This window comes from Paenibacillus sp. FSL R10-2782, from assembly GCF_038592985.1.
GTDB classification, from domain to species: domain Bacteria; phylum Bacillota; class Bacilli; order Paenibacillales; family Paenibacillaceae; genus Paenibacillus; species Paenibacillus terrae_C.
The window spans coordinates 1,383,771-1,441,441 of record NZ_CP151951.1; the positions used below are offsets into that span (position 1 = coordinate 1,383,771).

The 57,671-nt window shown below is 47.1% G+C and carries 54 protein-coding genes, 6 tRNA genes, 2 pseudogenes and 1 riboswitch (2 of these 63 cut by a window edge); of the genes and pseudogenes, 51 read left to right on the plus strand and 11 right to left on the minus strand.

Translation table 11 applies throughout. The annotated features are described in order from the left end of the window. The 6 genes from NST83_RS06345 to NST83_RS06370 all read left to right on the plus strand — a co-directional run. Positions 1-95 carry the end of an SLATT domain-containing protein gene (locus NST83_RS06345; RefSeq protein WP_342417005.1) on the plus strand. 523 nt of this gene lie to the left of the window's left edge, so only the last 95 of its 618 coding nucleotides appear in the window; the start codon falls outside the window, past its left edge; the stop codon is at positions 93-95. Positions 96-113: 18 nt separating this feature from the next. Next, entirely contained in the window at positions 114-725 is a 612-nt protein-coding gene (locus NST83_RS06350; RefSeq protein ID WP_342417006.1) for a 3'-5' exonuclease, read from the plus strand. A gap of 318 nt (positions 726-1,043) precedes the next feature. Beyond that, entirely contained in the window at positions 1,044-1,241 is a 198-nt protein-coding gene (locus NST83_RS06355) for a hypothetical protein (protein ID WP_342417007.1), read from the plus strand. Between the two features lie 225 nt (positions 1,242-1,466). Continuing rightward, positions 1,467-1,631 (plus strand): hypothetical protein, encoded by a 165-nt coding sequence (locus NST83_RS06360; protein ID WP_342417008.1) that lies wholly within the window; start codon positions 1,467-1,469, stop codon positions 1,629-1,631. Between the two features lie 54 nt (positions 1,632-1,685). Then, a complete protein-coding gene (locus NST83_RS06365; RefSeq protein WP_014280364.1) occupies positions 1,686-2,189 on the plus strand; it encodes a hypothetical protein in 504 nt (167 codons plus the stop codon). A gap of 417 nt (positions 2,190-2,606) precedes the next feature. After that, positions 2,607-4,238, plus strand: coding sequence for a formate--tetrahydrofolate ligase (locus NST83_RS06370; protein WP_342417009.1), 1,632 nt, complete (start codon positions 2,607-2,609; stop codon positions 4,236-4,238). 46 nt (positions 4,239-4,284) lie between these two features. Here the strand turns inward: NST83_RS06370 and NST83_RS06375 are convergent, their stop codons facing one another. Continuing rightward, complete coding sequence (locus NST83_RS06375) at positions 4,285-4,974, minus strand: Crp/Fnr family transcriptional regulator (RefSeq protein ID WP_342417010.1); 690 nt, start codon at positions 4,972-4,974, stop codon at positions 4,285-4,287. A gap of 81 nt (positions 4,975-5,055) precedes the next feature. Here NST83_RS06375 and NST83_RS06380 point away from each other — a divergent pair, with 81 nt between their 5' ends. The 6 genes from NST83_RS06380 to NST83_RS06405 all read left to right on the plus strand — a co-directional run bounded on the left by NST83_RS06380 (position 5,056) and on the right by NST83_RS06405 (position 12,023). Continuing rightward, complete coding sequence (locus tag NST83_RS06380) at positions 5,056-5,808, plus strand: HAD-IIB family hydrolase (RefSeq protein WP_342417011.1); 753 nt, start codon at positions 5,056-5,058, stop codon at positions 5,806-5,808. Positions 5,809-5,906: 98 nt separating this feature from the next. Then, positions 5,907-7,229: a DUF4367 domain-containing protein gene (locus tag NST83_RS06385; RefSeq protein ID WP_342417012.1), complete on the plus strand. Its 1,323-nt coding sequence runs from the start codon at positions 5,907-5,909 to the stop codon at positions 7,227-7,229. Positions 7,230-7,490: 261 nt separating this feature from the next. Then, positions 7,491-8,687 (plus strand): alanine racemase, encoded by a 1,197-nt coding sequence (alr, locus tag NST83_RS06390; RefSeq protein WP_137062265.1) that lies wholly within the window; start codon positions 7,491-7,493, stop codon positions 8,685-8,687. A 294-nt stretch (positions 8,688-8,981) separates the two neighbouring features. Further along, positions 8,982-9,263 carry a ribbon-helix-helix protein, CopG family gene (locus tag NST83_RS06395; RefSeq protein ID WP_007429334.1) on the plus strand — a complete coding sequence of 94 codons (282 nt, stop codon included), beginning with the start codon at positions 8,982-8,984 and terminating at the stop codon, positions 9,261-9,263. A 6-nt stretch (positions 9,264-9,269) separates the two neighbouring features. Beyond that, a complete protein-coding gene (locus tag NST83_RS06400; protein WP_007429335.1) occupies positions 9,270-9,620 on the plus strand; it encodes a type II toxin-antitoxin system PemK/MazF family toxin in 351 nt (116 codons plus the stop codon). Between the two features lie 180 nt (positions 9,621-9,800). Further along, positions 9,801-12,023, plus strand: coding sequence for a Tex family protein (locus tag NST83_RS06405; RefSeq protein WP_342417013.1), 2,223 nt, complete (start codon positions 9,801-9,803; stop codon positions 12,021-12,023). A gap of 103 nt (positions 12,024-12,126) precedes the next feature. Here NST83_RS06405 and cmpA read toward each other — a convergent pair whose 3' ends face one another. Beyond that, positions 12,127-12,261: a cortex morphogenetic protein CmpA gene (cmpA, locus tag NST83_RS06410; RefSeq protein WP_007429337.1), complete on the minus strand. Its 135-nt coding sequence runs from the start codon at positions 12,259-12,261 to the stop codon at positions 12,127-12,129. A 160-nt stretch (positions 12,262-12,421) separates the two neighbouring features. Here cmpA and NST83_RS06415 point away from each other — a divergent pair, with 160 nt between their 5' ends. The 3 genes from NST83_RS06415 (at position 12,422) to NST83_RS06425 (ending at position 13,144) form a co-directional block, all read left to right on the plus strand. After that, positions 12,422-12,934, plus strand: coding sequence for a SprT family protein (locus NST83_RS06415; RefSeq protein WP_342417014.1), 513 nt, complete (start codon positions 12,422-12,424; stop codon positions 12,932-12,934). A gap of 44 nt (positions 12,935-12,978) precedes the next feature. Continuing rightward, positions 12,979-13,054 (plus strand) — tRNA-Asn (locus tag NST83_RS06420). A 1-nt stretch (position 13,055) separates the two neighbouring features. After that, a tRNA-Ser gene (locus tag NST83_RS06425) sits at positions 13,056-13,144 on the plus strand. 129 nt (positions 13,145-13,273) lie between these two features. Here the strand turns inward: NST83_RS06425 and NST83_RS06430 are convergent. After that, complete coding sequence (locus NST83_RS06430) at positions 13,274-14,146, minus strand: Cof-type HAD-IIB family hydrolase (RefSeq protein WP_342417015.1); 873 nt, start codon at positions 14,144-14,146, stop codon at positions 13,274-13,276. A gap of 47 nt (positions 14,147-14,193) precedes the next feature. Continuing rightward, positions 14,194-14,952, minus strand: a complete 759-nt coding sequence (locus NST83_RS06435; protein WP_342417016.1) for a DeoR/GlpR family DNA-binding transcription regulator — start codon at positions 14,950-14,952, stop codon at positions 14,194-14,196. A gap of 244 nt (positions 14,953-15,196) precedes the next feature. On the opposite strand from NST83_RS06435, the gene NST83_RS06440 reads away from it, so the two are divergent. The 6 genes from NST83_RS06440 (at position 15,197) to NST83_RS06465 (ending at position 17,194) form a co-directional block, all read left to right on the plus strand. After that, positions 15,197-15,268 (plus strand) — tRNA-Glu (locus NST83_RS06440). An 81-nt stretch (positions 15,269-15,349) separates the two neighbouring features. After that, positions 15,350-15,425 (plus strand) — tRNA-Lys (locus tag NST83_RS06445). Positions 15,426-15,440: 15 nt separating this feature from the next. Beyond that, positions 15,441-15,523, plus strand: a tRNA-Leu gene (locus tag NST83_RS06450). Positions 15,524-15,686: 163 nt separating this feature from the next. Next, a complete protein-coding gene (locus NST83_RS06455) occupies positions 15,687-16,142 on the plus strand; it encodes a MarR family transcriptional regulator (RefSeq protein WP_342417017.1) in 456 nt (151 codons plus the stop codon). Positions 16,143-16,328: 186 nt separating this feature from the next. Then, positions 16,329-16,703, plus strand: a complete 375-nt coding sequence (locus NST83_RS06460; RefSeq protein ID WP_342417018.1) for a helix-turn-helix domain-containing protein — start codon at positions 16,329-16,331, stop codon at positions 16,701-16,703. A 107-nt stretch (positions 16,704-16,810) separates the two neighbouring features. After that, entirely contained in the window at positions 16,811-17,194 is a 384-nt protein-coding gene (locus NST83_RS06465) for a helix-turn-helix transcriptional regulator (RefSeq protein ID WP_137062009.1), read from the plus strand. A 127-nt stretch (positions 17,195-17,321) separates the two neighbouring features. On the opposite strand, the gene NST83_RS06470 is transcribed toward NST83_RS06465, so the two are convergent. Beyond that, positions 17,322-17,543 carry an XRE family transcriptional regulator gene (locus tag NST83_RS06470; protein WP_137062010.1) on the minus strand — a complete coding sequence of 74 codons (222 nt, stop codon included), beginning with the start codon at positions 17,541-17,543 and terminating at the stop codon, positions 17,322-17,324. Between the two features lie 350 nt (positions 17,544-17,893). Then, positions 17,894-18,583 carry an urease accessory UreF family protein gene (locus NST83_RS06475; RefSeq protein ID WP_342417890.1) on the minus strand — a complete coding sequence of 230 codons (690 nt, stop codon included), beginning with the start codon at positions 18,581-18,583 and terminating at the stop codon, positions 17,894-17,896. Between the two features lie 263 nt (positions 18,584-18,846). Here NST83_RS06475 and NST83_RS06480 point away from each other — a divergent pair. Next, a tRNA-Leu gene (locus NST83_RS06480) sits at positions 18,847-18,929 on the plus strand. Positions 18,930-19,084: 155 nt separating this feature from the next. Here NST83_RS06480 and NST83_RS06485 read toward each other — a convergent pair. Beyond that, positions 19,085-19,570 carry a glutathione peroxidase gene (locus NST83_RS06485; RefSeq protein ID WP_342417019.1) on the minus strand — a complete coding sequence of 162 codons (486 nt, stop codon included), beginning with the start codon at positions 19,568-19,570 and terminating at the stop codon, positions 19,085-19,087. A 456-nt stretch (positions 19,571-20,026) separates the two neighbouring features. Then, positions 20,027-20,202, plus strand: a riboswitch (cyclic di-AMP (ydaO/yuaA leader). Positions 20,203-20,317: 115 nt separating this feature from the next. Here NST83_RS06485 and NST83_RS06490 point away from each other — a divergent pair. The 4 genes from NST83_RS06490 to kdpC all read left to right on the plus strand — a co-directional run bounded on the left by NST83_RS06490 (position 20,318) and on the right by kdpC (position 25,699). Further along, positions 20,318-20,713, plus strand: a complete 396-nt coding sequence (locus NST83_RS06490; protein ID WP_342417020.1) for a hypothetical protein — start codon at positions 20,318-20,320, stop codon at positions 20,711-20,713. A gap of 439 nt (positions 20,714-21,152) precedes the next feature. Then, entirely contained in the window at positions 21,153-22,829 is a 1,677-nt protein-coding gene (kdpA, locus tag NST83_RS06495) for a potassium-transporting ATPase subunit KdpA (protein WP_342417891.1), read from the plus strand. A 52-nt stretch (positions 22,830-22,881) separates the two neighbouring features. Beyond that, positions 22,882-24,912 carry a potassium-transporting ATPase subunit KdpB gene (kdpB, locus tag NST83_RS06500; RefSeq protein WP_342417021.1) on the plus strand — a complete coding sequence of 677 codons (2,031 nt, stop codon included), beginning with the start codon at positions 22,882-22,884 and terminating at the stop codon, positions 24,910-24,912. Between the two features lie 58 nt (positions 24,913-24,970). Beyond that, on the plus strand, positions 24,971-25,699 hold the full coding sequence (kdpC, locus tag NST83_RS06505) for a potassium-transporting ATPase subunit KdpC (RefSeq protein ID WP_342417892.1): 729 nt from the start codon (positions 24,971-24,973) through the stop codon (positions 25,697-25,699). Positions 25,700-25,795: 96 nt separating this feature from the next. On the opposite strand, the gene NST83_RS06510 is transcribed toward kdpC, so the two are convergent. Next, positions 25,796-27,118: an Nramp family divalent metal transporter gene (locus tag NST83_RS06510; RefSeq protein ID WP_342417022.1), complete on the minus strand. Its 1,323-nt coding sequence runs from the start codon at positions 27,116-27,118 to the stop codon at positions 25,796-25,798. A 238-nt stretch (positions 27,119-27,356) separates the two neighbouring features. Between NST83_RS06510 and NST83_RS06515 the strand changes: the two genes are divergently transcribed. The 3 genes from NST83_RS06515 to NST83_RS06525 all read left to right on the plus strand — a co-directional run bounded on the left by NST83_RS06515 (position 27,357) and on the right by NST83_RS06525 (position 28,760). Then, positions 27,357-27,776 carry an organic hydroperoxide resistance protein gene (locus NST83_RS06515; protein ID WP_137062015.1) on the plus strand — a complete coding sequence of 140 codons (420 nt, stop codon included), beginning with the start codon at positions 27,357-27,359 and terminating at the stop codon, positions 27,774-27,776. A gap of 124 nt (positions 27,777-27,900) precedes the next feature. Continuing rightward, positions 27,901-28,227 carry a hypothetical protein gene (locus NST83_RS06520; protein WP_137062016.1) on the plus strand — a complete coding sequence of 109 codons (327 nt, stop codon included), beginning with the start codon at positions 27,901-27,903 and terminating at the stop codon, positions 28,225-28,227. 92 nt (positions 28,228-28,319) lie between these two features. Next, positions 28,320-28,760, plus strand: a complete 441-nt coding sequence (locus tag NST83_RS06525) for a thiol-disulfide oxidoreductase DCC family protein (protein ID WP_137062017.1) — start codon at positions 28,320-28,322, stop codon at positions 28,758-28,760. Between the two features lie 4 nt (positions 28,761-28,764). Here the strand turns inward: NST83_RS06525 and NST83_RS06530 are convergent, their stop codons facing one another. Next, the gene (locus NST83_RS06530; protein WP_342417893.1) at positions 28,765-29,574 is read right to left on the minus strand and encodes a DUF3153 domain-containing protein; all 810 of its coding nucleotides are present in this window, start codon (positions 29,572-29,574) and stop codon (positions 28,765-28,767) included. Positions 29,575-29,810: 236 nt separating this feature from the next. Between NST83_RS06530 and NST83_RS06535 the strand changes: the two genes are divergently transcribed. From NST83_RS06535 to NST83_RS06605, 15 genes are all read left to right on the plus strand, one after another. Beyond that, the gene (locus NST83_RS06535) at positions 29,811-30,782 is read left to right on the plus strand and encodes a zinc ABC transporter substrate-binding protein (RefSeq protein ID WP_342417023.1); all 972 of its coding nucleotides are present in this window, start codon (positions 29,811-29,813) and stop codon (positions 30,780-30,782) included. 15 nt (positions 30,783-30,797) lie between these two features. Beyond that, entirely contained in the window at positions 30,798-31,562 is a 765-nt protein-coding gene (locus tag NST83_RS06540) for a metal ABC transporter ATP-binding protein (protein ID WP_342417024.1), read from the plus strand. Positions 31,563-31,567: 5 nt separating this feature from the next. Next, complete coding sequence (locus tag NST83_RS06545; protein ID WP_342417025.1) at positions 31,568-32,497, plus strand: iron chelate uptake ABC transporter family permease subunit; 930 nt, start codon at positions 31,568-31,570, stop codon at positions 32,495-32,497. Next, entirely contained in the window at positions 32,494-33,381 is an 888-nt protein-coding gene (locus NST83_RS06550) for a metal ABC transporter permease (RefSeq protein ID WP_342417026.1), read from the plus strand. Before NST83_RS06545 ends, NST83_RS06550 begins: the two co-directional genes overlap by 4 nt. Positions 33,382-33,597: 216 nt before the next feature. Next, on the plus strand, positions 33,598-35,922 hold the full coding sequence (locus NST83_RS06555) for a histidine kinase (RefSeq protein ID WP_342417027.1): 2,325 nt from the start codon (positions 33,598-33,600) through the stop codon (positions 35,920-35,922). 557 nt (positions 35,923-36,479) lie between these two features. Continuing rightward, positions 36,480-37,637 (plus strand): ParA family protein, encoded by a 1,158-nt coding sequence (locus NST83_RS06560; protein ID WP_342417028.1) that lies wholly within the window; start codon positions 36,480-36,482, stop codon positions 37,635-37,637. Between the two features lie 15 nt (positions 37,638-37,652). Further along, complete coding sequence (locus tag NST83_RS06565) at positions 37,653-38,900, plus strand: CpaF family protein (RefSeq protein ID WP_342417029.1); 1,248 nt, start codon at positions 37,653-37,655, stop codon at positions 38,898-38,900. Continuing rightward, a complete protein-coding gene (locus NST83_RS06570) occupies positions 38,897-39,694 on the plus strand; it encodes a type II secretion system F family protein (protein ID WP_342417030.1) in 798 nt (265 codons plus the stop codon). Before NST83_RS06565 ends, NST83_RS06570 begins: the two co-directional genes overlap by 4 nt. An 18-nt stretch (positions 39,695-39,712) precedes the next feature. After that, on the plus strand, positions 39,713-40,585 hold the full coding sequence (locus tag NST83_RS06575; RefSeq protein WP_342417894.1) for a type II secretion system F family protein: 873 nt from the start codon (positions 39,713-39,715) through the stop codon (positions 40,583-40,585). Between the two features lie 13 nt (positions 40,586-40,598). Beyond that, positions 40,599-40,790, plus strand: a complete 192-nt coding sequence (locus tag NST83_RS06580) for a Flp1 family type IVb pilin (protein ID WP_013309278.1) — start codon at positions 40,599-40,601, stop codon at positions 40,788-40,790. Continuing rightward, a complete protein-coding gene (locus tag NST83_RS06585) occupies positions 40,790-41,455 on the plus strand; it encodes a TadE family protein (RefSeq protein WP_342417031.1) in 666 nt (221 codons plus the stop codon). Before NST83_RS06580 ends, NST83_RS06585 begins: the two co-directional genes overlap by 1 nt. A 39-nt stretch (positions 41,456-41,494) precedes the next feature. Next, on the plus strand, positions 41,495-43,711 hold the full coding sequence (locus tag NST83_RS06590; protein WP_342417032.1) for a hypothetical protein: 2,217 nt from the start codon (positions 41,495-41,497) through the stop codon (positions 43,709-43,711). After that, positions 43,680-44,699, plus strand: a complete 1,020-nt coding sequence (locus NST83_RS06595; RefSeq protein WP_342417033.1) for a pilus assembly protein — start codon at positions 43,680-43,682, stop codon at positions 44,697-44,699. Before NST83_RS06590 ends, NST83_RS06595 begins: the two co-directional genes overlap by 32 nt. Positions 44,700-44,790: 91 nt before the next feature. Next, positions 44,791-45,303, plus strand: a complete 513-nt coding sequence (locus NST83_RS06600; protein ID WP_342417034.1) for an A24 family peptidase — start codon at positions 44,791-44,793, stop codon at positions 45,301-45,303. 65 nt (positions 45,304-45,368) lie between these two features. Next, entirely contained in the window at positions 45,369-47,294 is a 1,926-nt protein-coding gene (locus NST83_RS06605) for a DUF6382 domain-containing protein (protein ID WP_342417035.1), read from the plus strand. 80 nt (positions 47,295-47,374) lie between these two features. On the opposite strand, the gene NST83_RS06610 is transcribed toward NST83_RS06605, so the two are convergent. Further along, on the minus strand, positions 47,375-47,614 hold the full coding sequence (locus tag NST83_RS06610) for a helix-turn-helix transcriptional regulator (RefSeq protein WP_342417036.1): 240 nt from the start codon (positions 47,612-47,614) through the stop codon (positions 47,375-47,377). 483 nt (positions 47,615-48,097) lie between these two features. Here NST83_RS06610 and NST83_RS06615 point away from each other — a divergent pair, with 483 nt between their 5' ends. Together NST83_RS06615 and NST83_RS06620 are read left to right on the plus strand one after the other, a co-directional pair. Further along, positions 48,098-48,685, plus strand: coding sequence for a hypothetical protein (locus NST83_RS06615; RefSeq protein ID WP_137062063.1), 588 nt, complete (start codon positions 48,098-48,100; stop codon positions 48,683-48,685). A gap of 898 nt (positions 48,686-49,583) precedes the next feature. Continuing rightward, positions 49,584-50,101, plus strand: a pseudogene (locus NST83_RS06620) (YdeI/OmpD-associated family protein). A gap of 225 nt (positions 50,102-50,326) precedes the next feature. Here NST83_RS06620 and NST83_RS06625 read toward each other — a convergent pair. Next, a complete protein-coding gene (locus NST83_RS06625; RefSeq protein ID WP_342417037.1) occupies positions 50,327-51,241 on the minus strand; it encodes a TIGR01777 family oxidoreductase in 915 nt (304 codons plus the stop codon). Between the two features lie 394 nt (positions 51,242-51,635). Between NST83_RS06625 and NST83_RS06630 the strand changes: the two genes are divergently transcribed. The 5 genes and pseudogenes from NST83_RS06630 to tkt all read left to right on the plus strand — a co-directional run. Beyond that, positions 51,636-52,763 (plus strand): deoxyribonuclease IV, encoded by a 1,128-nt coding sequence (locus NST83_RS06630; protein ID WP_342417038.1) that lies wholly within the window; start codon positions 51,636-51,638, stop codon positions 52,761-52,763. 22 nt (positions 52,764-52,785) lie between these two features. Further along, positions 52,786-53,685, plus strand: coding sequence for a formyltetrahydrofolate deformylase (gene purU / locus NST83_RS06635; RefSeq protein ID WP_342417039.1), 900 nt, complete (start codon positions 52,786-52,788; stop codon positions 53,683-53,685). 293 nt (positions 53,686-53,978) lie between these two features. Next, positions 53,979-54,377 carry an IS200/IS605 family transposase gene (gene tnpA / locus NST83_RS06640; protein ID WP_137062068.1) on the plus strand — a complete coding sequence of 133 codons (399 nt, stop codon included), beginning with the start codon at positions 53,979-53,981 and terminating at the stop codon, positions 54,375-54,377. A gap of 11 nt (positions 54,378-54,388) precedes the next feature. Further along, positions 54,389-55,503: pseudogene (locus NST83_RS06645) on the plus strand (RNA-guided endonuclease TnpB family protein). A gap of 359 nt (positions 55,504-55,862) precedes the next feature. Further along, positions 55,863-57,671, plus strand: partial view of a transketolase gene (tkt, locus tag NST83_RS06650; protein ID WP_342417040.1) — the 5' portion only. 237 nt of this gene lie beyond the right edge of the window; the window shows 1,809 of its 2,046 coding nt (coding positions 1-1,809); its start codon is at positions 55,863-55,865; its stop codon lies beyond the right edge, outside the window.

The window sequence follows — 57,671 nt, forward strand, 5'->3', positions numbered from 1 at the left end:
CATATCAAGTTCTTTTGTATTTGATGCCAATTATCCTGCCTATAATTATAAAGGGTTTAGTGATTACTATGAACTTCTTTTTTCCTTCTAATTAAAAATAAAGGAGTACTAAAATGCTAGTGAATAAATCCATTACAGTATTTGATTTTGAGACATCTGGCCTGAACCCTGAAAAAGATCAAGTTATTGAAATTGCTGCTATCCGTTGCATGGGTGATGAAGTAATATCTGAATTTTCAACATTAATAAAATTTGATGGGAATTTATCCCCAAAAGTAATTGAATTAACAGGAATCAAAGTGGAAAATTTGACACATGGTTTAACTGAGGATACGGCATTCAGGATCTTAAATCGAATCATAGGTGATAGTTTATTGGTTGCGCATAATGCTGCTTTCGATTTATCATTTTTACATCACACATTAATGAGATTAGCCAATAGAAGTATTCAGAATTCTTTTATTGATACACTTACTGTATGTAGAGATAAATTATATTATCCACATACGTTGAATGATGTCTGCGCTCATTACGCAGTAACATTGGATGGTGCACATAGAGCAATGAATGATGTTTACGCATGTTGGGAAGTGTTTAAACGTATAACTCAAGAAGTAAACATAGAGAGTTACATAAATAAATTAAGCTACTTAAAAAAATATGGCCCCCCTAAATGGGTACCTTCTTATGCGAAATTAGTAGCAACTGAGAATAAATATAAATAAGCATAAAGTTACCTTGAGAAATTTATAAATTAAAAGATAGGTTTATTCCTCGAGTATGTATTTAATTAAGTTTTATTACAATTATTGATTATCTACATATTGGTATTTCCCGAAAAAGACATGTTTTCTGGTGAATAATTACCAAATATGAAAGATTATACCAACCTCCAACCATAACATGAGATGTATTGAAATACAGGTTCGGAGTATCTGTTGTTATAAGCATACAATCTTCAATAAGAGATATCTTTCATGTATTTAAGGGCTGTTTTTTGTATGCTAAAGTAAGATTACCACTACTTATTAGGAGGGACAAATATGCACGCGAGTAGAAAAGAACTTCAACGTATACTAAAACAGGCGAATGAATTTGCCCGGAAGCAAGCAAAGGAAGCAGGAGCTTCGATTTACTATATAAAAGGTGGTAAGCGTGTACGTGAAGATGCAACTGGGCAAAAGTATGAAATCGTATATAATACTTCGGGCACTCGTCAGGAGTATGAATTCCACGAATAGTTCCTTTCCTACAATGATGATTTTTGAAATGTTCCTCAGTGTGATTAGCCAGCCGAGCATCATCCTTTAACCACAACCTAAGATGTAATCAAAAACTTTTGTTTCTGCCCTATAAAAAACCCACCATTAAAATCTAATCACAAAATTGACCATAATGAATACTGGAAATATACCGCCTTTGTAGATTATACTGAGAATGCTGGCTATAGGAGAGTTGAGTGTTAGATGATGAGGATTGAGAAGGAAGACTATGACCAGAATGCGGAGATTATTTTAGGGAAGCTCAAGGCATATAATGATCAGAACTTGCCTCATATTACGAATTACGAGAACAAGAAAGTCAATTATGCAGCCGAGGATGATCATGGTGAATTTTTGGGCGGATTGTAGGAATGATTTTCTGGAATGAGCTACGGCACAGGACCGTCATAAAGGAGAGCAACGATGTTTGTCATACGGGGAACACAAAAACTGCTGAAGGAATGGGATATTGAACCACTTCAAGTTGATATTTATCCGCCTTTGAATAGTTGGCATGCCAACTTGTTTTTGCTGAATCGGAGAAAAAATATTGTGTTTATGCATGATGCATCCCGCTTGAGCGTTACACTGTTCGGCATCAAAAAGGCGCAGTATAAAAACCTGCCAACTCTTTTTGTCCAAGCCTTGAAGGAGCTCATGATCAGTGAGGGTTTTGATGAGCAAATTGTAGAGGCGTACACACAGGAAGGCGAGCAGATGCTGGCTTCTACAACCAATAATCGCAGTGTAGTGGGGACGCTGAATGAGATTATTTTTGTCATGAAAGAACTGGATATGGAGCATGGAAGTGAGCTGGAAAAAAACCAGTGGAATAACCGGATTGTGTTCAAAACGATTCAATACCAGTATCCGGTTGATGCTTTTAAAGAAGTTTTAGAAAAGCATTATAAACAAGAAAGTGTGTAAGAGTCTCGAGTCGTTTTTTTCCCTGCGTTGTTTAGAGGGGATTGGAAGTGGGCTATCCAGCTTTGTATTTTGCTTCATTTATAATTGTTTACATATTAATGATCTGCTGTCCCAAGGCTATGGTCCTGCGACGAAGAAATCCCAGGCTGACTTGATTTCTACAGAATTTATTGCTGAAAATTATGCTGCCAACTTTGTCGGTTAGTTTCTGAACTGGTCGTTAAACAGGATGTGCCAAAAGGGTATCCACCAAAGTCCATATGGGCGGGGGATGCTCTTTTTTTTACAACTCACAGAACAGAAATGCTTGCGATGAAATGGATCACAGCGCAAAAAGCGCCACACTTTGGTAAAATAAAACGATACAGTGTTTGACACCATCGGTCAGACTTAAAAACAGGAGGTACATAACGAAGGATGAAGCGGATTATTGAAGTAGCCAAAGAAGCAGGAATCGAAGAAGAGCATCTGGAGACGTATGGAAAATTTAAAGCGAAGCTGAATCCGTCCCTATGGGAGCAGGTAAAGGACCGTCCGAACGGAAAGCTGGTGCTGGTCACAGCAATGAATCCGACTCCTGCGGGGGAAGGAAAAACGCTAACCACCATTGGACTGTCGCAGGCGCTGAATGCGTTGGGGCACAAGACCATAGCTGCGCTGCGTGAGCCGTCACTTGGCCCCTGCTTTGGCATGAAAGGGGGAGCAACCGGGGGAGGAAAAGCCCAGATTGTTCCGGCCGAGGATATTAACCTGCATTTTACGGGCGATATTCACGCGATTTCGGCTGCGCATAATTTGCTGGCAGCGATGATTGACAATCATTTGTTTCATGGCAATGCTTTGCGCTTGAAGCCGGAACGAATCATGTGGAAACGGGCTGTAGATATGAATGACCGGAGTTTGCGAAGTATAGTAACCGGATTGGGAACAGGTAATGGAGCAGTGAGAGAGAGCGGATTTCTGATTACCTCGGCCTCGGAAGTGATGGCGGTATTGTGCCTGAGCGAGAATATTGACGACCTTAAAGTACGATTGGGCCGGATGGTCATCGGATATAATGAAGCGGGCGAAACGGTAACGGCGGAGGATTTGCAAGCAGTGGAAGGTATGGCTGTGCTGCTTCGGGATGCGTTAAAGCCGAATCTGGTGCAAACGCTGGAGGGAACACCCGTCATTGTGCATGGTGGTCCTTTTGCTAATATTGCGCACGGATGCAGCAGTCTGATCGGTACGAAGCTGGCATTGAAGCTAGGGGAGGTTGTCGTGACGGAGGCCGGATTCGGGGCTGAGCTGGGGGCGGAAAAGTTTTTTGATATCAAATGCCGTCAGTCTGGTTTGGAGCCGGATGCGGCTGTGTTGGTTGTAACCGCCAAAGCGCTGAAATATAACGGTGGTGTAGCTAAAAATGAGCTGGACGCGGAAAATCTGGAGCAATTACAGCTTGGATTAGCCAATATGATTCGGCATGTACGGAATCTACAAAAATTTGGCGTGCCTGTATTGGTAGCGATCAACCATTTTGTAACAGACAGCGAAGCCGAATTGGAACTGATTTTTGCGGAGTGTGGCAAGCTGGGTGTACCCGCAGAGCTATCGCAGGTGTGGGCACAGGGAAGCCAAGGGGGAGCAAAGCTGGCCCAAAGTCTGCTACATCTGCTCCAAGAGGACAAAGCTCATTTTGCACCGTTGTATGATCATACGCTTGACTTGCAAGAGAAAATTAATGTCATTGCGAAGGAGCTTTATGGTGCGGCAGAGGTAGTATATACTCCTGCGGCTAAACGGGCCTTGTCCGGTATGGAGCAGCTTGGCTTCGGGCAACTGCCTGTATGCATGGCCAAAACGCCGTATTCTTTTTCAGATCAGCCGTCTCTGCTAGGTGCACCGGAGGGCTTCACGATCCACGTGTCCAGAGTGTCATTGTCCGCAGGAGCAGGCTTTGTGGTCGTGGAAACGGGCAATACAATGACCATGCCCGGTCTACCCAAATCTCCGGCAGCCGAGCATATGTCGTTGGAGCCGGATGGGAGCATTCAGGGCTTGATGTAGTATATAGCATCACAACATAAAGGACTGGCGGAAGACCGTCAGTCCTTTATTCATATCGCAGTCCATTTGACAGCTCGTCCAAACGCTCCCAATCCAAAACCGTGATTTTTTTCTGTTCTTTACGCAGGATGTTGTCGTCAGATAGCTTTTGAATGACACGGTTGACATGTCGGGCAGTTGTGCCGATCAGCGAAGCTATTTCAGGTATATGCGGTGTATGAATTTCTTTTCCAAACTCATTCTGAAGTTGTGTTGTTAATAGATAGCTGGCCAAACGCTCTTCTACAGAAGCTAATAGATTTATTCGTGAAGCGGTTGTACAGGTCAGGAGCTTATAAGAGAGATGCTTTAATAGCTCATTATTAAATCTGTGATTCTGCATTAGATTGGTTTCAATGAAACGTTTGTTGATAAACAGAAAAGAGGCTTGTTGAACAGCTTCTACCTGCGATTGTATGACAATGTTTTGAATAAGTTCAATATCTCCAAATACAGATAAAGGGTGGCAAAAGCGTAAAAGTAAGGACTTTCCTGTCCCCACACTGGAGGATACCTTTGTTCGACCCTCCACTTGAAAATAAATACCGTCCAGCTCATCCCCCTCCTTTAAAACAAACTCATTACGTTCATACACACGAAGCTGAATCGGAAGAGCTTCAGGGTCCGAAAATATTTGAGTGAGATTAAATTGTGAGATGTAATATTCGATGAGAGCTTGTTCTTGAGTGGATTTCATCGTCTTCTCCTTTTTGGACATCGGTCCTTTTCATTATACAGGGAACTGCTACGATAGGGAAAAAGGAGGAGGCTGATCACAGTGAAATTTGTTTTTGATTTAGATGGAACCATTTGTTTTCACGGCAAGCCTTTGAGTGAAGCGATAGTGCAGGCTCTGGACGCGCTTGTAAAAAAAGGCCATGAAATCATCTTTGCCTCCGCTAGACCGATCCGTGATTTGTTGCCTGTGTTGCCGCTTCATATGCAGTATTTTCCAATGGTTGGCGGGAATGGCGCGTTTGTTTCCAAGGATGGGAAAATCATTTCAGCCATTCATTTTGACCCACACACAGCTGACAATATCATAAAGTTAATCAGGGAATTCGAGGCAGATTACTTAATCGATGGCCGTTGGGACTATGCTTATTCAGGAGATAGCGAGCATCCTATTCGGCGAAATGTGGACCCTGAGCAGCGAGCCCAAAATATACATTTAGATGAGCTGAATGAGATTGTAAAAGTGGTCATATTGCGTAGCCTTCATACGCAGCAAATCTTAGAAGAGCTTCAGCAGCTACCCGTCATTACATATAGACATGGGCAAGAAGATATTATAGATATCAGTCCTAAAGGCGTGAATAAATGGACAGGCCTGCAAAAGTTAGGTATAGAACCGCAGCAATTTATTGCATTTGGCAATGATGCCAACGATGTGGAAATGTTCAAGCATGCCCGCCATTCCGTATGTGTGGGAGAGCATGCAGACCTTTCACAGTTGGCCACAGAAAAGGTTAGTCACGAAGAAGAGCTAATCATTACAAAAGTAATCGAGTTGATGGAGGAAATGCAATAGATACGTTTAAGCTTGTCATGCCAGTCTGCATAAATCGAACAAGTCCTTCATAGACATGTACTAATTCATTTAAAACATGTGCTGAAGGGGTTGATGATATGCGCCGGATTTCATGGATGCTTGCCATGGTCATGTGTGTAACGCTGCTGCTGGCCGGGTGCGGCAAGAAGAGCGCGGACGATGTGGTTAAAGATTTGAGTGACGTGGTGAGTGACCTGAACAGCTACCACGGTACAGCTTTGATGACGCTGCATACCGGCGACACGCCGCAGGAGTACAAGGTGGACATTTCCTACCGCAAGCCCTCCTATTACCGAATTGCCATGACGAACGAGAAAAAGGATGTTACTCAGATCGTGTTGCGAAATGATGAGGGTGTATTCGTATTGACGCCCAGTCTGAATAAGAGCTTCCGCTTTAAAAGCGATTGGCCGAACAACCAGGGCCAGGTATATTTGTATGAAACGCTGGTTCGCAGTATTATCGGGGATGCTTCACGTCAACTGGCTTCGGATGATAAATCTTATGTATTCGATGTAGCGGCAAACTACAACAGCCACGCGCTGGTAAGGCAAAAAATATGGCTGTCCAAAAATAACTATGCACCCACTCAGGTACAGGTATCTGATGCGAACGCCAAGGTAGTTGTGGATCTTAAATTCGATCAATTTGCGTTTGATACGAAGTTCGACAAGGACTCTTTTGATATGGAACGCAATATGGCTTCTGGAAAAACAGGCAAGGGAAATGAAGGAACGCCTTCAGCCGGAGCAGTGGATTCCAGCGGTCAGCTTGATCCTACAGGTACGATTGATGGCACGACTGGCGTAATCTCGGGCGAGCAAGGACAAGTGCAGGGAACAGCAGGAGAGAAGGCACAGCAGCCGTCAGGAGAAGCGTCGATGGATGGAGCTGCCGCAGGCGGTACGTCAAAACCGGATAGCGCGGACGCGACGGGCAGCACGGATACGGAGGCCAAGCCGGATACAGCGGGCAACACAGAGGCGCAACAGCAAACTCCGGGCGCATCTGATGCAGCAACAGGGACATCGGCAGGCACGGATGCTGCTGAAGCTGTGATGGGTGAGTTCGGCTTGATTGAACCGTCCTATACGCCGGCCGGGGTACAGATCAAAGATACGCCAGAGCTGGAGGACAATGGTACACATGCGGTGATGCTCCGGTATAGTGGAACGTATAACTATACGATTGTGGAGGCGCGTCCGAAAGATCGGGCGGTATCGCTGGCCGCGGGTGAACTGGTCGATATTGGAGGAAGCTTCGCCGTTCTGACAGGTAGCGAGCAGCAGACGATGACCTGGATGAATGACGGTATAGAGTTCCGAATTACCAGTGCTGACCTGCCTGTGAGCGAAATGATACAAATTGCCGCTTCTATACAGGATCAATCGGGTAAATAAAGCTTTATAGACGGATGCAGACGATTTAGAGTGTATTTTGCTCTGCTTCCGTCCGTATCCGTCTTTTATTCATTCGAGGTCTGGGGGGTGCACCTCTCGCTTGGGAGTCATATTCTTTGCGGAGGATGCTGGCAAACGCCATCTGCCATTGACAGCCACGTTTCAGAACATTACCATTAATCTTTGGAAGTAAGGACTTTGTCCATTCCGAATGGTAAAAGGTTATGTTACAGGCTAACAATTGAAGAAGGTGACTGGATTTTGCAAGCACAATACAGATCGACCCGGGCCGAAATCAACCTGGATCACCTTGGCGCCAACTATAAGGCTTTTCGTAAGGCACTACCAGTGGATAAGCTGCTGCTGGCTTGTGTCAAGGCTAATGCCTACGGACACGGTGCCGTGGAAATATCCAAGGAATTGGAATGCCTTGGTGCGGATTACTTGAGCGTCGCTTTTCTGGACGAGGCTCTGGAGCTTCGGCAGGCGGGGATCAGACTGCCTATCCTTGTACTCGGCTATACCCTGCCCGAAGCTGTGCAGACGGCTTGGGAGCATGATATTACACTGACCGTGTTCAGTGAAGAAGTGCTGGAGAGTATTCGCAGACTGGACCGTAAAGGAAGCGAACGCAAGCTGAAGGTGCACATCAAAATAGACAGCGGCATGGGAAGATTGGGCCTGCTGCCTGGAGAAGAGGCGGTTGCTTTTGTCCGGCAGACTCACCAGTTGGAGCAAGTGCTGTTGGAAGGCATGTACACCCATTTTGCCCGCGCGGATGAAGAAGACAAAAGCTATACACTGCAACAGTATAACCGGTTTCAGGGCGTGGCGGAGGCGCTAAGGGAACAAGGCATCACCATTCCCATTATACATACGGGCAACAGCGCGACCACCATTGATACCCCTGCGCTTTCTCCCAATATGGTGCGGATTGGCATCAGTATATACGGCCTGTATCCATCCGATGAGGTTAACCGCCAAGCCATTGAGCTACTGCCTGTATTGTCATTGAAGACGGCAGTGGTTTATACCAAGACGCTCCCTCCCGGCTGGGGGGTTAGCTATGGCACCCGTTACGTGACCTCCGACGAAGAGCGGATTGGCACACTGCCGATTGGCTACGCGGATGGATACTCCCGTATGCTGAGTGGGAACATCGAAGTGTTGATACGCGGCCGTCGCGTCCCGGTGCTCGGCACCATTTGCATGGACCAGTGTATGGTATCCTTACAATCTTTCGCAGAGGATGCGGAAGAAATTCAAATCGGCGAAGAGGTTGTTCTCATCGGCCAGCAGTCCGGCGAAACGATTGCGGCGGATGAGCTGGCATCCAAGCTGGGTACCATCCACTATGAGGTGATCTGCATGATCGCACACAGGGTGCCGCGTGTATATACACGGGGAGATATCCCTGTCGTTCGAGTGAATTCGCTTCTTCCAACCCGCTGGGATTAATTTCATGACGCAAATTACCGGATAAAAGCAGGAGTTTTCGCAGAACGTCCCGAAATATGTACAAAAGAAAGAAAAGAGTGCTGTAACTGTCAAAACGACGCATCAGGCTCCGCTGACACTTGTATTTCGGGGATCAAACGCCTGTACGAAAACGAACTGCGTAGTTTATAATGGAATACAGCATAGATGATATACGAATATCATATACATTCTCTTGTATTCCGTTTGAATAAATTACCGGGAATAACGTTATAATGGTACAATGGCGACAAGGTTTTGGGGGTGGAAGAGAAGTTGGCCAATTTGCAGAACACCAAAAGAATAATGATCAGTTTGCCGGATCATCTCTTGCAGGAAGTGGACGGGATCGTAGCTATGGAAAATTCCAACCGCAGTGAATTTATCAGGCAGGCCATGAAGCTGTATGTGGGCGAACGTAAGAAACGTTACATTCGTGAAGCCATGCAGCGTGGTTATATGGAGATGGCTAAAATTAACTTGACCATGGCCTCCGAAGCCTTTCATGCGGAGGAAGATGCAAACAGCACCTTGGGCCGTACAGTTAGCGGGGTGTAATCCATATTGATCGTAAAGCGCGGCGACGTTTTTTTTGCAGACCTTTCACCCGTAGTCGGTTCCGAGCAAGGTGGCGTCAGACCTGTGCTGATCATTCAAAATGATATCGGCAACCGGTTCAGTCCCACCGTGATCGTGGCAGCCATCACCGCCCAGATTCAAAAGGCGAAGCTGCCCACACACGTGGAAATCGACGCGGCAACGCATGGCTTTGATCGCGATTCTGTCGTTCTTCTGGAGCAAATTCGGACGATCGACAAGCAAAGGCTTACCGACAAAATCACCCATTTGGATGAAGAAACCATGCGCAAAGTGAGCGATTCGCTACAAATCAGTCTTGGCTTGATTGATTTTTAGCATTTTGGAACGACGAGTGAAACGGGAAAAGGGCAGCGCGTGGGCGCTGTCCTTTTGCGTGTCCGATGAAAAATGCAGGCTGGGCCTGGCTTCATCGTTACGTGCTGGCGCTTTGATTCTTTTTTTGTGATAATGAAAGACATGATGTAAGACAAGAGTTGCAAGGAAGAAGGGATAGCTTTGTCTAACGAGGAAACGAAGACGGAAATCCGGCAGGAGCCGAACGAAGCAGAACGCCAGGAGCGGATTGTCAAACAAGTGGCGAGAGAGCTGTCGCTGGCACTCAAGCAAATCCGTACGACGATCAGTTTGCTGGATGAAGGGAATACGATTCCTTTTATCGCACGATACCGTAAGGAAATGACTGGGGAACTGGATGAAAATCAGCTGCGTGAAATTGAAGATCGTGTGCTGTATTTACGTAATTTGGAGGACCGCAAGGTAGAGGTCATTCGCATTATTGATGAGCAGGGCAAGCTGACAGAAGACCTTCAAGCTGCCATCACTGCCGCGGTTAAGCTACAGGAAGTGGAGGACCTGTACCGTCCATATCGGCAAAAGCGCAAAACCCGCGCGAGTGTGGCGAAGGAACGGGGACTGGAGCCGCTGTCCATCTGGATCTGGAATCAGCCGAAGCAGGGCGATGCTCTGAAAGAAGCTGAGTCCTATGTGAATGCAGAACTGGGAGTGGACAGCGCTGAGGCGGCAATACAAGGAGCCTTGGACATTTTAGCGGAAAATATAGCCGACGACGCGGCTATTCGCCAATGGGTACGTCGATATACGCTAGACCATGGCATGTTGACCTCCGAAGCGAAGGATGCAGAGCAAGAGTCTGTCTACGAGAACTACTACAGCTATCGTGAGCTGGCTAAGAAAATGCCGCCTCATCGTATTTTGGCGATTAATCGCGGAGAGCGTGAAGGCATTCTCAAGGTCGGACTGGAGGTAGCGTCCGATCCGATTCACAATTACGTCGCAGGTCAAGTGATTAAAGGCTCATCCGCCGTGGAAGAGTTGCTGCGCAACGTCATTGAGGATGCATATAAAAGGCTCATCGCACCATCTATTGAGCGTGAGGTGCGCGCTGAAATGACAGAGAAGGGTGAGCAGCAGGCCATCTCTATCTTTGCTGGCAATTTGCGCAGCCTGCTGTTACAGGCTCCGATCAAGGGCCGCCGTGTACTCGGTGTCGATCCGGCGTACCGGACAGGCTGCAAGCTGGCGGTCGTAGATGATACGGGCAAGCTGCTGGAAGTGGCGGTGACGTACCCGACACCGCCGAACAACAAGAAGCGTGAGGCTGCCGAGAAGTTCAAGCAGCTCATCGCCCAATACAGCATTGAGCTGATCGTCATCGGTAACGGAACGGCTTCGCGTGAAACAGAGCAATTCGTGGCAGAAGTTATTGCTGACATTGGTGACAGTAGCTTGGCGTACCTGATCGTCAATGAGGCAGGCGCAAGTGTTTATTCCGCCTCCAAGCTGGCGCAGGAGGAGTTCCCGGATCTGGACGTGGCTGAGCGCAGCGCGGCATCCATTGCACGTCGTGTGCAGGACCCGCTGGCTGAGTTGGTCAAGATTGAGCCGAAGGCTATTGGTGTAGGCCAGTACCAGCATGATGTGTCACAGAAGCATTTGGATGAAAGCTTGAAGGATGTTGTAGAATCGGCAGTTAACCATGTCGGTGTGGATGTGAATACCGCTTCCTCGGCATTGCTGTCCTATGTAGCGGGTATTAACGCGACGATTGCCAAAAATATCGTGAAATACCGTGAGGAAAACGGCAAATTCAACAACCGTCGTCAGTTGCAAAAGGTACCGCGTCTTGGAGCGAAAACCTACGAGCAATCGGTTGGCTTTATCCGTATACCGGGTGGAGAAAATCCGCTGGACCGTACACCGATTCACCCTGAATCGTACGCTGTCGTAGACCGCCTGTTGGCTGAACTGGGCATTAGCGCCCACGATCTGGGCACCAAGGCTGCGACGGAAGCGCTGAACGTGTCTAACATTGACGAACTGGCCGCGAAGCTGGAAGTTGGCGTGCCGACATTGAAGGATATTCTGGACAGCCTCCAGCGTCCGGGCCGCGACCCGCGTGACGAGTTGCCGTTGCCTGTATTCCGCAAGGATGTGCTCAAGATCGAGGATCTGGCACCGGGCATGGAGCTTCAGGGAACCGTCCGCAATGTGATTGATTTCGGTGCGTTCGTCGATATTGGCATCAAGAGTGACGGATTGGTTCATATTTCGCAGCTACGCAGCGGCTTCGTCAAGCATCCGATGGATGTCGTATCCGTTGGTGATAACGTAACCGTGTGGGTGCTGAATGTAGACTTGAAAAAAGGCAGAGTCGGTCTGACGATGAAAGCTCCGGCAGAAGCGCAATCGCAGGCATAATACTCTACAAATCCGTATAACCGCCTTATTAGGGTATAACAAAAGCCGGAATTTCCGAACCACTTCGGAGACTCCGGCTTTCATTTTTCACTGCCCTGAACTTCTACCCATTGTTGGCATCAAACTCTACACCCGGTGCTTTATGATAAAAAAACCAACAGTCATTCAACAGTTTGATCTGGCGCCGGTCCTTTTTGTAAAAGGCCCGCATAAGCTGGTTGCTGAGCCATTGAGGCAAGCCAATCTCCTCCTCTGCGTTACATCTGTATGTTTAGCATATGGGGTGGGTGCCTAAAGTGTGCTTATCAATTGGATGGCTTATGAATTGAGGGTTAGACTTTGGACGCTATTTTGTAATATGCTTGGCAGGATGGAGCAAAGGAGGGGATTGGGTAAGGATGGAGTTCAAGTCCATAAGCAATTCCATGAACCATTCCATGAGCGATGAAGAGCTTCAGGAATGGGTGGAACACATTTCAATAGAGAGCTTTGGCGTACCGTTCCGCCATCGTGCCAGCTTTAATTCGCGTCTGTCTTCCACAGGCGGTCGATATTTTATGAAAAGCCATCATATTGAAATTAATCCGCATCAGCTTGCAGTCTACGGGCGGCCCGAGGTGGAAAAAATTATTAAGCATGAGCTGTGCCATTATCATTTGCATTTGCGCGGGATGGGCTACCAGCACCGAGATGCGGATTTCAAAGCATGGTTGGCCCGTGTAGGAGGGAGCAGGCATTGCCAAACTCTGCCGGGGAGAGCGGAACGGAAGCCGTTGCCCTATCGCTACAAGCTGGTGTGCGCCTCATGTAGTCAGGAATACTTGCGGAAGCGTAAAATGAACCCTCAGCGTTACCGCTGCGGCAAATGCGGAGGTAAACTTCGTCTGCTAGTACTTGACGGCACCCCCTGAATCATGGTAAATTAAAAGTACTGTATGATAATTTACAGCAATGTTCCCTGATAGCTCAGTTGGTAGAGCACTCGACTGTTAATCGAGTTGTCACAGGTTCGAGTCCTGTTCGGGGAGCCATGGAGAGGTACCCAAGTGGCTATAAGGGGACCCTCTGCTAAGGGGTTAGGCTGCGAAAGCGGTGCGAGGGTTCGAATCCCTCTCTCTCCGTTGGTTTTTCAAATCAGAAAAAGGACGCTTGTATGCATCGGATGATGCTTGCGAGCGTCTTTTTTTGTCTATATTCGATTCTGAAAATAACGAGGATCTGAAAAGTGGCACAGCATGTGAATTTTTTTGTTACAAGGTCGGCTTCGGAAGTTGATCTAGTATATTTAGAAGAGTATGAGCTACGCCATTCTCTACATTGGTCAGGGTAACTTCAGAGCAGACGGCCTTAATGTCGTCATGTGCATTGCCCATAGCGATGCCTTTACCTACCATCGTTAACATGGAAATATCGTTATAGCTATCTCCTACCGCTGCGGCTTCCTTCATGGGAATACTCAGATAATCTGCCAGATAACGCAGTGCGTTTCCTTTGGAAGCATCCTTATGCTCGACTTCGAAGTTACGGTCTGAGGAAATGACCATGTTCAGGCCGGGGAAATCCCGGTAACGCTCACGACCCCGGTTTAGCTTGTCTTGATCAAAGGAGAAGCACAGCACGTTATAAATCTCTACATCCAGCGGAATGTCTTCATACGAGGGGATACGGGTATGCCCGGTCTGTTCATATTGTTTTTCGGCTGCATGTAACAAAGTATTCAGTGAAATATCTGGATTGGCACTTAACAGGCGATCCATTTCAACAGCCAGCAGCTGATGTCCGTTTTGTGGAGAATAAATGGCGCGGTCTGTCATGACCTCATAATAAAAATCGTTCTGGCGCAGCCAGTTCAGCACTTCAAACGTTTCACTCCGATCCATAGGCGTAGAGGTTAGCTGGCGACGCTGTGCATCGTGTACGGTCGCGCCGTTCGCCCCGATGACGGGGGTGACAAGTCCTGCTTCCTCCAGCTTGATCCAGGCATCATAAGCGGCTCTACCCGTGGCAATGGTTACCTGAACATCTTGCTGCTGTGCCTTGCGGATTGCGTCCGCGTTCACCTTGCTTATTTTTCCTTCGTCGTTTAGCAGCGTTCCATCCAAATCAATCGCAAACAGTTTCATTTCTCCATCTCCTGTCTTCTTCACTATTTCTCATGCTACTTCTTCCTTTACGGAACAATAATTTCAACATCATGACGGCGAAAAACATCCAGCATGGCCGGGTCTGGCAAGCGGTCAGTGATAATGATATCCACCTCGTATAAATCGGCAAAACGGTAAGAATGGTTTTTGCCGAATTTGGAGTGATCCGCAAGAATGATCACCTGATCGGCCTGTTTCATCATTTGGTGCTTGAGCATACCGTCCTCTTCATGATTAATGCTCAGTCCATGGAGAGAAATGCCCCCGACCCCAACAAAAGCTTTGTCTACAAAATAGCGGGACAGGGTAGCGATGGCGGAAGAGCCGTAGACAAAACGGTGCTCCTTTTGCAAGCGTCCACCGAGCAGATGAATGGAAACGCCGTCCTTTTCGGAAAGAACATCAGCCTGATTGATCGAATTGGTAATGACCGAGCACTCCTGTACATGGAGTTTTTCGGCACATGCCTGCACAGTGGTGGAGGAGTCGAGAATGATGCGATCCCCGTCACGAACCATATTGGCAGCTATTTGTCCGATAATTTGTTTTTCTGCGGATACGGTGAGCAGTCTCTCTTTATAGTTTCTGGTTAATTCATGATCGAGTGTAGGCAGAAGGGCACCGCCACGGGTTCGAATAATCTTCTGGTGCTCCTCTAGCTTTACCAAATCCCGGCGGGCCGTATCTCGTGATACATTAAAAAATTCGCAAATATCATCCACCGAAATACGCTTGTGAAGCTGTAGGTAATCCACAATTTTTAGCATCCGTTCTTCTTGATACATAAAAAGCTCCTCGTGTTCAAAATGATTTCGGTATTATGTAAGTGATTATAAGTAAAATTAAGTTATTTTGCAATGTAATCTCTTCTTATGCTTCTAATAACGTGAAATAAGTGAATTTTCGTAAGTGGAAATGCGTTTTATTTTTCGGTAAACAACTTGTTTTGAATTTTTTTAAAATAAGTATTGTCAATCATTCTGCTATTTGATATACTCTTTCTTGTCGCCAAGTTGGTGTATAAAATGCGGCCCGTTGGTCAAGCGGTTAAGACACCTCCCTTTCACGGAGGTAACAGGGGTTCGATTCCCCTACGGGTCATTGTTGTCTTTATGGACTACATGTTACATGCTTAAGAGAAATTCCTGAAGTCTGATGGCGGACATCTTGGATGAACAGCATGAGCCATTAGCTCAGTTGGTAGAGCACCTGACTTTTAATCAGGGTGTCGAAGGTTCGAGTCCTTCATGGCTCACCATATATGTTTTATTATGCGGTCGTGGTGGAATGGCAGACACGCTATCTTGAGGGGGTAGTGAGCGTATGCTCGTGGAGGTTCGAGTCCTCTCGACCGCATCAATGGAATAAACGGAAAAGTCTCTCGTAGTAGAGGCTTTTTTTGTTTGTGCAGTAATGTAATAAAGTGATTATTATGAAGAAATAATGATTCCATAGTATAATATAAAGCCATAATGTTATAGAATGATAAGTATAAACTGATGAAGTGATGGTGAAAAATATGGACACTCAACTGTTAGGGAATATATCAGAAAATATTTTGGGCTTGTTTCCAATGGTGAAGAAGAAATTTTTCGCCTACGGTCCGCTCGATTTCCCATTACATTTGTCGCCTAATAACTTTCAGACATTACTGTTGCTGCGAGAAGTGCGTTTGTCTACGGTATCTGATTTGTCCAAACAGCTTAATGTCTCACGCCCCAACATGACTCCTCTGCTGGACAAGCTGGTGGAGCTTGGGTTGGCTGACCGCCAGTCGTGTGACTCGGATCGCAGAGTCGTGAATGTGGCAATTACAGAAGAAGGCGATGCTTTTTGTGAACAGGTATTTCATACCTTTTCCAATAAAATTCAAGAGAGACTGGTGCTTCTGCCAGAAGAAGATTTATTGCACTTGAGTGAAACATTGAACGAATTGAAGCAGATTCTACTTAAAATTGACAACTACACTTTGTAATGGGTGTACACGATTTTGACTGAGGGCCGCCATTTTCTTCGGAAAATAGGCGGTTTTTGTTGCATATTGTGGTATAATGAAAGCCAACATACATAATTCGGCAATTTTGGCACACGTGATCTTTGAAATGGGAACAGGGGACATGATATCGTTATTTGAAAGTCTGCTAGAGAGGAAGGAACTTCTATGCAATCTATTTACCAACGGATTGAAGAGCTTATCAAGGAACGTGGGATGACAAAAAAAGCGTTCTGTGAGCAGTTGAGTATTAGTACGGGAAATTTTGGGGACTGGAAAAGAGGAAAGACGACACCAGGCACGAATAAACTCATTGAAATCGCTTCGTTTTTTAATGCTAGTCTGGATTGGATCATGTTGGGACGCGATGTGCAGGGTGAGGCATTGAGGGAGTCGAGAGACCCTTATTTTTTTGGAGCTTTAGGGCAACTGGATTGCCAGGGGCAATCGCTTAGTGAGGCGGAAAGGGATTTTATACTTGAGTATATTGAATTTACCCGCTTTCGTAAAGAGAAAAAGCAGGAAGATTCAACTACGGAATAATCGGGTGCAGAATACTAAAGTAATGATTACCGAATAAGTATGGTTGCAGTGATGATTGAAATTTTGGGAACAGTCAAGGAAAAGTTAGGTTATCGGAGGGGATAATTTTGGGAGACCAAACGATTTATCAGCGAATTGAAGCCTTGATCAAGGATCGGGGAATGACGAAGAAGGCGTTTTGTGAAAAGCTCAAAATCAGCTCGGGGAATCTTGGAGACTGGAGAAGAGGCAAAACAACACCGGGAACGATGCATTTAATCCAGATTTCGGACTTTTTTAATGTATCGTTGGATTGGTTAATGAAAGGCGTCAAGCCGGGTGAGGGCGTACTTCAGGAGCAGAAGGCTGCTTATTTTTTTGGAGTGATGGGGCCATTGAATTGCCAGGCAGAGGATCTGGATACAGAAGAACAGAATTTCATATTAGAATATGTGGAATTTGCGAAATATCGTAAGCAAAAAGTCGAAAATGACAAAACACAGCCTGAATGATCTTCTCGCTAAAGATCACTCAGGTTGAAACCCGTAAAACGGACTGGAGGGTTCGGTTGACGAGTTTGTTTGGGTTGTCGATGTTGTAGCGTGCCGTATACTTGGGGAGACGCTCACGTCGTTGGTTTCAGAGTGGCGGCGCCTCCTTATAATCGTTATCGTCGATGTTGAGGATTGCGGCAACTTGTTTTCTGTACCTTTGTGCTTTGCGGGTGCCGTGAATCAGATTGGACAAGCGTGAAGGCGGGATATTATGCGTTTCACAAAATGTTTTCTGGTCCAGCCGAAGTTCGACAAGCCTTTGTTTGATGGCCCACCCGAGGGAGGTGACAGGCATTTTGTTGTTCAAGTGAAATCGCCCCTTACGGATTCTTGCGGAATAATTGGTGTGTTATAATAATCATCAGTAAACATGTTAGAATTAACCATCTGAAACTATGATACACGTTTATACGTGTTTTTACAATCTAAAATACGTAATTTGGATAAAAATATTACTTAATTAAGTGATCAATGGTCTGGATAATCCGTCTGGAGCCTGTTAATTGTACGAAATTGCAGTTGTATTCTGGAAAAAAAGCACTCTGTCACTAGAAAAAGTGGTGGAGTGCTTTTGTCGTTGGTGCTGGAATGGTGAAAGTAGGCATCAGGGGAATGCACGAGGCTTATAACGGGGGCGGACGAAGGAATCAGTGAATTTCACCTGCGCTGATGGCTGCTGCTCATATAGGGTGGCTGAGTAATGTAGGAGCTGGACCAATGCCTATGCAGAAGGCCGCGCTGAAATACGGTTGGCTCTGACTCAGGGACATTGTATTGCTTCCATGCGGCTAGAAGCTCGTGGGTCATTCGCTGAATAACAGGATTCTTTTCCTCATAAGGGGGATTGAGCAGCTTGAAAGCATCTTCGACGCAGAAGGACACTGCTGCAGCAAGATAGCCGTGAATGGTCTGTTCTACATCATTTCCAAGGGAAACGTTAATCCAGCTATGAACGGTAGCAAGTGTACCCATCGCATTGTATTGAATGAGTGTGGCTTCGAGTCGGTCAAATTCAAGCCAAGGGTACAAAGCTTTGGCGAGCTTGAGCAGGCGTTGGCCTGATAGGCGTGACTCTTTCACATGCTGTAGGGAAGAACGCTGGGCGTGCAGCATTTTATCAATGAGGGCGATACGCCAACCATCATTTTGCTGAACAGCGATAAAAAGGCTTTTGATAGCCATGCCATCGAGGGATGTGAACTGAGGGTGCAGATCAGTGCGGGCATAGTGCTCCAGGTCTTGCAAACAGGTTAAGCGGCCATTGCGAAACAGCTCCTCCAGCCCGTAGGAACGAGTGAAACCACCGACAGGCAGGGAAGGGTCCAACAGCAATGCGTAGTTCAGCAAACGATTGCCTTTGTGCAAGGCGATTCGCCCCCTTGGAATAGAATATTTATGTTATATTAAGTAACTCACAAAACGGATTAAGAAAAATTTTAGAGTTATTATGTAATATATATTTACACTTGTAGTACTAATATGTCAAATTAAATATTTTTATAGCTTTTACGTGTTAGTTTATTTCACTTCATAAAATATTATTGTATTTATGTTTACAAATAGAATATAAGGGAGTATAATAAATCTGTTGCCTCAAAACATTAGAATTTGCGGTCGTGGTGGAATGGCAGACACGCTATCTTGAGGGGGTAGTGGGCGTACGCCCGTGGAGGTTCGAGTCCTCTCGACCGCATTACATGCAAGACACAGCTAAAAAGCATCCTGACACGTTTTTGACGTGATTGGATGCTTTTTTGTTATATAAGCTGAACAAAAATATCCCTTTTTCCTATCCACAGGAGCAGCCATTGGGATTGGCTGCTTGTGAGAAGGTGATGAAAAAGCCTGTCAGCTTTGCTGCAAGAGCTTCTCGATGTCCCCCGCCAATTTATCCGGAGTTGTCTGTGGGGCATAGCGCTTAAATACGTTACCTTCGTGTGTAATCAAAAATTTAGTAAAATTCCATTTGATCGCTTTGGAGCCTAATACGCCCGGAGCTGTTTGGGTGAGGTAGCGAAATAAAGGGTGCGCCTGATCGCCATTGACATCTATTTTGGCAAACATCGGAAACGTAACTCCATAGTTAATCTGGCAAAACTCCGAAATGTCCTCGCTGGAGCCCGGCTCTTGCTTGGCAAACTGGTTGCTGGGAAACCCCAAGATTTCAAGACCCTGCTCATGGTATTGGTCATATAGCTCTTGTAGCGCCTTGTATTGGGGGGTTAGCCCGCATTTGCTGGCTGTATTCACGATAAGCAGCACTTTTCCTTCGTATGTGGACAACGGAAGCTCTTTCCCTTGCAGGGTTTGTGCATCATATTCATAAACGGTCATGGTTTTCCTCCTAATTTGATATTCTACAATTAAATTGTAAGAAATTTAACGAAGGGCTGCAAGTCTATAAATAGATGTAATGCGCCATCTGCTACTGTAAAATCGTATTTTGTCCAAAACGGCAAATGGCACTGCAAATGGGGCAAATAGCGGTGTTTCTCATGGTGAAAACAGGTTCAATCGGCGTTTATCAGGTACATACAGCACTTTTTCTTTCTCTTTTACAAAAAATACTCCCCATACGCCAATATTGACATGCCTCTTCATTTTCGAAAAGGGATGAAAAACCGAGATTGAAGGAGCTGGGAGAAGGATATTTATGTTGTAAGCGCTATTATTAATCTTTTATGCTCCAAAGACCGATTTATAACCCTGCAGGTGAGCTTTACAGTGTTCCTTGCGCGGGTGTATGATTCAAGACGTAATTTCAAATGAAGTGAATGAAGCAGCAACGAATTGTCTATAGCGCTGAATTTTGCAGTTGCAAAAGCGGGGGAACCAAAGGAGATCTATTCGGCTTTTAAAGGGCCGTGTGTCTCATGGGGTGAATTTTCTGGCCAAGTGCCAGAAATAGGGCGACTCTCACGTCCGAATCCGACAGCTAACCTCGTAAGCGTACAGGGAGAGGCAACAAACCGCCGTGTGCAGCCATGGTTTATTTTATCATGGTTACGTAAGAAGCCGGAGGAAAGCCTTTTTCCTTTGGCTTCTTTTTGTTGTCTTTTTATACCGGGAGAGGAGCTACTGATGGAAGGTCGGCTAATCATTGTCACTGCACCGAATGAATCGGGCAGAAATTTTGTGAAATTGCTTATGTACAAAAAACTGGCGTTTGCGGTTCTGACGAATAGCGCTCAGGAGGAACGACAGCTCAAAAAAATGGGTGTGGAGCATGTTGTGCGCATCAATACGATGCAAGCGGGGAAATGGAATTTTCCCAAAAAAGAAATTGGCTGCGTGTATTTGTTTGAGAACAGCTTGAATCTGACGTGCCGTTTTCTGCAAATATGCCGGCCGCTGACATCAGATTCGGTCTATGTCATTACACAAGGCTGTAATCCTCAAGGGATTTATCGAGGTTTGGGAGCAGACCATGTGATCTACACTTTGAATGGAGAGGTGGGTTTCCTGCTGAACGGATAGTCGCTTAGGTATGCTGGTATACATTAAAATTTGCGAATTTAGTTGTATAGCGATTTTACAAGAGTGTAAGAATGATGAATTAAGGATTGGTACGGGAGGGTATGAACATGATGGATATATACATGCTGCTCGTGATGGCTGTGAGTTACGGAGTGATACTGCTGTTTGTACGCTGGTGTGATGCGCAGACCTCCAAGGGAGGGCGAAAAGGATGATAGTTATGCTTACGCTTACTGCTATTGTATTTGTGTATTTAATCTACGCACTCCTGAATCCTGAAAAGTTCTAATCAGCTAAACAGGATCAAGCGGGCGGGGGACAGCAGATCATGAGTGAAGCATCAGAGGCAGCGGGTTTTCGCAAACGTGTGCAATCGACCGGTGCGATGAACCCGTCTGTTGTTCCAAACGCAGGAGTATTTTGGAGGAGGGAATAGATGATGGAGCTGCTGCAAATTGGAATTGTGATTGTGATATTGCTGCTCCTGGTGAAACCAGTGGGCACCTATATATATCATGTATTCTCCAACGAACCGAATCGGACGGATCGGGTGTTTGGCGGAACGGAGAAGCTGATTTATAAGGTTATAGGATTGAAAAAGCTGGAGAGCATGCGTTGGACCACGTATGTGATGAGCTTTATTGCTACGAATGTCGTGCTTGTGGCGATCAGCTATGTGCTGCTGCGCTTGCAGGGACTGCTCCCCGGTAATCCGGTGGGAAACGGCAATATGGAGGCGTCACTGGCCTTTAACACGGTGATCAGCTTTATGACCAATACGAATCTCCAGCATTATAGCGGAGAAAGCGGACTTACGTACCTGACACAGATGGCGTTTGTTACGATGATGATGTTCACTTCGGCTGCTTCCGGTTTTTCGGTTGCTGCGGCTTTTATGAGGGGATTGACGCGGCGCGGAGAAGGAATGGGCAACTTTTTTCAGGATTTTATCAAAGCGATTATACGGATTTTCCTGCCGCTGGCCTTTGTGCTTACGCTGGTGCTGGTTGGATTGAAAGTACCGCAGACGCTTCAGCCTGCGGCGGATATCACGACGCTGAGCGGAACACAGCAGCAGATTGCTTTGGGACCCGTTGCTTCGATGGAATCGATCAAGCATTTGGGTACGAACGGGGGTGGTTTCTATGGGGCCAACTCAGCGCATCCTTTTGAAAATCCAAATCCCTGGACGAATGTGCTGGAAATTTTGGCGATGTGGGTGATGCCGGCTTCGCTGCCGTATACCTTTGGACTGTTCGCCCGTAATCGCAAGCAGGGCTGGATTATTTTTAGCTCGATGATGGTACTGTTTCTCGTATTCCTATCCATTACGTACGTATCAGAGAAAACGGGTAATCCGCTGATTCAGGCACTGGGTGTGGATGCTTCTCAGGGAAGCATGGAAGGGAAAGAGGTTCGCTTTGGCATCGGACAATCGGCACTGTTCACGGCGGTGACGACGGCGGCTACCACAGGCTCGGTCAATAACATGCACGATACACTGACTCCATTGGGCGGTATGGCTGCTTTGGGTGAAATGATGCTGAACGTCATTTTCGGCGGTAAGGGTGTCGGGCTGATGAATATGCTGATGTACGCGATTCTGGGTGTGTTTATATGTGGATTGATGGTCGGCAGGACCCCGGAATTTATGGGCAGGAAGATTGAAGGCAAGGAAATGAAGCTGATCGCGATTGCCATTTTGGTACATCCGTTTCTCATTTTGGTGCCGACTGCGCTCACTTTTATGAGTCATTGGGGATACGATGCGGTCACAAATCCCGGATACCACGGGTTGACTCAGGTGATATATGAATATGCGTCATCTGCGGCTAATAACGGTTCGGGATTTGAGGGTCTTGCGGATAACAACGTATTTTGGAACACCACAACGGGTATCGTTATGTTCTTCGGACGATATGTATCGATTGTTGCACTGTTAGCTGTAGCGGCTTCGTTGAATGCCAAAGCACCGACTCCCGTGACGACGGGCACACTTCGCACGGACAACAAGCTGTTTGGGGCGATTTTAATCGGGGTTGTGCTGTTGATCGGCGCGTTGACCTTTTTGCCCGTAATCGTATTGGGGCCTGTAGCTGAATTTCTGACCATGTGAAGAAGATGAACAGGAAGAAGAAAATGAGAATGGATGAACGGGGTGCTTGATCATGAAGGAACAACGCAAACGCATGCTGGACAAAAGCATCTTGAAGCATGCGATCAAGGATAGCTTTATGAAATTAAATCCGATGATCATGATGAAAAATCCTGTCATGTTCGTTGTGGAGATCGGCACATTGGTCGTGCTGCTTATGCTGCTGTTTCCCGGTTATTTTGGAACTGGCAACGAAATGGGCTTTAATCTGGCTGTTTTTATCATCCTGTTGTTCACGTTGCTTTTTGCTAACTTTGCCGAAGCGCTAGCAGAGGGGCGGGGTAAGGCGCAGGCTGCTTCTTTGAAAAAATCCAAGCAGGACACACAAGCCAGCAAGCTTGTCGGGGATGAGATTCAGGTGGTCAGCTCGACCGAGCTGCGCAAAGGTGACATTGTGATGGTGTCCCAGGGCGAGATGATTCCGAGTGATGGTGAGGTGATTGAAGGTCTTGCTTCAGTGGATGAATCGGCGATTACGGGAGAATCAGCACCAGTGATCAAGGAATCGGGCGGTGATTTTTGCTCGGTAACCGGCGGGACGCGTGTGGTCAGTGACCGGATTAAGGTGCGGATTACAACAGAACCGGGCGAGACGTTCATTGATAAAATGATTTCGCTCGTGGAAGGCGCACAGCGGCAAAAGACGCCGAACGAGATTGCACTGAGTACTCTGTTGATCAGCTTGACGATTATTTTTCTGATCGTAGTGGTGACACTGGCACCGATTGCCCGTCATTTTAACATTGACTTGCCTGTTCCCGTGCTTATCTCATTGCTGGTTTGCCTGATTCCGACCACGATTGGAGGACTGTTGTCAGCCATCGGGATTGCCGGTATGGACCGGGTCACCCAGTTTAACGTGCTGGCGATGTCAGGCAAGGCGGTAGAAGCATCCGGGGACATCAATACGATGATTCTGGACAAAACGGGTACAATCACCTTCGGTAACCGAATGGCGAGCCAATTCGTGCCTGTAGGGGGCGTAGAGGAGACAGAGTTAGTAAAGTGGGCTGCGATGAGCTCGATGAAGGATGAGACGCCTGAGGGGCGCTCAGTGCTGGAGTTGATGCGCAAGCAGGAGTACACGCTGGATGAATCCTTGGCAGCAGGTGGGACCTTTATCGAGTTCAAGGCGGAAACCCGGATGAGTGGTCTGGATCTGGCCGATGGACGCAAGGTACGCAAGGGCGCGGTGGACTCTGTCCGACAGTGGGTATTATCGCAAAATGGCAGCGTTCCAGCCGATCTGGAGGAAAAAGCGAATCAGGTGGCCTCTGAAGGAGGTACGCCGCTGGCAGTCGCGCTGGATGATCGGATATATGGCATTATTTATTTGAAGGACACGGTGAAGCCGGGCATGAAGGAGCGGTTCGATCAGCTCCGGGAAATGGGTATCCGTACGATTATGTGTACCGGGGATAATCCGCTGACGGCTGCAACGATTGCACGGGAAGCGGGTGTGGATGATTTTGTGGCTGAAAGCAAGCCGGAGGATAAAATCGCAGTCATTCGCCGTGAGCAGGAGCTGGGCAAGCTGGTTGCCATGACCGGAGACGGCACAAATGATGCCCCTGCGCTGGCACAGGCTGACGTCGGGCTGGCCATGAACAGCGGCACGGTCGCAGCCAAGGAAGCCGCCAATATGGTGGACCTGGATTCCGATCCGTCCAAAATTATTGAGGTGGTCGCTATCGGCAAGCAGTTACTCATGACACGCGGTGCTTTGACGACATTCAGTATCGCGAACGATGTTGCCAAATATTTTGCCATTATTCCGGCGATGTTCATGCTGGCGATTCCGCAAATGAGCGCATTGAACGTGATGGGGCTTGGCTCTCCGTTGTCCGCTATTTTGTCGGCGCTGATCTTTAATGCTGTTATTATTCCGCTTCTGATCCCGCTGGCCATGAAGGGCGTGAAGTATAAGCCCATGAGCTCGGATCGTCTGCTGGGACGGAATTTGCTCATTTACGGTTTGGGCGGTATGGTGGTGCCGTTTGTTGGCATTAAAGCCATTGATTTGCTAGTGCATTTGTGGATTTAACGCAGCCTGTGAAGGTGTGCATTTTGGATACTGAATGGAAGCGGAAAGGGTGAGCAACATGAGTGGCTTTTATCGGATGATGTCTGGACGCAGATTTGCTGCGCACGAAAAAGTCGGGTCTGCAGGGCACGAGAATAACAAGCGTCCAGAGGCGGATGCTGTGCCGAATGGACAGCCGGAGAGCGAAGAGATGCGGGGAGGCGCCATTGTTGGCGTGGCCTTGCGTACCTCGGTGTTGATGATCCTCCTGTGCGGCCTCGCTTATCCGCTGGTTAGCACGGGCGTGGCACAGGTATTGTTTCCGCAGCAGGCGAACGGCAGTATGCTTCGTAATGCGGAGGGTCAGGTAGTCGGCTCCGAGCTGATCGGGCAGTCTTTTGCGAATCCGGCGTTTTTTCAGGGGCGGGTATCGAGCATTGATTATAATGGAGCTGGTTCAGGCTCCAGTAACTACGCACCGTCCAATCCGGCCTTAATACAGCGGGTCAAGGATTCGATAGCGGATTGGCAGAAAAATAATCCGGATGTACCGATCAGTCAGGTTCCGGTGGACCTGATTACGAACTCCGGCTCCGGTCTGGACCCGCATATCTCGCCGCAGGCGGCACAGGTTCAGATCCCGCGCATTAGCGGCTTGACGGGTATTGCGCAGGATAAGCTGAAGGCACTGGTGCTGGAGCAGACCGAAAGCCGTAGTGCCGGAGTGTTCGGTGAGCCACGTGTGAACGTGCTCAAGCTGAACCTCGCACTTGAAGCCCAAACGCAGGCCCAGCCTGCCAAGCGGTAAGTCTAGAGGTTGGAATAGAGTGATCAAAAAAGGTATCCCGCAGCCATTTGGGCTAGTGAGATACCTTTTTCTTGATTTTAAAGTGTTGCTTATCTCTTAATGACCTGAAATGGTTTGAACGATGAGCACCACATTCAAGATAATAATGACTGCCGTCACGATCCAGGTTAATACTTTTTGCCATGTTTTGTTCGCAAACTCACCCATGCGCTTTTTGTCACTAGTGAAAATCAGCAACGGGATGATGGCAAAGGGAAGCTGGATGGACAGAATAACCTGACTTAGTACCAGCAGCTCTTCGGCCCCTTTTTCACCCGCGATAGCTGTAACGATTACCGCTGGAATGATAGCAATGAGTCGGGTTACGAGACGGCGCAGCCAAGGCGCGAGACGAAGGCTGAGAAAGCCCTCCATGACGATTTGCCCCGCTAAGGTACCGGTTACGGTTGAATTCTGACCGGAAGCGAGCAGCGCCACCCCGAATAGGATACTCGCGAGTGTGGTTCCGAGCAATGGCGACAGCAGATAGTAAGCATCACTGATTTCCGCCACATCGGTTTTTCCAGCGGTATGGAACACGGCTGCGGCCACGATCAGAATGGCGGCATTGATAAACAGGGCGAACATGAGCGCTATACTCGAATCCCATGTGGCGAATTTGATAGCCTCCCGTTTGCCTGCTGACGTCTGCTCGAATTTACGAGTTTGTACGATGGATGAATGCAGGTACAGGTTATGGGGCATTACGGTAGCGCCCATGATACCGATGGCGATATACAACATGCTTGGATTGGTCAAAATTTGCGAGTCTGGCACAAAGCCACCTAACACGCCGCTCCATTCCGGCTGGGCTAGAATGAGATTGATGCCAAAGCAGCCGGCAATCGTGGCCATTAGTACAATGACCAGCGTTTCCAAAGCACGAAAACCTTTGTTTTGCAGTAATAAAATGAGCATGACATCGAAGGCAGTAATCAGGACACCATACAATAGCGGTATGCCGAACAGCAGCTTTAGTGCAATGGCTGAACCGATGACCTCGGCCAAATCCATGGCTGCAATAGCGATTTCGCATAGAAGCCATAAGCCGATCGCAACCGGGCGACTGTAGGCTTCACGGCACATTTGAGCCAAATCTTTACCTGTAGCAATGCCTAGCTTGCCGGATAAGGCCTGCAGCAAGATGGCCATTAGATTAGAGATCAGAATGACACTGAGCAGTGTATAGCCAAATTGCGATCCGCCCGCAATGTCTGTGGCCCAGTTGCCGGGGTCCATATAGCCGACAGCGACCATATAGCCGGGTCCGGCAAAGGCGAGGAATTTCCGAAACCACGTGCCGTCCTTCGGGACGTTCAAGGAACGATTCACTTCCGCTAGTGAAGCGATTTCCGCCAAGTTACCTTTTGTATTTTCCATACGCTTCACCTTCTTTATCATGTTGAAATATATTATTAGTGTCATAATGATTGCCTTATCCATATTGTACACCCACAATAGTTTTTGTCTAGTACAACTTTTATGTGGCCAAGCAAAAAATCCTGTTTTATGATTCATTTTGAGTGGTTCGTTTAAAATACATACAAGAAGGAAATCATCATTAACATGACGATGATCCTGGCAGAATGTGAATCATATAAGAAGGAGAGGGGAAATCATGGAAGCATTATACACAGCATCAGCAACGGTACATGGTGGAAGAGACGGTTATGTCGCTTCATCGGACGGAGTTTTAAAGCATAAACTCAGTACGCCGAAGGAACTGGGTGGCGCAGGTGGAGAGGCTACGAATCCGGAGCAATTGTTTGCGGCAGGCTATGGCGCCTGTTATGAGAGCGCACTGGCCAATGTTGCTCGCAAAGCCAAGGTAAAAGTGGACAACGTTGAGGTAACCAGCCATGTGTCCATCGGTAAAGACCCGAGCGACGGCGGCTTCCAATTGGCGGTGCGTCTGGACGTGAAAATACCGGGGATTGAACGTTCACAGGCAGAAGATTTGGCGCGTCAAGCGCATGATTTTTGTCCGTATTCCAAAGCGACTCGCGGCAATATTGATGTTGAGCTGAATGTCCTTTGAGCGGGAAGCACATTATCTCTACGCTCCAGCCGCCGATTCATCGGCGGCTTTTGCATATAGACCTTGATTCGCCGAGATCCGCTCCCATTTGACATCATCGCCAAAATTCATTAAGATGGCTTAGGTGATTCTGGTCATCAGGTACGAAACAAATTTGAAAAATACGGGTGATATGATGTCTTACAGACCGAATATTGTTAATTTCACGCTGGCTGGCAGCAACGAAAAAGAAGGGCTTTATGAGTTTAAAATGAGTTTGGCCGATGGAACGGAGTGCCGCGTTTTTTCTCAACGTAATCCGGAGTGGATCTTGACGAATATCAGTCGATTGCTAACGACGCCTTGCCCGGTATGTCATAAGGATTTTATCTGTAAGTGTATGGATAAGTTCCATGATGAGTTTTTAGAGCAAATTAAATCAAAACAGCTGTTTGAGAAAGCATTGAGCTAGTTCTCAAAACAGGTAAAAGCCTATACATTGTTAAACAAGCGTCGGATGATTTCGGCGTTTTTTTGTTTATTTCCTGGAGGTGAAATGCATTTATGAAGCAATCTGACGATGCTTATCAAAATCCTTCTCAGCAAGATTATTTAATTGTGTTGGTGGATGGTGTATGCCATTTTTGTCAGGGGGCGGCCCGCTTCATTATTAAGCGTGACCCGAAGGGGACGTTTCATTTTGGTTCCTTGCAATCCGAGCAGGGACAAAAGCTATTGCGTGCAGGAGGATTGTCAACGGATAAGCTGGATACGTTCGTACTCATTGAAGGCGGTATGTATTATACGAGGTCAACCGCAGCTCTGCGGATTGCCAGACGTCTTCGTTTTCCATATCCGCTGGCCTATGTCTTCATCCTCGTCCCCCGCTTTATACGCAATGCAGTCTATAGCTGGGTGGCACGTAACCGATACCGCTGGTTTGGCAAGGATGAGGAGGATCAATGTCAGATCCCCCCACCAGAAATGAGGCAACGATTTTTTTAACTGTTCAGGATTCAGGTTTCGGAGGAGCAGCTTCCTTATTAGCGCCCTTTTTGGAGCGATGACGACGGATCAGCCATATCACAATTGCCGTAATCAGGATCAGGCCCGCAACGGCTACATATATGATATGACGCACATTGGGTACGTTGACGGATAGCTTTAGCTCATTAGGCTCTAATGGGGCAATGTCCCAATGTAGTGTCTTCCCGTCTGCCGATACACTGTCGGCATTGCTCGCAGCGGGCTGGATCGGTAAGGAAAGGCTAAAATTAAGATCAAGTTGCCGCTCCAGTATTTTGCGTGCGAACACATTCATTTGCTCCAATTTGTCACTCAGTCCCCGAGCTTCTTCAGGAAGCATTCGTGGCAGATCGAGCTTCATCGTAAGATCATAGTTAGTTGTGAAAAAATGTGGGGTCACAGCGCGTTTAAATTCTAATCCTTCAGGTAGATTTAGACCCTGATTGGGATTTTTTCCGCTTGCACTCCAATCTCCTTGATAGTGCCCCTTGATTTGATAACCCTTTCTTCCCTGCTCAGATAGTGGCTGAACATTTAGATTGTTGTTTTGAATCCGCTTGGCCAAGCGGTCCAGCAGTCCTGGATTATCCAGCATCACCAGCGTCTGATTGTTTACACTGAACGAAGCATCCATATCCACACTTTGGTCCAAATGAACATCTACATGGACGTCCCCCCGTGCACAGGAAGTGAGAGGGATCAGACAGCACAGCAGCACAAAAATGAGCAGCATTTTCCGTGTTCGATGTTGTTGATGCTTGTCCCGGTAAGGGTCGTATCCTGTTTGCTCTATGATCTTCACCTTCTTTATATATGTTCTTTCATTTAACGATTGGATATCTTCTATATATTACACATTCGGAGAGCTAAAATCGAACGAACTGACAGGATAAATAGATTTTTATATTTAAAATGTTTCCTTGGGGAAACATTTTAGTGTATACTCTAAAATATAGTATTAGGAAAAAATAATTGACATCATGAAATAGTTTGTCCCAAATACATATAAATAGAGGAGGATGTTGAAACATGAATAAACGGTTTAAGGCGGCTGTACCGCGTCGGGCTTTGATCGCAGGAACATTGTTCCTGGTTTTAGTTGCAGCAAGTGCATGCACTGATGGTAAGAGGGCGGAGCAGGGAGCTGCCGGGGAGGCGGGGCAAAAAATAAAGGCCACAGCTACTATTGGCATGATTTCTGATATCGTCGGCAGGGTAGGCGGTAATCATGTGGAGATCACAGGCATTATGAGATCAGGCGTTGACCCGCATTTGTACAAGGCTTCTCAGGGAGATATGCGCAAACTGGATCAGGCAGATATTATTTTTTATAACGGGTTGCATCTGGAAGGGAAAATGCAGGACATTTTGGAGAAGATCGGTAAGCAAAAGCCTGTCGTACCTGTGTCCAAAAATATAGCTCAGGATCAGTTGCGCTCAGGTAGCCCGGAAATGGGGTCGGACCATGATCCGCATATCTGGTTTAACGTACAAAACTGGATGTCTGCGGTAGCAACCGTCAGAGATGAATTGTCGACGCTGGATGCTGCTCATGCGGAGGATTATAAGGCGAATGCAGAAGCTTATCTCGCTGAACTGCGGAAGCTGGATGATTACACGAGGGAGCAGATTGCCAGCATACCGGAAGCCCAGCGCGTGCTCGTCACGGCCCATGATGCTTTTGGCTATTTCGGAGATGCCTACGGCATTCAAGTGAAAGGGCTTCAAGGAATGAGTACAGAATCAGAAGCGGGCTCTCAGGATGTGACCAAGCTGCGTGATTATTTGGTTGAACATAAAATCAAGGCCATATTCGTAGAATCCAGCGTTCCGAGAAAGGCCATAGATGCGGTCATTCAGGGAGCGGCTCAACAGGGGCATACGATCAAGATTGGCGGGGAGCTGTATTCGGATGCGATGGGTGAAGAAGGCACGGAAGACGGTACGTATATTGGAATGGTCAAGCATAACGTCAATACGATTGTTAAAGCTCTTAATTAAAGGAGGAGGAAACATATGAGGCATTCACCGCTTGTGGTTCATGATTTATCTGTAGCTTATCAAAAAAAGCCCGTTCTGCTTGACGTTTCCTTCGAGGTGCCGGAGGGCAAGCTGATTGGTATTATCGGTCCAAACGGGGCCGGAAAGTCCACGCTGATCAAGGCTGCGCTGGGACTAATACCGAAGCTCAGGGGCGAGGTGCTGGTTTACGGCAAGCCTTATAAACAGCAGCTACTCAAGGTTGGTTATGTGCCGCAACGTGAGTCGGTAGATTGGGACTTTCCGACGAATGCGCTGGATGTGGTCATGATGGGACGATACGGCAGACTTGGCTGGTTCAAGCGGCCGGGAGCCGCTGATCGTCAGGCAGCGCTGGAGAGTCTGGACAAGGTGGGAATGAGCGACTATGCGGACAGGCAGATCAGTCAGTTATCTGGTGGGCAGCAGCAACGTGTTTTTTTGGCCAGAGCACTTGCGCAGGACGCTCAGCTTTATTTTATGGATGAACCGTTTGTAGGTGTAGACGCTGCAACAGAAAAAGCTATTATTTCATTGCTCACAGACCTGAAGCGGCAAGGAAAAACCGTACTTGTCGTTCATCATGATTTGTCTACGGTCACAGATTATTTTGATCAGGTCATGCTGCTGAACGGGCATCTGATGGCGTTCGGAGAGACGGCAGATATTTTCACCGAGGAAAATCTGCAACGTACATATGGCGGACGTCTGAGTATACTCAAAACAGGCCCGGATTCCGGCACGATACTCGGAGTGAGGTGAGCGGTATGACAAGCTTGGCTACGCTTTTGACCGATCCGAATATGCAGTGGATTTTGCTGGGCTGCATCTTGCTCGGTTTAAGCAGCGGCGTGATTGGCAGCTTTATGTATTTGCGCAAGCAGTCGCTTATGGGGGATGCTTTGGCACATGCGGCTTTGCCGGGGGTATGTGTAGCGTTTATGATAACGGGCACAAAATCCGTGTTTGGATTTATGATCGGGGCCGCCATTGCAGGCATTGTTGCGACCTTTGCCATCAGTGCGCTGACGCGGTACTCACGAATCAAAAACGATTCGGCAATTGCAGCCGTGCTGTCTGTATTTTTCGGCTTTGGCATTATGCTCTTGACGGAAATCCAGCACAGTGGGGCGGGGAATCAGAGCGGATTGGATAAGTTCCTGTTTGGTCAGGCAGCGGCGATGGTATTATCTGATGTCTACACGATGGCGACTATTTCGGTGGTGCTGATCGGGGTCTGTATACTGTTCTTCAAGGAATTTAAGCTGCTTAGCTTTGATCCCGGCTTTGCCCGTGGACTTGGTTTTCCCGCAGGTTTGCTGGATAAGCTGTTGATGCTGCTGATTGTTATTGCGGTGGTTGCCGGTATTCAGGCGGTGGGTGTCATCATGATGGCGGCCTTGTTGATTACACCCGCAGTGTCTGCAAGATACTGGACGGAGAAGCTGGGGATCATGGTGTGTCTGTCGGGCTTGTTTGGGGCTATAGCGGGCTTCGGTGGAACGGTCATTAGTTCTCTGGGACAAAATCTGCCCACAGGGCCGTTGTGTGTGCTGTGTGCGACTGTCGTGTTCGGGGTGAGTCTGGTTTTTGCACCACAGCGTGGATTGATTTCCAAGGCTATCGTTCGGTTGAACGCCAAAAAGAATCTGGAGCTGGCAGCTGCAACACAGCCAGGAATGGAGCGTGCCCTGTGAGTACATTTTATGTGATCTTGACTGGAATGTTAGTGGCAGGGGGATGCAGCATTGTCGGCTGTTTTCTCGTGCTACGAAAAATGGCCATGATTGGTGATGCCATCAGCCATGCCGTGTTGCCGGGGATTGTCATTGCCTTTTTGATCAGCGGGTCCAGGGATTCGGTGTGGATGATGTTTGGTGCAGCGGTATTGGGACTCCTGACGGTGTATCTGATTCAGCTGTTCCAACAAAGTGGTCTGCAAAGTGACGCCGCCATTGGTGTGGTGTTTACGACACTGTTTGCCATAGGTGTTCTGCTGGTTAGTGTGTTTGCTTCCAATGTCCATCTGGATATGGATCACGTGCTATATGGTGAGATTGCATATGTGCCATGGAATACGCTGGAGATAGCCGGCGTAGATGTCGGTCCGAGAGCGCTTTGGATTACGGGTGCGATGTTCTTGATTAATTTGCTCGTGGTAGGAGTGTTTTTCAAGCAATTTAAAATCACTTCCTTTGATCCCGCACTGGCGGCTTCGCTAGGTATTCCGGTTGTTTTTTTTCACTATCTGCTGATGAGTCTCGTCTCGCTTACGACAGTGGCATCGTTTGAGAGCGTGGGTGCGATTCTGGTGGTAGGAATGCTCGTGGTACCGCCTCTTACGGCTTATCTGCTGACGGAGAAGTTATCCCGTATGATTGTGTACAGCGTCGGGTTGGGGGCGATCAGTTCGGTAGCAGGCTTTTACATAGCAAGTGTACTGGATGCCTCTATTGCCGCATGTATGCTGTGTGTATCAGGTTTGCTGTTGCTGTTGGCCTTTCTCTTTTCCCCGTTCCATGGGGTGGTGTGGCAAAAGTTGTTCCAGCAACGAGGACTGGTTCGTGAAGACAGCAAGTAATTCACAGAAAGCGATCATCTATGAGTGCCTAAAATAGCGTGCAGACAGGTAGAAAATGCCTGAGTGCGCGTTTTTTTGCGCGTATGCTGCCCTGTGTGACTTATTTTGCGCAAGCTGGAGCGGATCGTCTTGAATTGTTGGGGACACGGGAGTACATTCATTACAGCGATACGAGAACGGACGGAACGATCTGTCACGTTGCAGGGAGGTACAAAGATGGAGAGCTTTAAACGTAAATCGCCAGAGGAAATATTGGATTCCATTAACAAATTGCATCGGGGCAGACTCAAAATATACATTGGAGCGGTTAGTGGGTCAGGCAAAACGTATCATATGCTTCAGGAAGGACAATCGCTTCAGCATGAAGGTATCGACGTTGTAATTTGTGCAGTATCGACTATGCAGCGGCGCGAGACGGTGGAGCAGGTGGGCACACTGGAGCGGGTGCCCAGTATCCATTGGGTTCAGGATGGGGCAGAGCAGAAGGATTTGAATCTGAAAGCACTGGAGGAACGCAATCCCGAGGTGGTGCTGGTGGACCATTTGGCACATCGCAACCGGGAAGGCGCCCCATTTCCAACCCGGCTGGAGGATATTCAATATCTGCTGGAGCTGGGGATTAGCGTCATTACGACGGTCAATGTCTATGAACTGGAAGGGATTACGGAATGGGTTTATCAGCTAACAGGGATAGAGGCAGAATATACGGTTCCTATCGACACACTGGAACTGGCGGATGAAATTCGTTTGATTGATGTCACACCCGAAACGATTTTGGAACGGCTGGCGAAAGGGTACATGCATACGCCCAATCCTGAGATGTTTCATCGGGGGAATCTGGGTAAGCTGCGTGAGCTGGCTCTGCGATTGGTAGCGGAGGATGTAAACGATTCGCTGGAGCGGCATCGGGAGGAATTGGGTTTGCACGGGGCGTCAGGAGCCGCAGAGCGTATTTTGGTGCCTGTCCAGTATCACTGGAACGGGTCCATTTATGTACGCAGGGGGGAGCAGGTGGCCAAGCGGCTGGGCGGAGATATGCTGGTGGCCTCCTTTGTCGATCCGAAGCGCAAGCTGTCCAAGGAATCGGCGGCCTTCAAGCGCTCAATTGTGCAGCTGGTTGACAAGGTAGGATCGGAATTTGAAGAAATCCCGCTCATTTCCCGCAGAAGATTGCCTCGGCAGCTTATCCATTATGCGGTGGCGCGTAATGTTACCCGGATCGTTATGGGACATTCCCGGCAGACCCGGTGGCAGGAGCTGGTTAGAGGTTCGCTGGTAAACGGGATTTTTAAGCGGATGAAAAATATGGACCTGCTGCTTATTGCTGACCGCGCCGAGCAGGAGGGTGAACGTATTTTGCCGACGATGAGGCAGGAAGAAGACAATGATCCATACCATCGTCTGAGCGACGAGGAAGCGCAGGCTGAGGCTGCCAAAATCCGGCGTGGCAAGCTCAAGGTATATATTGGTGCCGCTCCCGGTGTCGGCAAGACGTACACGATGCTCAGAGAGGGAAATGATCTGCTGACAAGTGGGATTGATGTAGTTATCGGACTGCTGGAAACGCATGGAAGGGCGGAAACGCTGGCACAAGTAGGCTCGCTGGATACCGTTTCCCGCCAGATTATCGAGCGTCATGGCGTATATTTGGAGGAAATGGACACGGAAGCGATTCTCAAGCGTAATCCCGAGGTGGTCCTTATTGATGAGCTGGCACATACCAATGTTCCCGGCAGTTCGAGATCCAAACGCTATGAGGATGTATTGACGATTTTGGATCAAGGAATTTCTGTCATTTCTACAATGAATGTACAGCACCTGGAAAGCCTGAATGATGCGGTCGAGCAGATTACCGGCATTCGGGTGAGAGAGACCGTTCCCGACCGTATGATGCGGCTGGCCGATGAGGTACAGCTCATTGATGTGGCTCCCAAATCGTTGCAGCAGCGTATGCGTGATGGCAAAATATACGATCCTACCAAAGTGGAGCAGGCGCTTAGCCATTTTTTTAAATTAGGTAATCTGATTGCCCTGCGGGAGCTTGCTTTGCGGGAATTGGCAGATGATGTAGACGAACGGCTGGAATCCTGGGATCGGCACGAATCGCTTAGAGGGCCGTGGCGTAGAGAGGAAGTAATCTTCGTAGGGGTTACGCTCAGTAATAATGCTGAAAGACTGATTCGACGCGGCTTTCGTATTGCTTTTCGTCTGAAGGCGGTGTGGATCGTGACCTATGTTCATGTCGGTATAAGCATTCCGGAGAAGCTAAATTCCCGGGTGGAACAGTTGAAAATGCTAACCCACCGTCTGGGAGGAACCTTCGAAATCCGGCTTGTTTCCAGTCGGAGAGAGATTGCTGACATATTAATTACTCCGGTGGAAGGGTATACGGGTACGCAGTTAATTGTGGGGCAGTCTTCCAGAAGCAGCCGTTGGGGAAAGGATGCGGTCGTTCCGCAAATTCTTCGTCAAGCGCGTCATATGGACGTTCTGATCGTGGCGGACTATGACCCGGACATCAAGCTGGAGGAGGGGGATTGAATCGCCCAATCCTTTTATAAATAGTCAAATGCTGGTTTCCGGTTGTTCAGTGCTTTCATAGTATATTCTATCTCAAAGAATTGGAGGCGAATTTGAATATGTTTAAACATCATCCGCGTCATTGTCATTTTCCTAAGCCCAAAAAACGTTTCTTTAAGAAGATTATCAAAACAACGGTGTTTACAATTAAATTTGTACCTAAAGTTAAACGTCGTCATTTCATTCATGAAGAATGTGGTTTTCTGAAAGAACATCACCATCACCACCGGAAACATCGTCATCATCGTCACCATCACTGTCATCGTCCATGTCATCACAAATTCTACTAAGATTAAGGCAATGGAGGCGGGCTTGAATGCCCGCCTTTTACTACATAAGGGTTGTGAAGAAATTCTAGCATAAAAAATGCTTGCTCTAAAATAGGCGCTGTGCTATTCTACCAGTAAATAGATTGGACGTGACGGAAGCACCGTTCACCAACCGTATGTACTTCGTGTACTTACGGATGGGTGAACGGTGCTTTTTTGCGTTGTTGTTTTGGGGAGGGGATGAGCGTCATGATTCCGGTAAAAGTAGTGCTGGCTGTAGAAAGCCGGGATTATATTGAGCCACTGCTGAATTATGTACATGGAAGCGAGTACGCCAGGAGGCTGAGGGTAACGGCATTTTCGCAGCCGGAGGCATTTCGCCAATACATGATGGAAACCGCTGGAATGAAAAAGTCGGATGTTGTAGTGGGTGAAGCCGCTTTTTTGAGTCTGTGGACAGATCGGGAGGCTTCTGATATTCCTTGTCTGGTGCTACATGAGGGAGAACAGGTGAGCGAATACGGACAACCTTTATTAAAATATCAGCCCTTGTCTGAACTGGTGGGCTTTATTTTGGAAACGGCGAGACAGCGGACAAGTGGGCGGCAGATCGTAAACAGCCGGGAAGGCGGAATGATTATTGGCATGGTTGCAGCCTCCGGTGGACTGGGCAAGACAACGGCCGCGCTCAATATATCCAAGCAGCTGGGAAATGAGGGGTATTCGGTTTTTTATTTGAATTTGGAAACGGTGGATTCAAGTTCGTTGTTCACGGGTTCCGGCAGTTCTAGTGGAGCAGAAGGAGAGGGGCTGTCCAGACTGCTTTATGATCTCAAGGCGATGAGACATGACGGAAATCCCTTATCTGTCGCTTCGTATTGTGTGCGCCGTTCTGAAATTCAGGCCGACACCTTTCAACCTGTCGATAACCGCAAGGAACTGATAGACATGACCTGTGATGAAGCGGTAGAGCTGATTCGGACGATTGCCGAAAGTGGACAGTATGATGTCATAATCGTAGATGGCGAGTCTGAAAATAGTGATCGGGCTCAAGCTGTGCTTAAAGCCAGTCATAGGCTGATTTGGCTGCTGGCAGACGACTTAATGAGCATGCACAAATGCGGGCTATGGCTGGATGTTCTGGAAGCCACACAGCCGGAAGGATTTGAAGCCATGCTGACCAAAACCCGCTTTGTGGTAAACCGTTATATGGGAACTATGACCAACTCGTTACCTCGGGATTTTATGGAGCTGAGCGGGGCGTTGCCTTACATTCCTTCATGGAAGCAGATGCAGCATCGTGAGCTGCTGCTTAGTTCGCCGATTTATCAGCGGGAAATTCGCCAGCTGTGCCGCGAACTGCTGAATGTGGAGACTGTAACACAGCCGCCCGCCGCTTGGGCTTAAAGGGGGCCGATGAACATGAATGAAGAACGGTTTCGTGCACTACGAGCGGATATTCGTGGAGGTCTGGACGTCACATCCTCAGTAGGGGATGCAGAGTTAGTGCGGCATATTGAAAATCGAATTTTGCATGACACAGAGCTGGCAGGTTTGACCTCCAGAGAAAAGCATGCGCTGGTCCGCAAAGTTTTTAATTCCTTCCGTGGGCTGGATGTGCTCCAGCCATTGATTGATGACCCCACGGTTACGGAAATTATGATTAACAGTCACCGCGAAATTTTTGTGGAGCGGGCGGGCGAGGTGATCCAGGCACCCGATCAATTTGAATCCCGTGAGCGACTGGAGGATTTGATCCAGACGATTGTAGCTGGGGTGAACCGGATTGTGAATGAGTCTTCACCGATTGTCGACGCCAGGTTGAAGGACGGGTCACGTGTAAATATTGTGCTACCGCCAGTCGCTCTCAAGGGGCCGACGATGACGATTCGGAAGTTTCCCGAGCGTCCGATGACGATGGATGATTTGATACGAATGGGGGCACTGGATGCAGAAGCCGCCCATATGCTCAAGGACTTGGTACGCAGCAAGTACAACATTTTTATAAGTGGGGGTACGGGTTCTGGTAAAACCACCTTTCTGAATGCACTATCCCAGTTTATCCCGCCGTCGGAACGGATTATTACGATTGAAGATTCCGCAGAGCTGCAAATTGTAACCGTCCCTAATCTGGTTTCCATGGAAACACGGAATGCCAACACCGAGGGTAAGGGCGAAATCACGATTCGTGATCTGATTCGTTCCTCCCTGCGTATGCGGCCCAATCGCATTGTGGTGGGTGAGGTCAGGGGGAGTGAGGCTTTGGATATGCTGCAAGCAATGAATACAGGACATGATGGGTCGTTATCGACGGGGCACGCGAATAATATCCGTGATATGGTCAGCAGATTGGAAACGATGGTACTGGGAGGGGCTGATCTTCCGCTTGATGTGGTGCGGCAACAGATCAGCTCGGCCATTGATATATTCGTGCATCTGTCACGATTGCGTGACAAATCCAGACGGGTGCTGGAAATTAGCGAGGTAACTGGCTTTGAAAATGGTGAAGTGGTGCTCAATCCGCTCTATCGTTTTCAGGAGCGGGGTGAAAGTAAAGGACGCATCGTCGGAGTGCTGGAGCGTTGCGGTGAAGGTCTGCAACATACGCTGAAGCTGCAAATGGCCGGGATGAAGCCGGAAAGCTGGAGCAGGGGGGAAGCGTCGGTATGAAGCCAGGAAAAGCGGCTGTGAAGCCGGAGCAAGTATCCCGTCAGGCTACTTCCCTGCCAGACTACACGGTATATACACTGTCACCTGTGCAAAAAAGCCTGTGTATCCTCTTTAGTGGCGTGCTATTCGCGATGATCGGCTATCTTTTTTATCATCAATGGATATTGTCGTTGCTGTGCGCTGCTGGGGCTTTGGTGACGCCTCGTTATTTTCGGCAGTTTTTGCTGCAACGGCGCAGGTCGGCGCTAAGCATTCAATTCAAGCAGGCTTTATATTCGCTCTCGTCTTCCCTTTCCGCGGGAAGGTCGGTGGAGAACGGCTTTCGTGAGGCGGTGGAGGATTTGAGGCTGCTTAGCCCGGATGGAGATCATGATCTGATTTTTGAATTTAACATTATTACAGCCTATCTGGAAATTGGACAACCCGTGGAGACAGCTCTGCAGGATTTTGCTCATCGGGCGCAGATGGAGGATATTACGAATTTTGCGGACGTGTTTGCAGCTTGCAAACGAACCGGGGGTGATCTGGTGGAGGTCGTACGACGGGCTTCAAGTGTTATAGGGGAGAAGCTGGAAATTCAGCAAGAGATCGGTGTGATGATCGCGCAGAAACGTTTTGAATCGAGAGTTATGTTTGCGGCGCCTTTTTTGTTTGTACTGTTTATGACCATGACTGCGGGAGATTACATGATGCCGTTATACAGCGGGACAGGTATGATTTTGTCTACCTTTTGCCTATTGGTGCTTGGTGGATGCCTCGTATGGATTAACCACATTATGAAAATTGAGGTGTAAGGAGAGATAGGCGTGGTGATGTTGGTTTGTCTGGTCATGCTGGTTCTGCAAGTGGGAGGTTGGGTGGTGCTGAACCGGATATATGGTGCTAAGTATGCGTGCTTTCGTCATATGAAACTGGAAGGACTGCGGCTGCAAAGGCTCTCGGTTCCTTTCGTACACATGATCCATGCTTCACGTGCCGCCCAAAGACTGCCTTTGCTGATGTTCAAGCTACAGCGCTCGGTACAAAAGCTGTACGGTATGCGCAACAGTGGGGAAAAAACGATGCTTTTTCTGGCCGAAATGGTGGGTTACGGATACATGATGGCGGCTGGTGGAGCTTTAATATCGCTCATGATGGGCGGGGATACGACCGGGCTAGTGCTCGGATTGGGGCTGGGTATTCTGGTGCCCATCGCGTTGGTCAAGGATTTGCACGGGAAGGTACAGAAGCGGGATCAGCAAATTTTAATGGAGTTACCTGAATTGCTGAGTAAAATCATGCTTTTGGTCGGTGCAGGCGAGACGGTACAGCGGGCATTGCTTCATTGCGTGGAGCGCAAAGGGGCGGATACGGTACATCCGTTGTATCGGGAGCTGCGTCAGACGGTGGGGGAATGGGAAAGTGGCTATTCCTTTCAACAGGCATTTGAGCATTTGAGCAAGCGCTGCGGCATTCAGGAAATGACGGTGTTTACGACAACGGTGTTGCTGAATATGAGACGCGGCGGAAGCGATTTTGTGATGGCTTTACGTGAGTTGTCCCAGACATTATGGAGCAAGCGGACTTCAATTAGCCGCACAAGAGGAGAGCAGGCTTCATCTAAGCTGGTATTTCCGATGGCGCTGATTTTGCTAACGGTTATTGTGCTTGTGGGTGCTCCCGCTTTAATGATGATGAATATGTAGGAGGAATACAACGATGATGACATTAGTAACAGGCAGTATTCGTAAATTGTACAAGGATGAGGACGGTTTGGGTACGTTGGAAATGATTTTGATTATCGCGATTCTGATTGCGGTGGCGATTATTTTCAAGGATCAGATCAAGAAGATTGTAGAAGGTCTGTTGAAAAAAGCGGATAAAAAGAGTAACGACTTCATGGATTCATAATGCTGCGCAAATTGGCACACAAAGAGGAAGGGAGCTTCTCATTGGAAGCTTCCCTCGTCTTTCCCATACTGTTGCTGGTCATTTTTGTGATGTTATTTTTTTGCCTGTACATATATCAAAAATCCATCTTGGCGCAGGTCGCTTCTACGGCTTCGGAACGAGCCGCTTATAGCTGGGATAACAGCTTCAAGGAACCGCGTACAGGCGCATTCACCCAAGGACAACGAGATTCGCTTTATTGGCGCTTGAAGGATGATGCCATGCTGGGTGTTTTGTTTGGGTGGGCTGCCAATAATCAGGTAAGTGTGCAGGTGCCTGGTGGCGGTGGAGGAGGCGATTTGCCCGCTCAGAAGCTGTCCCATGTCGAGAGTGGCATGCCTGCCGGTATGCAGGGACAGATGACATATGAGAACAGCCTGATCAGCCGTAAGGTGACGACAGAGCTGAATAAAATAGTGAAAGTGCCTTTGCTGAATCAGTTTCTGGATCAGACGGATTTGCAGGGAACAATGAGCTCGGGTGTGGTAGAGCCTGTGGAATGGATTCGTACGGTAGAGCTGGTTCGATATTACGGAGCAAAATTTATGGGCAGAGGCTCAGGTGAAAAGATAAATCCGGCAGTTGCAGGACAAGTATTAACGCAATATGGACAGAACGGTCCGTAAGAAGCGGAGAACACGAATGGACTGGAAGGGAGGAAGCGAGTGTTTGGAAAAGGACGTAATGCACAGGATGGTGAGTCAGGTGCCGTCACGGTTTTTTTGATTCTGATTTTAGCGGTCATGTTTGGCTTTATTGCTGTTTTTATTGATTATGCGCGAATTGCTGCATTACATGTGCAAACTGAACGGTTGACCCATGCGGCGGTTCGTTCAGTGATGTCTGCCTATGATCCGGCATTACAACAGGATTACGGTCTGTTTGCCTATGGTGAGAGCAGCGGAGAGCAAATTATGGTCAAAGTACTGAACGACAGCGCCAAGCGCACGCCGCGTGCAGACACACTGCCACTTATGAACACGAAGCTGGATTCAAGCTCTTTGCACATGGAAAGAGAGCTTGGTAAATATGCCATATTTAATGAGCAGGTTCGTGAGGAAATGAAGTATAAAGCGCCTGTCGATTTTACAGTGGAAGTGCTTGAAAAGCTGAAGCCGCTCTCTCAGAATATGAAAGAGGCTTCCCATACGGTTGATTTGCTGAAACGATTGCAAAAGCTGTATGACAAACGCGAGTCCAAGCTGGATGACATGCTGGAGAAGCAGCGTGAGGCAGGAGCTAATATGGAAGAGGTTCGCAAACGGATCATTAAACAGAGGGGTGCGTATATCCCCAATCAGTATATTTGGGATTCGCTTGAGGTTGTAGCCGATATTGCCGCCCAATATAAGCATTACGTGCATGTGTATGAGGATAATAAAAAGAGTGTAGACGACGTTAAAATCATGCAGATCGAGAAATATGCGAGCAGGGCGAGATCGGCACTTGGTCGTCTGGGCCAAGCCATGACCAAGGCAGGAAAAGAACATGATGAGCTGCTTGTAGAGGCTAAGGAGCCGCTGAATGAAGCCAGGCAGATTAACGAAGAGATGCGTCAAGTCATTGCTCAATATAAACAGAGGGCTGCCAATGCAGGGTATGATGAGGTTTCCGCAGCCCCTACTCCGAGTGGAGGGAGCTCCAGTGCTGATCCGTCTGTAGGAAGCGCAAGGCAGAAGGCCGACGACTTATTGGTTCCTGATAAGGAATTTGATCAGATGGAAGCGGCTATAGAAAAGCAACGAATAGCTATTCATACGGTTAACAACAGATTATCGAGTATGATCCGTACGCTATCCTTTTATACAGATCCGAATCTCAATACAGATATGTTCAGACAAGAAGTGATCTCAACGCTCAAGGAAATGGATCAATATTTGAATGCATATGCCTGGTCAGGACCTTCTAGTGTACTCGATGGTGAAGCCAGAGCAATGGACACGCGACGTGGACCTGATAAAGAACGCAAAAAAATGGAAAAAGAGGCGAAGAGCAAGCTCAAGCAAGCCTATCAGATCATTGAAATGCTTTCCAAAGGTACACAAAGTGCCGGACCATTTCAAAAGTTGGAGCAGTATTACAATGAAAGTATCTCTTTTAACCAGTCTGCATCCAGCTCGTCTGTATCCGCTGATTTGTCCTATGATACCTATGATGCGGCAGGAGCTTCCATGGACAGTATGGATGGTCTATACGGGGCGGCATCCGGCTTGCTGACGCAACTAGGGGATGAATTTTTCCAGAATGAATATGCGCTTTCTTACTTTAATCACGTGGATTTTAGCCGATTTGGCAGTTTAGGCGGATCAGGTGGGAGGGTGGGGAATACAGCGCAAATTTTGGGGGATCAACTGGAGCTGAATAATCAGGAGGTCGAGTACATTTTGTACGGTTTCCATAATCCTACCGGAAATCTGGCCTCCGCTTATGGCGAGATTTTTGCTATGAGGCTGGCCATTCGCACGATGGAGGGTTTGGTCAAAAATAGCTCCAAGGGCAATCCGTTGGTTGTTTTGGCGGCAGCTCTTTTATATGGGGTAGAGAAGGCGATTGAAGATATGATTATGCTGGCTCAGAAGGGGTATGTGCCTCTGTCTGATTTTCTGAAATTTCGAATGACGTACAAGGATCATTTGAGATTGTTCCTCATGCTCCATAGCAATAATGAACGAAAAATGTCCCGTATGCTGGCATTGATCCGCCTGAATACAGATGTCAATCCTGCTGAACGGCAAACGTATGCAAGGGGCGAGGTTAAGAACGGGATGAGGCTGTTGTTTTTACCTGGGGTGATGAAGATGCTGGGCCTGGCCTCAGAGGAAGGCGAAAGCATTAAGGGAAGTGTGTACTATGTTACGAAAACAGCGCATTTTTCTTATTAATCGGTATTTACAGCGGATTGGTGGACGGAGTCGCCGTGAACAAGGAAGTATCGTTTTAGAGGCGTCGCTAGTGTTGCCGTTGTTTCTATTTTTTATTATTTTTCTAATTTATATGGTACAGATGACGCTGGTATCTACGGCCTTGCAGACCACCGCTTCAGAAGCGGTTAAACAGGTTTCGGCTAAAATCTATCCGGTGTCTCTGGCGGTGGATGCGGCGTCTGCGAAAATAGATGCAGTCCGCCAGCCGCTGGATGAGCTGCCCAAGTTATCTGTGAGTGAATATGCAAGCCAATTCGCTGCCCAACTGCCACCTCCCATCGGTGATTGGGTGGAAAGCGCTGTGCAGGGGGGAAAAAAGCCCATGGAGGAGCTACGTGGGCGCTTGACAGAAGCCGCGCTTGATCCTGTTCTAAAGCCGCTGTTAAAGCCTTTTATAGAGGAAAGCATTTTGGAGTATGACCGTATACATGTAACGAGCGTACATGTGCCGTCTCTTACGGGAACTAAGGACCCTTATTTTAGGGTGGAACTGTCTTATGAGCTGCCGATGAAGGTTCCTTTTCTGTATCGTAGCATTGTACTCCAGACAGCGGCAGAGGAACGTCTCTGGATCGGTGATACGGGAGAGGGAGCAGGTACAGGAGATGCTACAGCAGCTAACAATGCCCAGAGCTCCATACAGTTGCTTGCCAAGCCTGAGCCTGCCGTGAAGGGTGTATATAACTTGATCAAGGCCAAAGTGGAACCCGGAACGTCAGCTAATCTTTCTGTACTTTATAAGTCGGGCCAAAGCACGGCTCAACACTTGGGCTGGACCTCTGCCGATGCGGACGGGATTATTGAATGGAACTGGTTTGTAGGTACAAACACGACACCCGGTCAATGGAGCTTTGTGATCGAAACGGACGATGGACAACGTATCGAGGTTCCATTTTCGGTAGAGAAGACGACCGACGGGGAGAGGAACACGGATGGTTCTCCATAGCACTTTTATATGGAACGATGCGAATAGATAGAGAAAATAACGATGGAAAAGGTTTGAAACGCTTCGTGCTTATCATTAAGGGGGAATTGCATTGACGTGGATGTATATCGTATGTGGTGTTTTGCTGGCGATTGCGCTGGTCACGGATTTACGTAGTATGAAAATTCCTAACAAGCTTACGCTGCCCGGCATGGCGATGGGCTTGCTGTTTAATACGATGTTTGGGGGCTGGCATGGATTTTTATTTGCAGCGGCTGGGTTGGGGACGGGATTTGGCTTCATGTTGATTCTGTACTGGATGGGAGCTGTAGGTGCTGGCGATGTGAAGCTGTTTGGCTTGATCGGAGCATGGACGGGTGCGGCTTTTGCATGGCAGTCGGCTCTCTATTCGATTTTTTTCGCGGGTATTATTGGTTTGGTGATCCTGCTGTGGAGACGGGAAACCATGATGAGATTGCGGCGTGTGGCTTTTAATCTGGGAGGATTCTTTCTGTTTCGCAGCGGCAAGGCGCTGACGAACGGGAGAGAGGCACACCTCAGGTTTCCTTTTATGACCGCCGTCATTCCGGGAGCGATCAGTGCTTATCTTTATTTTTTGCCATAACTTACGCAGTTAGGTAAATATGATGGTACTCACGGGAATCGGGAAAATGCTAAGGAGGTCATGAATTGTTTGGTTTAAGCAGGGATTTTGCCCGCAACGGCGGGACATTTATGATTTTGAACAAGGAAGGCGGGCTTAAGACCGATGATTTAAACTCCGTGCAAACTGGAATGATGACTGGCAATCGGATTCCCGGTCTTCTGGAGCTAAGAATCAAGGATGTCGATTTTCAGGTGGAGCTGCACTACGATATTTCGGGTCAACGTATGCTGTCTCAGATATGGAAGGGAGGGGGAGTGTCGACTTCCGATTTCTACCGGATTCTTTTTGAAGTGGCGGATGCCCTCCATCGTAGTCCACAGTATATGCTGGATATGCGCCAATTTATTTTGCATGAGGATTATATCTTTATGAGCGGTTCAGGCTCAAGGGAAAACGTCGGTTTAACCTATGTTCCTTTGCAGGGGGTACTGTATGAAGGACAGGCTGGGAGCCAATTTAAGCAATTGGTTATTCGCTTGATGACACGTGTGGTTCATTTTCAAGGGGACCATATGCAGCGCATATTTGAACTGTGCGACAGGAATGAATTGGATCCGGGGGCGCTGAAGGAGCTGCTGCTGCAAGGGATGACAGTCGGTGCAGACAGCGTTAGCGTTCAAGGCGAAGCTGGGGAAGCACGCAGTAGAGATACTCATGCTCGAATGGGAGTTCAAGGAGAGCGTGATGGATTGCATTCAACAGCATATCGGAAAGATTTTCCTTATGCTGATCAATCCTTACCCGCTCATTCGTCAACGCGTGATCATTCAACGAGCCGAGCGGGATATGGGCAAGGAGAAGAATCTAAATTTTTCGCCTCAAGGGACCAGAGATCTCAGGAAAAAATGCATGAGGATCAGGAGATGCTTCAGGAAATTCAGGAGCTTAAACGGATCAATCGACTCAAGCAGTCCATAAAGCCACAGGAGAATGATGAGGTAGATACAGATATAGAAGAATCGAAGTCTGCGTTGCAGAAGTATAAAACGTACATTGCTTTAGGCTGTCTTCTCGCTTCGGCTATCGTGTGGCGATATATTTATCTGGACCATCCAGAGACGGTGCCGCTTGGTATTTCTGTAGTGCTTACCTTGGTACTCGCAGTCGTTGCTCATATGAGCTGGACGGGAAAATGGGGGCGCAAGGGCGCTTCGTCGCATACCTATGCCGACTCAGTCCCTGTGCTGGATTCGGAATGGCTTGGCGAAGCTTCTCCTGCACAGCGGAAAAATGACCGTTATCAGGTCGATAAGCTAACCGGATTCGTAGCAGGGCGTCAGAATAAGGATAAGCGCTTTTCCGATTCAGGTGATCAAGGACAAGAAAGCTGGCGCTGGTCTTTTCCTGACCAGAAATCTGAAAATATGGGTAGCTGGGATACGGGCCAAGGAGATAAAGCTTCTGCACGTCACGACTTGCACGAGCCACAGGGGATAGGTGTGGCTCGAAGAAATGATTTGGAAGCCAGTGATACCAGCGAGGCATATTATAAGTCCTTGTCTGGTGTGACGGAGCTGCTAAATGCTACATCAAGGCAGGAAACGGTGCTGCTTCGTGCAGATCAGGGGATGCATATTCCACACGTTCAGCAATCACCGATTGCTTGTCTGGAGCGCAAGCCGCCGGGAAGTGGAGCGGCCGAGCGCATTCGATTGCAGCCGGATCAATTTGTTGCAGGCAGCTTCTTCATCGGAAGAGACCCGCAATTGGTCCAGTTTGTAGAACAAACGGAGGGAGCGTCCCGTTCTCATATTGAGCTTTGTGTAGACGCAGAAGGACAAGGCCACATCGTCAAGGATTTGTCCTCGACGAACGGAACCGTTCTGAACGGAGAGCCGATGGTGCCTTACAAGGAGTATGCAATGAAGGACGGAGATACTTTTAAAATAGCCGGAGTATCCTATACTTATCGACTGGAATCTTTTAAATCTTCCTCCAACGCTTATTGAGTGAAGGGTAGTTTGATATGTATAAAAAAGAAGCCCGATTAATGTTATGGGCTTCTTTTGAATTTTGATAGATTGGAGGTTTATTCAGTTTCTTCCATTTGAACAACGTCAAATAATTCCCCTAAAGTAATTCCTAAATATCCACAAATATTGGCTAGCAACGAAGTTGAAAGGCGTGAATTATCCATTCCCTGATTATTCACTAATTTATATATCGTTCCGATTCTCTCTGCTGTATCTTTTGATAGCTTATAAGGTGTAATGTTTTTTTCTTTAAGAATTCTCTCCAAGTTACAGGTTAATTCGAATTTAATATTCATGACAATGGATAGCCTCCAAGAACATATTAAATGATTACTGACAACAGATGCATATAGTCTTATATTATTTATATAATCAACAAATGTTCATGTTCATTAAATGATTATATCATTTTAGTAAAGGGATGTACAACATACCCTTAGCTTTTCTATGGACATTTTACCAAAAAGTGGAGTTATTATAGGCAGAATCTTGAGGCTGTACGTGAATCTGATGTTTTGGTTATCACGCATTCACGCTATAAAAAGTTGTGTGAAGACGATGAACTAAGGCGATGGTTCACAGAGGGCAGAATGTTAAAATTTAATCCATTTCTACCAAAAAAATCATTGGAAACAATTGACTTTTTCCAAGCGTATACCGATAATATTAATAAGGGGTTATTGCTGTTCTACTAGAAAACGTCATCCTTTTGAAAATAGGTCTTTATGCTAGAATAGCAATTCATACCACCTTAATAATATTTTTGGAGGTAAAAAAGTATGAGCATGAAAAAACGTTTAGGTGCAATGTTACTGGCGGTATCCATGAGTGCCGCAATGTCCGTGACTGCATTTGCAGCGGAGCCGAATGTTAAGGTATCCACCAATGTGGCTGGTGAAACTGTCTATACACAGACAGTGGATGTACAGTTAAGTGCCGCTCCCAATGCTTCCAGCAGCAGTAAAACAGTGAGCGCAGGCAAAAGCCTAGGGTTGGCATTAGCCCCTGGCAAAAGCGGTTTTTCCGATCAGGTTAGCTTCCGGTTTACGTCATTGCCTCTTAATGCCAAGGTAAAGTCGATTGAGATTGACCCAGGAAGAGGAATTATCAACAACAACAATAAAAATCTGCTAGGGGCAGTTGTTTTTTCTAAGTTGGATGTAATCTCTCCTAGCGGCAAATCTGCTACTATCGCATGGAAGCCCAGTGGAATGACTGAGAGAGCAAGTTTTCTAGATCAGGAAGCACGTGGTACATGGACAGCACAGGTCTTTGGAACAAACATTGCAAGTTCTACCGGAGATAGATGGTTCGGCAGCCTTTCTTATAAATCTGTTGAAATGACTATTTCCTACGTTTTGGAATAATCCGTTAGGCTAGGGCGGGGTAATCTCTTTGGATTGCCCCGCTTCATTTTTTCTGTCATTCATCTTTACTTTTCCTAAAAAACTGACAATGAATTGTGGTGTACGAAAACATATATTTCCTCATTACAGAATTAGGAGGAAAGCAGTGAACATTTCACGTATGCCGACATTTACAAGCAGTTACGGCCGGTTGCAAAACACTGATATGGGAAAAGACGAAATCAAAAAGACGGATAAAAGTTCCAACGCAGAGAGCAGCACAGCCACATCATCAAGGATTTGTCCTCGACGAACGGAACTGTTCTGAATGGAGAGGCGATGGTGCCATACAAGAAGTTCATCCCGAATGCTGGAGACACTTTTAAGATTGCCGGAGTGTCCTACGCTTATAGACTGGACTCTTTTAAATCTTCCGCCAACGCCTCTGAGTGAAATAGTTTGATATGTATAAAGAAGAAGCCTATTAATGTTATGGGCTTCTTTTTTTATATAGGTGTACGCAATCACGAAAGCCGTTCTCTAGACTCCCCGCTGGTATATATACAAACTAAGAAACAGACAATGGCCTTTGACCACCTGGAGAGATTTGATCATTAGCCCCCTAACCGAAAACCATAAGGAGGTCGTCCGCCCAAAGATCGTCGTTAGATGCTGAATGCCGTACTTTGGATTGCTCGTACTGGCGCTTACAAAAGGCGGGGATATGGGACATCATTTTGGATCATGTTTCGATAGAACCCGATTGGAGCCAGGTCATGATCGACACGACCGTAGTCCGTGTCCACCAGCATGGATCGGGCGCAAAGGGGCAAGCTAAGCAAGCAATCAAGTAGATTTGAAAATGAACTGCTTATTTTGAAAACACAATTTTATGATGATGAAGAGGGGGTGTTTCTTGATGACGAATAGTAGAATGAATCCTATGGTTGATGAATATTTAAGTAAAGCTAAAAAGTGGCAGGAAGAATTTGAGAAATTGAGAATGATCATTCTTGGCTGTCAGCTGACCGAAGAATTGAAGTGGGGTGTTCCTTGTTATATGATGCCCACGGTATTCTAATCCAACAAACGGAGAATGTACAGGCGGGGCGCCAGATTCGGTTCACCAATGTTCGGGAAATAGTTGCAATGGAAACCATCTTGAAGGCCTATATTTATGAAGCCATTGAGGTTGAAAAAGCTGGTTTGAAAGTCGATTTAAAAAACAATACAGAATTCATAATTCCTGAAGAACTTCAAAATAAATTCGATGAAATCCCTGCCTTGAAAACTGCTTTTGAAGCATTGACGCCCGGACGGCAAAGGGCATACATTCTTTATTTTTCTGAACCCAAACAATCCAAAACTCGGGAGTCAAGGGTTGAAAAATATATGCAGCAAATTCTCATTGGAAAGGGATTAAATGATAGAAAATAGCTTGAAACTATCAAGATAAATATAAGCTATTTAGAGTAATCTGAGCTTGCTCCTCAGCTATAAAAAGGGTGAGCTTGAACAATAAATAGATCGAAAGGGTCTAGTTCGTCTATATATTACACTTAGGGAGAGATTGGAATCGATTTTTGCACAATCCTGACCTAAATAAAAGAGGAACCCTAGGCTAATAAGGATATTATCAGTCCAGAGTTCTTCTTTTTTAATTCAATGCTGCTCATGAGGAGAATGTAGTTCCTCCAGTGCTTCCTTCAGTGAAGGATAGTTAAACTGAAATCCGTGCTCCAGCGCCTTGCGCGGGATTACTTTTTGACCGTCTAAAACGAGGGTACTCATCTCGCCGACCAGCTTTTGTACGAGAACGCCGGGAACGGGGAACCAGTGTGGGCGGTGGTATACCTCAGCCACGGTTTTACCAAACTGGTCGTTCGTCAATGGATGTGGTGATGAAGCGTTCACAGCCCCGGCGATATTCGGCGTATGGATGCAATGGGTGATCAGGCGGACGATATCCTTAATATGAATCCAGCTCATCCATTGATGGCCGCTGCCTATTTTGCCGCCGAATCCGAAGCTGTAAGGCAGCTTCATCAGTGGAAATGCACCGCGTTTGCTGTCCAGTACGAGACTAATGCGCAGCTTGATTAACCGGGCATTGGAAGGGTAGGCGTTGGCGGCCTCCTCCCACTGCTCGACCACTTGAGACAGAAAGTCTTCCGAACGGCGCGGGCTGGTTTCATCGAACGTTTCAGTAAGAGATGTACCGTAGGCGGCGACAGCCGAAGCCTGAATGATAACTTCCGGCTTTTTTTGCAGAGCATTTAGTGCTTGGGCCAATTTGGCAACAGACAACAGGCGTGATTGGAGAATCCTTTGTTTGGACTTGTCCGTCCAGCGCTGGTTCAGCGTTTCGCCTGCCAAATTAATGGCCACATCTATGCCCTCTAATGATTCCGGTTTTTGTTTCAGCTCGTTCCAGCTCATATATTGCAAGCGTGGGCTAGCTTCGTGACCTGCCATGGGTTTACGGGTGATTATCTTCACCGTATGCCCGTCGTTGAGCAAGCTTTTGGTCAGCGCACACCCTACTAATCCAGTACCTCCGCATATGACGATGTTCATGGAGTTCGACTCTCCTTCCGATTTGCAAAAAAATATGTATGTGAATCCATTTCATAAATGATTAAGCCAACGAAATGTATACTACATATAGGCAAATAAAAACATTTTGATCTATATGTACTCTTGATTAAAGCTACTGAGGGTATTATGAAATGGATTCATGTTATAGAATATAACCCTTTTCAAGAAAAAAACCTCATTCGAATGTACCTGTATACGCTAAAGGATGTCAATCCATGCTATCATTTACCTCGTTTCCCTTCGTGTATTCCTGATTTGTGTGTGCACTACCATAAAAGCCATGTTGTTTGATTTCAATAATCACGTTAAAATGATTAAATCAAAATAAGATAATCATAACAGAATAACAAGGATAAGGGGATGAAACCGAATCATGCTGAAAATTGGTTCTCATGTGTCCTTCTCGGACAAGGGTCTGCTCAGCGCTACAAAAGAAGCGTCTTCATACGGGTCCAGTTCGTTCATGATATACACGGGGGCACCGCAAAACACGCGTCGTAAGCCGATGGAATCCATGTATCTGGAGGAAGGCAAGCAGTTGATGGCTGAAAAAGGGATGGATGATATCGTGGTGCATGCCCCGTATATTATCAATCTCGGCTCTTACAAAGAAAATACCTATGAGCTGGCAGTCAGCTTTCTTCAAGAGGAAATTCGTCGCACCCACGCGATTGGCGTGAAAAATATCGTGCTTCATCCGGGCGCTTTTACCGATAAGGATGCTGAATATGGAATTGGGCGTATCGCCGACGGTTTGAATGAGGTACTAAACGGCGTGAAGGAGACGGATGTTAACATTGCGCTGGAAACGATGGCAGGCAAAGGCACCGAAATGGGCCGCAGCTTCGAAGAAATTGCCTCCATTATAGATAAAGTAGAGCACAACGAGCGTCTTACCGTTTGTATGGATACCTGTCACATACACGATGCCGGCTATGACATTGTGAATGATCTGGATGGCGTTCTGGAGCAATTTGATCGTATTGTCGGGCTGGATCGCATCGCAGTGGTTCACGTCAATGACAGTAAAAATGCGGTTGGCGCCCATAAAGACCGTCATACTCCGATTGGATCGGGCTGGTTAGGCTATCAGACCATTCATAACGTGGTGCATCACGATGCGCTTCAAGGCCGCCCGTTTATTTTGGAAACGCCATGGATCGGGAAGGAAGCGAAAACCCAGCGTCCAATGTATGAGGTTGAAATCGCTTTGCTTCGCGGGAATGTGAAGGAGCGTTTTGGCGATGAATTTTTGGGTCAGGTAGAGCAGTTGCATTCGTTTTTCAAAAAGCAGGATGTGGATGTGCGTAACTTTGTACTGGATACCTGGACGCTGCTGAAAAATGATGCCAAAGCGAAAAAAGCCGATCCGCGCGAACCGCTGGAACGTCTGTATGACATGGTAACGGAAGCAGCACTGTTTCCGGAGTTGAGCGAAGAACATATTAATCATCGTCTGATTGCCTGGTTTGCCGGCAGTCATTTGCCAGTGACGGTATAAGCCAAGGGGGAATTGTAGCCACATGGAACTTCACGTAAAACATCAGCCAAACAGCACTCAATCTGCGCATGAAAACCGTGCGCGTATGCTCGTATCCTGTCCTGATGGCCCGGGTATTGTAGCGGCCGTGTCTCGCTTTTTGTATGAGCATGGCGCCAATATTGTTCAATCTGATCAATACACGATGGACCCGTCCGGCGGTATGTTTTTTATGCGGGTTGAATTTGATCTGCCATACTTGAGTGAAACCCAGTCCCAACTGGAGCAGGATTTTGCCGCGGTTGCAGAACAATTCCGAATGGAGTGGACGATTTCAGCGGTCAGCCGCAAGAAAAAGCTCGCTATTTTCGTTTCCAAAGAAGATCATTGTCTGGTGGAGCTATTGTGGCAATGGCAGGCAGGGGATCTGGATGCGGATATTTCTTTGGTCGTCAGCAATCATCCGGATATGAAGGAGTACGTGGAATCATTCGGCATTCCGTATCACCATATTCCGGTGACAGCCGATACCAAACCGGAGGCGGAACGCCGTCAACTAGAGGTTATTGGTGAAGATATTGATGTCATTATTTTGGCCCGGTACATGCAGATTATTTCACCCAAGTTCATTGAGCATTACCGCAACCGGATCATCAATATTCATCATTCGTTCCTGCCTGCATTCGTGGGTGGAAAGCCATATGCTCAAGCCTATAATCGCGGTGTGAAAATTATTGGCGCTACCGCACATTATGTAACTGAGGAACTGGACGGTGGCCCGATCATCGAGCAGGATGTGCAGCGGGTAAGCCACGGTGATGATGTCAATGAGTTAAAACGGATCGGTCGCACCATTGAGCGGGTCGTTTTGGCAAGAGCCGTGAAGTGGCATGCGGAGGACCGAATTTTGGTTCATGAAAACAAAACGGTCGTTTTTAACTGATTTTATATTTAAAGCTCATACATCTTCCAAGCAAAGCCCGTCGAGATGACGGGTTTTTTCTTTTTTTTTATGCGGAAATTCAGTGTCAAAACCGGACAAAATACGTTATTTTTCGCGATTCTATGATTTTTAAACAATTTTCTAAATTAAGTCACCATCTTCAAGCGTGTTAAGGAACGATAGTTTCAATGGTAAGGTGGAGATGAATTTCAGTTTGGCGTAGCCAAAAAGGTTTGCTTATTATTTGGGTTGGTTTATAATCAGTCGTATCGAGTATAAGGGTTGGTATATCAATGAAATTAGATAGTAATAATCATTCAGTATTCTTATTGTATTATCATCTCGTACTTGTCGTGAAATATAGAAGAAATGTATTTGATGATGAAATATCCGATTATGCAAAAGACATGTTTGTGCGACTTGCGGAGGGTTACAACATAACTCTGATGGAATGGAATCATGACAATAACCATGTTCACGTTCTGTTCAAAGCACATCCGAACACTGAAATGACAAAGTTCATAAATGCGTATAAGAGTGCAAGTTCTCGACTCATCAAAAGAGATTTTCCGCAAGTCAGAAAGAAGCTTTGGAAAGAAATGTTTTGGTCAAGAAGTTTTTGCTTACTTACAACAGGTGGCTTGTCTGTTGAGGTAATAAAGAAGTATATAGAAAATCAAGGCCAAAAGTGAGATAAGAATATATGGCTAAATATAATAAAGCATATAAGTTCCGTTTGTATCCAACAGAGGAACAAGCCCACCTTATGCGTAAAACTTTTGGTTGTGTTCGTTTTGTGTATAACAAAATGTTAGCTGAACGCAAGGAAGTATACAAACAGTTCAAGGACGATAAAGAAGCCTTGAAAAAGCAAAAGTTCCCTACCCCTGCTAAGTACAAAGATGAGTTTGTGTGGCTGAAAGAAGTCGATTCTTTGGCATTGGCTAATGCCCAATTAAACTTGCAGACTGCTTACAGAAATTTCTATAGTGGAACGACTGATTTCCTACATTTAAGAGTAAGAATGCAAGAAAATCATACATAACCCATGTTGTGAACGGAAACATTATGCTTATGAATGGCTATATCAAATTACCAAAGCTCAAACGGGTGAAAGTAAAACAACATAGAGAAATCCCTGCTGAACATATCATGAAGTCATGTACGATCTCGATGACATCCACTGGGAAATACTACGTGTCTATTCTCACTGAATATGAGATGGAACGTATTCAAAAACAAGTCGAAACCGTTGTTGGGTTAGACTTTACAATGGCTGAACTATATGTCGGTAGTGAGGGTGAGAAAGCCAATTATCCTCGTTTCTACCGCCAAATGTTAGATCGTTTAGTGAAAGCACAACGTACCTTATCCAGACGTGTGAAAGGTTCTTCTCGTTGGAACAAGCAAAGGATGGTAGTAGCAAAGCTTCATGAAAAAATCACCAACCAACGAAAAGACTTTCTACATAAGGAATCACACAAATTGGCCAAACGGTATGATGGAGTGGTCATTGAAGATCTCAACATGAAAGGAATGTCGCAAGCCCTGAACTTTGGCAAAAGCGTTGCTGACAATGCTTGGGGAATGTTCACGACATTTCTCCAATACAAGTTAGAGGAGCAAGGAAAAAAACTGATAAAAATAGACAAGTGGTTTCCATCGTCTAAGACTTGCTCGTGTTGCGGTAAAGTAAAGGAATCTCTATCCCTTTCTGAACGTATATTCCACTGTGAATGTGGTTTTGTGTCAGATAGGGATGGGAACGCTTCTATCAATATCAGAAGCGAAGGATTGCGGCTGTTAGAGCAATTATAGCCCACAATAGAGCATGGTTCAGGCTTGATAGCTAAGTAAATTTCGTACCGTTAGGTACGATTACCTTAGAAGCCCTCACCTCTAAGCGTTAGTGTAAGTGGAGGGTAGTTCACATGAGGTTAATACTTTGCGGGTATATTTAAATGAGGACCTGGTACGATATTTCGACAATCAACTTTATAAACGATCTGGCAAACCTGCACGGCAAATGGTACAATGTTTAAGGATGTATAAGTCATATTGAAACATTCAAGCAGATTCACTCACTTCAATGGGCGTCGTTACTATAGGAGACGGCGGTATTGGAGAGCATGACCTAATGCAATTGGCATACTTTTTACAATATGAGGAGGCTAACCATGACTGACCAGAATCAAGCGATTCAAAAGGATGAAAACTCCACGATCGACAATTTGTCCATTACGACAATCCGTACGTTGGCAATTGATGCCATCGAGAAAGCAAACTCGGGACATCCCGGCATGCCGATGGGTTCCGCGCCGATGGGCTACCAACTATTTGCTAAAACGATGAATCATAACCCGAATCACCCTACATGGATTAACCGTGACCGTTTTGTACTGTCCGCTGGACACGGCTCCATGCTGCTGTACAGCCTGCTGCACCTGAGCGGCTATGATCTGCCTATGGAAGAACTGAAACAATTCCGTCAATGGGGCAGCCTTACACCAGGTCATCCTGAGTTTGGACACACCGCTGGTGTAGACGCTACAACCGGACCTCTGGGACAAGGCGTAGCTATGGCCGTAGGTATGGCAATGGCTGAAGCTCAATTGGGCGCAACCTATAATAAAGATCAATTCAAAGTTGTGGATCACTTCACCTATGCAATCTGTGGCGATGGCGATCTGATGGAGGGCCTGTCTCACGAAGCGGCTTCGCTGGCTGGACGTTTGCAATTGGGCAAGCTGATCGTATTGTTTGATTCCAATGATATCACACTGGACGGCAAGCTGAACCTGTCCTCTTCCGAGAGTGTTGCCAAACGCTTTGAAGCATACAACTGGCAAGTGCTGCGCGTAGAAGACGGTAACGACCTTCCAGCGATCCAAAAAGCAATTGAAGAAGCGCAAGGCGACTCCACACGTCCTACGTTGATTGAAGTGAAAACAGTCATCGGCTACGGAAGCCCGAACAAACAAGGTAAAGGCGGACATGGCGGTACTCACGGTTCCCCACTGGGTGCAGATGAAGCCAAGCTGACTAAAGAATTTTACAAATGGGTATACGAAGAGGACTTCCACGTACCGCAAGAGGTTCGCGAGCATTTTGCTAAAGTAAAAGAGCGCGGCATCGCAGCTAACAAAGCATGGGATGAACAGTTCGCGAAATACAAAGCGGCTCACCCTGACCTGGCAGCTCAGTTCGAAACAGCGGTAAACGGCGATCTTCCAGAAGGATGGGACCGTGACCTTCCGAAGTACACGACTGAAGACAAAGCAGTTTCGACTCGCGTGGCTTCCGGTAATGCACTGAACGGATTGGCTCCAAACGTACCGTTCCTGACTGGCGGATCTGCCGATCTGGAAAGCTCCACGATGACACACTTGAACAACCTGACGAACTTTACGCCAGAAGACTATGCTGGCCGTAACATCTATTTCGGTATCCGTGAGTTTGGTATGGCTGCTGCGATGAATGGTATGACATTGCACCAAGGGGTAAAAGTATTCGGCGGTACATTCTTCGTGTTTACGGATTACCTGCGTCCGGCCGTTCGTCTGGCAGCTCTAATGGGATTGCCTGTAACTTACGTTCTGACTCACGACAGTATTGCTGTTGGTGAAGACGGCCCGACTCATGAGCCGATCGAACAATTGGCTTCCCTGCGTATTATCCCGAACCTGACGGTTATTCGTCCGGCGGATGGCAATGAAACTTCCGCTGCTTGGGCTTACACGCTGGAAAACAAGAAAAACCCGGTTGCTCTGGTATTGACTCGTCAAAACCTGCCAATCCTGGCTGCTACTGCTGAACATGCACGCGAAGGTATTAAACGCGGTGCTTATGTCATTGCAGATGCGACAGACGGCAAGCCGGTTGCTCAAATTCTGGCTACGGGTTCCGAAGTACAACTGGCTGTTAAAGCTCAGGAAGCACTGGCGGAGCAAGGTATCCAAGTACGCGTTATCAGCTTCCCAAGCTGG

What these genes read in the sequence shown, in the direction of transcription:
- NST83_RS06350 (WP_342417006.1), top strand. Translation starts at nt 114, where the DNA reads ATGCTAGTGAATAAATCCATTACAGTATTTGATTTTGAGACATCTGGC.
- NST83_RS06355 (WP_342417007.1), top strand. Translation starts at nt 1,044, where the DNA reads ATGCACGCGAGTAGAAAAGAACTTCAACGTATACTAAAACAGGCGAAT.
- NST83_RS06360 (WP_342417008.1), top strand. Translation starts at nt 1,467, where the DNA reads ATGATGAGGATTGAGAAGGAAGACTATGACCAGAATGCGGAGATTATT.
- NST83_RS06365 (WP_014280364.1), top strand. Translation starts at nt 1,686, where the DNA reads ATGTTTGTCATACGGGGAACACAAAAACTGCTGAAGGAATGGGATATT.
- NST83_RS06370 (WP_342417009.1), top strand. Translation starts at nt 2,607, where the DNA reads ATGAAGCGGATTATTGAAGTAGCCAAAGAAGCAGGAATCGAAGAAGAG.
- NST83_RS06375 (WP_342417010.1), bottom strand. Translation starts at nt 4,974, where the DNA reads ATGAAATCCACTCAAGAACAAGCTCTCATCGAATATTACATCTCACAA.
- NST83_RS06385 (WP_342417012.1), top strand. Translation starts at nt 5,907, where the DNA reads ATGCGCCGGATTTCATGGATGCTTGCCATGGTCATGTGTGTAACGCTG.
- NST83_RS06415 (WP_342417014.1), top strand. Translation starts at nt 12,422, where the DNA reads ATGGAGTTCAAGTCCATAAGCAATTCCATGAACCATTCCATGAGCGAT.
- NST83_RS06430 (WP_342417015.1), bottom strand. Translation starts at nt 14,146, where the DNA reads ATGAAACTGTTTGCGATTGATTTGGATGGAACGCTGCTAAACGACGAA.
- NST83_RS06435 (WP_342417016.1), bottom strand. Translation starts at nt 14,952, where the DNA reads ATGTATCAAGAAGAACGGATGCTAAAAATTGTGGATTACCTACAGCTT.
- NST83_RS06455 (WP_342417017.1), top strand. Translation starts at nt 15,687, where the DNA reads ATGGACACTCAACTGTTAGGGAATATATCAGAAAATATTTTGGGCTTG.
- NST83_RS06460 (WP_342417018.1), top strand. Translation starts at nt 16,329, where the DNA reads ATGCAATCTATTTACCAACGGATTGAAGAGCTTATCAAGGAACGTGGG.
- NST83_RS06485 (WP_342417019.1), bottom strand. Translation starts at nt 19,570, where the DNA reads ATGACCGTTTATGAATATGATGCACAAACCCTGCAAGGGAAAGAGCTT.
- NST83_RS06490 (WP_342417020.1), top strand. Translation starts at nt 20,318, where the DNA reads ATGGAAGGTCGGCTAATCATTGTCACTGCACCGAATGAATCGGGCAGA.
- kdpA (WP_342417891.1), top strand. Translation starts at nt 21,153, where the DNA reads ATGGAGCTGCTGCAAATTGGAATTGTGATTGTGATATTGCTGCTCCTG.
- kdpB (WP_342417021.1), top strand. Translation starts at nt 22,882, where the DNA reads ATGAAGGAACAACGCAAACGCATGCTGGACAAAAGCATCTTGAAGCAT.
- kdpC (WP_342417892.1), top strand. Translation starts at nt 24,971, where the DNA reads ATGAGTGGCTTTTATCGGATGATGTCTGGACGCAGATTTGCTGCGCAC.
- NST83_RS06510 (WP_342417022.1), bottom strand. Translation starts at nt 27,118, where the DNA reads ATGGAAAATACAAAAGGTAACTTGGCGGAAATCGCTTCACTAGCGGAA.
- NST83_RS06515 (WP_137062015.1), top strand. Translation starts at nt 27,357, where the DNA reads ATGGAAGCATTATACACAGCATCAGCAACGGTACATGGTGGAAGAGAC.
- NST83_RS06525 (WP_137062017.1), top strand. Translation starts at nt 28,320, where the DNA reads ATGAAGCAATCTGACGATGCTTATCAAAATCCTTCTCAGCAAGATTAT.
- NST83_RS06535 (WP_342417023.1), top strand. Translation starts at nt 29,811, where the DNA reads ATGAATAAACGGTTTAAGGCGGCTGTACCGCGTCGGGCTTTGATCGCA.
- NST83_RS06540 (WP_342417024.1), top strand. Translation starts at nt 30,798, where the DNA reads ATGAGGCATTCACCGCTTGTGGTTCATGATTTATCTGTAGCTTATCAA.
- NST83_RS06545 (WP_342417025.1), top strand. Translation starts at nt 31,568, where the DNA reads ATGACAAGCTTGGCTACGCTTTTGACCGATCCGAATATGCAGTGGATT.
- NST83_RS06555 (WP_342417027.1), top strand. Translation starts at nt 33,598, where the DNA reads ATGGAGAGCTTTAAACGTAAATCGCCAGAGGAAATATTGGATTCCATT.
- NST83_RS06560 (WP_342417028.1), top strand. Translation starts at nt 36,480, where the DNA reads ATGATTCCGGTAAAAGTAGTGCTGGCTGTAGAAAGCCGGGATTATATT.
- NST83_RS06565 (WP_342417029.1), top strand. Translation starts at nt 37,653, where the DNA reads ATGAATGAAGAACGGTTTCGTGCACTACGAGCGGATATTCGTGGAGGT.
- NST83_RS06570 (WP_342417030.1), top strand. Translation starts at nt 38,897, where the DNA reads ATGAAGCCAGGAAAAGCGGCTGTGAAGCCGGAGCAAGTATCCCGTCAG.
- NST83_RS06575 (WP_342417894.1), top strand. Translation starts at nt 39,713, where the DNA reads ATGTTGGTTTGTCTGGTCATGCTGGTTCTGCAAGTGGGAGGTTGGGTG.
- NST83_RS06580 (WP_013309278.1), top strand. Translation starts at nt 40,599, where the DNA reads ATGATGACATTAGTAACAGGCAGTATTCGTAAATTGTACAAGGATGAG.
- NST83_RS06585 (WP_342417031.1), top strand. Translation starts at nt 40,790, where the DNA reads ATGCTGCGCAAATTGGCACACAAAGAGGAAGGGAGCTTCTCATTGGAA.
- NST83_RS06595 (WP_342417033.1), top strand. Translation starts at nt 43,680, where the DNA reads ATGTTACGAAAACAGCGCATTTTTCTTATTAATCGGTATTTACAGCGG.
- NST83_RS06610 (WP_342417036.1), bottom strand. Translation starts at nt 47,614, where the DNA reads ATGAATATTAAATTCGAATTAACCTGTAACTTGGAGAGAATTCTTAAA.
- NST83_RS06615 (WP_137062063.1), top strand. Translation starts at nt 48,098, where the DNA reads ATGAGCATGAAAAAACGTTTAGGTGCAATGTTACTGGCGGTATCCATG.
- NST83_RS06625 (WP_342417037.1), bottom strand. Translation starts at nt 51,241, where the DNA reads ATGAACATCGTCATATGCGGAGGTACTGGATTAGTAGGGTGTGCGCTG.
- NST83_RS06630 (WP_342417038.1), top strand. Translation starts at nt 51,636, where the DNA reads ATGCTGAAAATTGGTTCTCATGTGTCCTTCTCGGACAAGGGTCTGCTC.
- purU (WP_342417039.1), top strand. Translation starts at nt 52,786, where the DNA reads ATGGAACTTCACGTAAAACATCAGCCAAACAGCACTCAATCTGCGCAT.
- tnpA (WP_137062068.1), top strand. Translation starts at nt 53,979, where the DNA reads ATGAAATTAGATAGTAATAATCATTCAGTATTCTTATTGTATTATCAT.